The 55965-nt window shown below is 71.9% G+C and carries 54 protein-coding genes and 1 tRNA gene; 24 read left to right on the top strand and 31 right to left on the bottom strand.

Annotated elements, in window-relative coordinates; all coding sequences use genetic code 11:
• Positions 1–550: 550 nt before the first annotated feature.
• The 6 genes from thrB to QI554_RS18570 form a co-directional block, all read right to left on the bottom strand.
• On the bottom strand, positions 551–1465 hold the full coding sequence (thrB, locus tag QI554_RS18595) for a homoserine kinase (RefSeq protein ID WP_281471171.1): 915 nt from the start codon (positions 1463–1465) through the stop codon (positions 551–553).
• A 365-nt stretch (positions 1466–1830) separates the two neighbouring features.
• The gene (gene thrC / locus QI554_RS18590; RefSeq protein ID WP_281471170.1) at positions 1831–2934 is read right to left on the bottom strand and encodes a threonine synthase; all 1104 of its coding nucleotides are present in this window, start codon (positions 2932–2934) and stop codon (positions 1831–1833) included.
• Positions 2931–4223 (bottom strand): homoserine dehydrogenase, encoded by a 1293-nt coding sequence (locus QI554_RS18585; protein ID WP_281471323.1) that lies wholly within the window; start codon positions 4221–4223, stop codon positions 2931–2933. Before QI554_RS18585 ends, thrC begins: the two co-directional genes overlap by 4 nt.
• Positions 4224–4479: 256 nt before the next feature.
• On the bottom strand, positions 4480–5868 hold the full coding sequence (gene lysA / locus QI554_RS18580) for a diaminopimelate decarboxylase (RefSeq protein WP_281471169.1): 1389 nt from the start codon (positions 5866–5868) through the stop codon (positions 4480–4482).
• Between the two features lie 97 nt (positions 5869–5965).
• A complete protein-coding gene (gene argS / locus QI554_RS18575) occupies positions 5966–7579 on the bottom strand; it encodes an arginine--tRNA ligase (protein WP_281471168.1) in 1614 nt (537 codons plus the stop codon).
• Positions 7580–7717: 138 nt separating this feature from the next.
• Positions 7718–8110, bottom strand: coding sequence for a response regulator (locus QI554_RS18570; RefSeq protein ID WP_281471167.1), 393 nt, complete (start codon positions 8108–8110; stop codon positions 7718–7720).
• A gap of 127 nt (positions 8111–8237) precedes the next feature.
• Here QI554_RS18570 and QI554_RS18565 point away from each other — a divergent pair.
• Positions 8238–8309, top strand: a tRNA-Arg gene (locus tag QI554_RS18565).
• A 239-nt stretch (positions 8310–8548) separates the two neighbouring features.
• Here QI554_RS18565 and QI554_RS18560 read toward each other — a convergent pair.
• Positions 8549–8791: a hypothetical protein gene (locus QI554_RS18560; RefSeq protein WP_281471166.1), complete on the bottom strand. Its 243-nt coding sequence runs from the start codon at positions 8789–8791 to the stop codon at positions 8549–8551.
• A 74-nt stretch (positions 8792–8865) separates the two neighbouring features.
• On the opposite strand from QI554_RS18560, the gene QI554_RS18555 reads away from it, so the two are divergent.
• The 6 genes from QI554_RS18555 (at position 8866) to QI554_RS18530 (ending at position 13693) form a co-directional block, all read left to right on the top strand.
• Positions 8866–9252 carry a hypothetical protein gene (locus QI554_RS18555; RefSeq protein WP_281471165.1) on the top strand — a complete coding sequence of 129 codons (387 nt, stop codon included), beginning with the start codon at positions 8866–8868 and terminating at the stop codon, positions 9250–9252.
• 1195 nt (positions 9253–10447) lie between these two features.
• Positions 10448–11035, top strand: a complete 588-nt coding sequence (locus QI554_RS18550; protein ID WP_281471164.1) for a HEAT repeat domain-containing protein — start codon at positions 10448–10450, stop codon at positions 11033–11035.
• 171 nt (positions 11036–11206) lie between these two features.
• The gene (locus tag QI554_RS18545) at positions 11207–11539 is read left to right on the top strand and encodes a hypothetical protein (RefSeq protein ID WP_281471163.1); all 333 of its coding nucleotides are present in this window, start codon (positions 11207–11209) and stop codon (positions 11537–11539) included.
• Positions 11540–12618: 1079 nt separating this feature from the next.
• Entirely contained in the window at positions 12619–12828 is a 210-nt protein-coding gene (locus QI554_RS18540) for a hypothetical protein (protein ID WP_281471162.1), read from the top strand.
• A 174-nt stretch (positions 12829–13002) separates the two neighbouring features.
• Positions 13003–13332, top strand: coding sequence for a CPCC family cysteine-rich protein (locus QI554_RS18535; protein ID WP_343230793.1), 330 nt, complete (start codon positions 13003–13005; stop codon positions 13330–13332).
• A 40-nt stretch (positions 13333–13372) separates the two neighbouring features.
• Positions 13373–13693, top strand: coding sequence for a hypothetical protein (locus QI554_RS18530; RefSeq protein ID WP_281471161.1), 321 nt, complete (start codon positions 13373–13375; stop codon positions 13691–13693).
• Positions 13694–13827: 134 nt separating this feature from the next.
• Here QI554_RS18530 and QI554_RS18525 read toward each other — a convergent pair whose 3' ends face one another.
• Entirely contained in the window at positions 13828–14187 is a 360-nt protein-coding gene (locus tag QI554_RS18525) for a DUF6193 family natural product biosynthesis protein (protein WP_281471160.1), read from the bottom strand.
• A 560-nt stretch (positions 14188–14747) separates the two neighbouring features.
• Here QI554_RS18525 and QI554_RS18520 point away from each other — a divergent pair.
• The 4 genes from QI554_RS18520 to QI554_RS18510 all read left to right on the top strand — a co-directional run bounded on the left by QI554_RS18520 (position 14748) and on the right by QI554_RS18510 (position 17496).
• Positions 14748–15803 carry a PP2C family protein-serine/threonine phosphatase gene (locus QI554_RS18520; RefSeq protein ID WP_343230792.1) on the top strand — a complete coding sequence of 352 codons (1056 nt, stop codon included), beginning with the start codon at positions 14748–14750 and terminating at the stop codon, positions 15801–15803.
• 66 nt (positions 15804–15869) lie between these two features.
• A complete protein-coding gene (locus QI554_RS43575; protein WP_425528008.1) occupies positions 15870–16346 on the top strand; it encodes a DUF6228 family protein in 477 nt (158 codons plus the stop codon).
• Positions 16347–16468: 122 nt separating this feature from the next.
• Positions 16469–16978, top strand: coding sequence for an EVE domain-containing protein (locus tag QI554_RS18515; protein WP_281471158.1), 510 nt, complete (start codon positions 16469–16471; stop codon positions 16976–16978).
• A complete protein-coding gene (locus QI554_RS18510; protein WP_281471157.1) occupies positions 16975–17496 on the top strand; it encodes a MarR family winged helix-turn-helix transcriptional regulator in 522 nt (173 codons plus the stop codon). The genes QI554_RS18515 and QI554_RS18510 overlap by 4 nt, the downstream gene beginning before the upstream one ends.
• Positions 17497–17634: 138 nt before the next feature.
• Here QI554_RS18510 and QI554_RS18505 read toward each other — a convergent pair whose 3' ends face one another.
• Positions 17635–18015 carry a peptidoglycan-binding domain-containing protein gene (locus QI554_RS18505; RefSeq protein ID WP_281471156.1) on the bottom strand — a complete coding sequence of 127 codons (381 nt, stop codon included), beginning with the start codon at positions 18013–18015 and terminating at the stop codon, positions 17635–17637.
• Between the two features lie 370 nt (positions 18016–18385).
• Here QI554_RS18505 and QI554_RS18500 point away from each other — a divergent pair, with 370 nt between their 5' ends.
• Entirely contained in the window at positions 18386–18775 is a 390-nt protein-coding gene (locus tag QI554_RS18500) for a helix-turn-helix domain-containing protein (protein WP_281471155.1), read from the top strand.
• A gap of 15 nt (positions 18776–18790) precedes the next feature.
• Here QI554_RS18500 and QI554_RS18495 read toward each other — a convergent pair whose 3' ends face one another.
• On the bottom strand, positions 18791–19252 hold the full coding sequence (locus QI554_RS18495; RefSeq protein WP_425528007.1) for a MarR family winged helix-turn-helix transcriptional regulator: 462 nt from the start codon (positions 19250–19252) through the stop codon (positions 18791–18793).
• A 111-nt stretch (positions 19253–19363) separates the two neighbouring features.
• On the opposite strand from QI554_RS18495, the gene QI554_RS18490 reads away from it, so the two are divergent.
• Positions 19364–19798, top strand: a complete 435-nt coding sequence (locus QI554_RS18490) for a RidA family protein (protein ID WP_281471154.1) — start codon at positions 19364–19366, stop codon at positions 19796–19798.
• A 46-nt stretch (positions 19799–19844) separates the two neighbouring features.
• On the top strand, positions 19845–20951 hold the full coding sequence (locus QI554_RS18485) for an alkene reductase (protein WP_281471153.1): 1107 nt from the start codon (positions 19845–19847) through the stop codon (positions 20949–20951).
• Between the two features lie 102 nt (positions 20952–21053).
• Here the strand turns inward: QI554_RS18485 and QI554_RS18480 are convergent, their stop codons facing one another.
• Both QI554_RS18480 and QI554_RS18475 read right to left on the bottom strand, forming a co-directional pair.
• A complete protein-coding gene (locus QI554_RS18480) occupies positions 21054–22166 on the bottom strand; it encodes an alpha/beta hydrolase (protein WP_281471152.1) in 1113 nt (370 codons plus the stop codon).
• A 76-nt stretch (positions 22167–22242) separates the two neighbouring features.
• A complete protein-coding gene (locus tag QI554_RS18475) occupies positions 22243–23049 on the bottom strand; it encodes an SDR family NAD(P)-dependent oxidoreductase (RefSeq protein ID WP_281471320.1) in 807 nt (268 codons plus the stop codon).
• Between the two features lie 158 nt (positions 23050–23207).
• Between QI554_RS18475 and QI554_RS18470 the strand changes: the two genes are divergently transcribed.
• Genes QI554_RS18470 through QI554_RS18460 form a run of 3 tightly spaced genes read left to right on the top strand, consistent with a single transcriptional unit; the run spans position 23208 to position 25182 of the window.
• Positions 23208–24326, top strand: coding sequence for a hypothetical protein (locus QI554_RS18470; protein ID WP_281471151.1), 1119 nt, complete (start codon positions 23208–23210; stop codon positions 24324–24326).
• A 29-nt stretch (positions 24327–24355) separates the two neighbouring features.
• Positions 24356–24919: a UGSC family (seleno)protein gene (locus QI554_RS18465; RefSeq protein WP_281471150.1), complete on the top strand. Its 564-nt coding sequence runs from the start codon at positions 24356–24358 to the stop codon at positions 24917–24919.
• The gene (locus QI554_RS18460) at positions 24916–25182 is read left to right on the top strand and encodes a hypothetical protein (RefSeq protein WP_281471149.1); all 267 of its coding nucleotides are present in this window, start codon (positions 24916–24918) and stop codon (positions 25180–25182) included. The genes QI554_RS18465 and QI554_RS18460 overlap by 4 nt, the downstream gene beginning before the upstream one ends.
• A 75-nt stretch (positions 25183–25257) precedes the next feature.
• Here the strand turns inward: QI554_RS18460 and QI554_RS18455 are convergent, their stop codons facing one another.
• Positions 25258–26748, bottom strand: coding sequence for a hypothetical protein (locus QI554_RS18455; RefSeq protein ID WP_281471148.1), 1491 nt, complete (start codon positions 26746–26748; stop codon positions 25258–25260).
• Positions 26749–27104: 356 nt separating this feature from the next.
• On the opposite strand from QI554_RS18455, the gene QI554_RS18450 reads away from it, so the two are divergent.
• On the top strand, positions 27105–27335 hold the full coding sequence (locus tag QI554_RS18450; RefSeq protein ID WP_281471147.1) for a hypothetical protein: 231 nt from the start codon (positions 27105–27107) through the stop codon (positions 27333–27335).
• A 76-nt stretch (positions 27336–27411) separates the two neighbouring features.
• Here QI554_RS18450 and QI554_RS18445 read toward each other — a convergent pair whose 3' ends face one another.
• Positions 27412–29211 carry a bifunctional metallophosphatase/5'-nucleotidase gene (locus QI554_RS18445; RefSeq protein ID WP_281471146.1) on the bottom strand — a complete coding sequence of 600 codons (1800 nt, stop codon included), beginning with the start codon at positions 29209–29211 and terminating at the stop codon, positions 27412–27414.
• Between the two features lie 183 nt (positions 29212–29394).
• Positions 29395–30624 (bottom strand): CapA family protein, encoded by a 1230-nt coding sequence (locus tag QI554_RS18440; protein ID WP_281471145.1) that lies wholly within the window; start codon positions 30622–30624, stop codon positions 29395–29397.
• A gap of 230 nt (positions 30625–30854) precedes the next feature.
• Between QI554_RS18440 and QI554_RS18435 the strand changes: the two genes are divergently transcribed.
• Entirely contained in the window at positions 30855–31892 is a 1038-nt protein-coding gene (locus QI554_RS18435; RefSeq protein ID WP_281471144.1) for a zinc-dependent alcohol dehydrogenase family protein, read from the top strand.
• 51 nt (positions 31893–31943) lie between these two features.
• Here QI554_RS18435 and QI554_RS18430 read toward each other — a convergent pair whose 3' ends face one another.
• From QI554_RS18430 to QI554_RS18420, 3 genes are all read right to left on the bottom strand, one after another.
• On the bottom strand, positions 31944–32909 hold the full coding sequence (locus QI554_RS18430) for a sirohydrochlorin chelatase (protein WP_281471143.1): 966 nt from the start codon (positions 32907–32909) through the stop codon (positions 31944–31946).
• A gap of 185 nt (positions 32910–33094) precedes the next feature.
• Positions 33095–33463 carry a nuclear transport factor 2 family protein gene (locus QI554_RS18425; protein WP_281471142.1) on the bottom strand — a complete coding sequence of 123 codons (369 nt, stop codon included), beginning with the start codon at positions 33461–33463 and terminating at the stop codon, positions 33095–33097.
• 137 nt (positions 33464–33600) lie between these two features.
• Positions 33601–35478, bottom strand: a complete 1878-nt coding sequence (locus QI554_RS18420) for a hypothetical protein (protein ID WP_281471141.1) — start codon at positions 35476–35478, stop codon at positions 33601–33603.
• Between the two features lie 132 nt (positions 35479–35610).
• Between QI554_RS18420 and QI554_RS18415 the strand changes: the two genes are divergently transcribed.
• From QI554_RS18415 to QI554_RS18405, 3 genes are all read left to right on the top strand, one after another.
• Positions 35611–36024, top strand: a complete 414-nt coding sequence (locus QI554_RS18415; RefSeq protein ID WP_281471140.1) for a nuclear transport factor 2 family protein — start codon at positions 35611–35613, stop codon at positions 36022–36024.
• Between the two features lie 98 nt (positions 36025–36122).
• Positions 36123–36809, top strand: a complete 687-nt coding sequence (locus QI554_RS18410) for an SDR family oxidoreductase (RefSeq protein ID WP_281471139.1) — start codon at positions 36123–36125, stop codon at positions 36807–36809.
• Positions 36806–37600: an SDR family NAD(P)-dependent oxidoreductase gene (locus QI554_RS18405; RefSeq protein ID WP_281471138.1), complete on the top strand. Its 795-nt coding sequence runs from the start codon at positions 36806–36808 to the stop codon at positions 37598–37600. Before QI554_RS18410 ends, QI554_RS18405 begins: the two co-directional genes overlap by 4 nt.
• Positions 37601–37841: 241 nt before the next feature.
• On the opposite strand, the gene QI554_RS18400 is transcribed toward QI554_RS18405, so the two are convergent.
• The 3 genes from QI554_RS18400 to QI554_RS18390 form a co-directional block, all read right to left on the bottom strand.
• Positions 37842–38849, bottom strand: coding sequence for a phosphotransferase family protein (locus QI554_RS18400; protein ID WP_281471137.1), 1008 nt, complete (start codon positions 38847–38849; stop codon positions 37842–37844).
• Between the two features lie 38 nt (positions 38850–38887).
• On the bottom strand, positions 38888–40213 hold the full coding sequence (locus QI554_RS18395; protein ID WP_281471136.1) for an acyl-CoA dehydrogenase family protein: 1326 nt from the start codon (positions 40211–40213) through the stop codon (positions 38888–38890).
• 67 nt (positions 40214–40280) lie between these two features.
• Positions 40281–40757 (bottom strand): MarR family winged helix-turn-helix transcriptional regulator, encoded by a 477-nt coding sequence (locus QI554_RS18390; RefSeq protein ID WP_281471135.1) that lies wholly within the window; start codon positions 40755–40757, stop codon positions 40281–40283.
• 75 nt (positions 40758–40832) lie between these two features.
• On the opposite strand from QI554_RS18390, the gene QI554_RS18385 reads away from it, so the two are divergent.
• Positions 40833–41480: a TetR/AcrR family transcriptional regulator gene (locus tag QI554_RS18385; RefSeq protein WP_281471134.1), complete on the top strand. Its 648-nt coding sequence runs from the start codon at positions 40833–40835 to the stop codon at positions 41478–41480.
• On the opposite strand, the gene QI554_RS18380 is transcribed toward QI554_RS18385, so the two are convergent.
• Complete coding sequence (locus QI554_RS18380; protein ID WP_281471133.1) at positions 41446–42954, bottom strand: purine-cytosine permease family protein; 1509 nt, start codon at positions 42952–42954, stop codon at positions 41446–41448. The genes QI554_RS18385 and QI554_RS18380 overlap by 35 nt on opposite strands.
• A gap of 332 nt (positions 42955–43286) precedes the next feature.
• On the opposite strand from QI554_RS18380, the gene QI554_RS18375 reads away from it, so the two are divergent.
• Positions 43287–44024: a hypothetical protein gene (locus QI554_RS18375; RefSeq protein ID WP_281471132.1), complete on the top strand. Its 738-nt coding sequence runs from the start codon at positions 43287–43289 to the stop codon at positions 44022–44024.
• 186 nt (positions 44025–44210) lie between these two features.
• Here the strand turns inward: QI554_RS18375 and QI554_RS18370 are convergent, their stop codons facing one another.
• The 9 genes from QI554_RS18370 to QI554_RS18330 all read right to left on the bottom strand — a co-directional run bounded on the left by QI554_RS18370 (position 44211) and on the right by QI554_RS18330 (position 55729).
• Complete coding sequence (locus QI554_RS18370; RefSeq protein WP_281471131.1) at positions 44211–45503, bottom strand: ABC transporter substrate-binding protein; 1293 nt, start codon at positions 45501–45503, stop codon at positions 44211–44213.
• A complete protein-coding gene (locus QI554_RS18365) occupies positions 45500–46639 on the bottom strand; it encodes a branched-chain amino acid ABC transporter permease (RefSeq protein ID WP_281471130.1) in 1140 nt (379 codons plus the stop codon). The genes QI554_RS18370 and QI554_RS18365 overlap by 4 nt, the downstream gene beginning before the upstream one ends.
• Positions 46632–47522, bottom strand: coding sequence for a branched-chain amino acid ABC transporter permease (locus QI554_RS18360; RefSeq protein ID WP_281471129.1), 891 nt, complete (start codon positions 47520–47522; stop codon positions 46632–46634). The genes QI554_RS18365 and QI554_RS18360 overlap by 8 nt, the downstream gene beginning before the upstream one ends.
• A complete protein-coding gene (locus QI554_RS18355) occupies positions 47519–48400 on the bottom strand; it encodes an ABC transporter ATP-binding protein (protein WP_281471128.1) in 882 nt (293 codons plus the stop codon). The genes QI554_RS18360 and QI554_RS18355 overlap by 4 nt, the downstream gene beginning before the upstream one ends.
• Entirely contained in the window at positions 48397–49269 is an 873-nt protein-coding gene (locus QI554_RS18350; protein WP_281471127.1) for an ABC transporter ATP-binding protein, read from the bottom strand. The genes QI554_RS18355 and QI554_RS18350 overlap by 4 nt, the downstream gene beginning before the upstream one ends.
• A 278-nt stretch (positions 49270–49547) precedes the next feature.
• Positions 49548–50897, bottom strand: coding sequence for a PucR family transcriptional regulator (locus tag QI554_RS18345; RefSeq protein ID WP_281471126.1), 1350 nt, complete (start codon positions 50895–50897; stop codon positions 49548–49550).
• A 214-nt stretch (positions 50898–51111) separates the two neighbouring features.
• Positions 51112–52656, bottom strand: coding sequence for a N,N-dimethylformamidase beta subunit family domain-containing protein (locus QI554_RS18340; RefSeq protein ID WP_281471125.1), 1545 nt, complete (start codon positions 52654–52656; stop codon positions 51112–51114).
• 404 nt (positions 52657–53060) lie between these two features.
• Positions 53061–54602 (bottom strand): ABC transporter substrate-binding protein, encoded by a 1542-nt coding sequence (locus QI554_RS18335; protein ID WP_281471124.1) that lies wholly within the window; start codon positions 54600–54602, stop codon positions 53061–53063.
• Positions 54603–54766: 164 nt separating this feature from the next.
• Positions 54767–55729, bottom strand: coding sequence for a zinc-binding dehydrogenase (locus QI554_RS18330; RefSeq protein ID WP_281471123.1), 963 nt, complete (start codon positions 55727–55729; stop codon positions 54767–54769).
• Positions 55730–55965 lie beyond the last annotated feature (236 nt).

Here is a 55965-nt window from a genome sequence, read left to right as displayed (position 1 = left end):
GCGTCGGCCTTGATACGGCTCGGCGACCGGTTGTGCTGTCCGGCCCGGTTTCCGGGCCCTGGTGGCCCGGCTGCGGATCCGGTGCGGTGGTCCGCCTGAAGGCGGGAATCGTCAAAATCGAGTCCAGCGGGATCGGGCTCACGATCATCTGTGGGAGGTTCGTCCTCAGGGTCCCGGGAAATCGCGCACTACGACATCGCGAAGGACGCCGATCGGCTTCGGGGGGCCACGTTTCGTCGCGAGGGACAGGCAGGAGGGGAAGCTCCCGTAGAACCGTGGCCACGGAAAACGAAACCGGGCACCGAACTGGCCCAGCCCGACGAGGGCCCGACTCCTGGTGCGGTGGTGACATTAACACTACCGGACCCACACGACATTCCCCCACCCCGTGACGCCCTCCGAGTCGACGTGTCGGCCCTCTGTGCCGACTCTCTCTCTGTCGGCCTTGGTGTCGACCGCCCGGCCGATGTCGGCTGTTCTCGGCCGAAACGTCCGTCGTGTGGTTCGCAGCGTGGCCAGCCCTCCTGCCAACGAGCAACCATCTCGTGGGTTACCCGAGGGGCAGCACGCCCGCACCCGTGGTGTCGACATCGAGCCTGGTCGCGGCCCATTCGGTGCCGGCGGCACCGATGACCTCGTCCACCCGTTCGGCGGTGACCAGCGCGAGAACCGTGGGGCCCGCCCCGGAGATGACCGCGGCGTGTCCCTGACCTCGAAGTTTACCGACCAGAGCGGCGCTCTGCGGCATCGCGGGCGCGCGGTAGTCCTGGTGCAGGCGGTCCTCGGTGGCCGGCAGCAGCAGGTCGGGGCGGCTGGTCAGGGCGGTGACCAGCAGGGCCGCGCGGCCGGCGTTGACGGAGGCCTCGGAGTGCGGCACCTGCGCGGGCAGCAGGCCGCGCGCCACCTCGGTGGACAGCGGCGTCGACGGCACGAACACCACCGGCGCGACGTCGGGGTGCGGTGCCGTGGTGACGGCGTGCGGGCCGAGCTCGTCGGTCCACGCCGTGGTGAAGCCGCCGAGCAGGCACGCGGCGACGTTGTCGGGGTGGCCTTCGAGCGCGGTCGCGACGGCGAGGGCGCCCTCGTCGTCGAGCCGCTCGGCGCCGCCTATCGTCAGCGCGCGGGCGGCGACGACGCCGGCGCAGATCGCGGCCGCCGACGAGCCCAGGCCGCGGCCGTGCGGAATGCGGTTGGCGCACACCACCTCAAGGCCCGCCGGGCGGCCGCCGAGGGCCTCGAACGTCGCGTGCAGCGCGCGCACGACGAGGTGGTTCTCATCGCGCTTGAGGGTGTCCGCGCCCTCGCCGGCGATGTCGATGGAGAGCCCCTGGTCGGCGATCCGTACGACGACGTCGTCGTACAGCCCGAGGGCGAGCCCGAAGGCGTCGAACCCGGGGCCGAGATTGGCACTGGTCGCGGGCACTCTGACCCGGACGGGGGCGGCACGGAACGCAGGACCGGCCATCTGCTGTGGACACTCCTCCTCGTGGAGTCCCGACAGGCGCCTGGAAGGACGCGGCGAACGGTGCACCACATCCGGCACTGGGGAACGACATGAGCGACGCGGGCTGCCGGAAGACGGTCTCGGACGGCCCTGGTTGTTACGGCGTCAGGGATTCAGCGTAGCGAAAGGACGTTCCCCAGCGGGATGGCACGCCCAGGGAATCTCGATTTCCCGCCCTGTCGCCCTGTCGACACGGATCGGCGTATGCAGTGGCCGGAAACCGGCCGTGGGGAGCGGGGTCACGCGGACTCGGGGTCGGGGGTCGGCTCGGCGCGGCCTCGGATGTGCGAAGGGCCCGGCACACGGCGCCGGGCCCTTCGTGGTCGTCAGCCGTCGAGGCCGAGCTGTGCGGCCGCGGCCCCCGCGTCCACCGGCACGACGGTCGGCTTCGGCGCGCCGGCCACCGCCCAGTCCGGGTCCTTGAGGCCGTTGCCGGTCACGGTGCACACGATGCGCTGCCCCGGGTCGACGAGCCCGAGCTCGGCGGCCTTGAGCAGACCGGCCACGCTCGCCGCCGAGGACGGCTCGACGAAGACGCCCTCCTGCGAGGCCAACAGCCGGTAGGCGGACAGGATCTGACGGTCCGTCACAGAGTCGATCTGGCCGCCGGACTCGTCGCGCGCCTCGAGCGCGAAGTCCCACGACGCCGGGTTGCCGATCCGGATCGCGGTCGCGATCGTCTGCGGCGAGGTCACCGGCGCACCGTTCACGATCGGCGCCGAGCCGGCCGCCTGGTAGCCCCACATGCGCGGACGGCGCGTCGCGAGGCCGTCGACGGCGTACTCCTTGTAGCCCCGCCAGTACGCCGTGATGTTGCCCGCGTTGCCGACCGGCAGCACGTGGATGTCCGGGGCGTCCCCGAGCATGTCGACGATCTCGAACGCCGCGGTCTTCTGGCCCTCGATGCGCACCGGGTTCACCGAGTTCACCAGTGCGACCGGGTACTTTTCGGCCAGGTCGCGGGCGAGCGTCAGGCAGTCGTCGAAGTTGCCGTCGACCTGCAGGATGCGCGCGCCGTGCACCAGGGCCTGGCCCATCTTGCCCAGCGCGATCTTGCCGGACGGCACCAGAACGGCGCACACCATGCCCGCGCGCACCGCGTACGCGGCCGCCGAGGCGCTCGTGTTGCCGGTCGACGCGCAGATGACGGCCTGCGCGCCCTCCTCCTTGGCCTTCGAGATGGCCATGGTCATACCGCGGTCCTTGAAGGACCCGGTCGGGTTCGCGCCCTCGACCTTGAGGTGCACCTCGCACCCGGTGCGCTCGGACAGCACCTGGGCCGGGACGAGCGGCGTACCGCCCTCGCGCAGGGTGACCACCGGAGTCGAAGGGGACACCGGCAGGCGGTCCCGGTACTCCTCGATGACCCCGCGCCACTGCCGGGTCTGGTTGGCGCGAACGGCTTCGTTCACCGCGCTCACGATGGTCATTCCCCTTCCACCCGCATGATGCCGGCGATGTCGCGGACGATGTCGAGCCCGCGGAGCTCGGCCACGGTCGCCGACAGGGCGGCGTCGGTGGCACTGTGCGTGACGATGACGAGTGTGGCATCCCCGTCGCGGCCCTGCTGCCGCACGGTGTCGATCGACACATCGTGCTTCGCGAACACGGCCGCGACCTGGGCGAGCACACCCGGCTTGTCGGCGACGTCGAGGTTCAGGTGGTAGCGGGTCACCGCCTGGCCGACCGGACGTACTTCCAGGTTCGCGTACGCGGACTCCCCCGGACCCGTCGTGCCCGAAAGTTTGTTGCGGCAGACCGCGACCAGGTCGCCCAGCACCGCGCTCGCCGTCGGCGCGCCACCCGCGCCCGGGCCGTAGAACATCAGGCTGCCGGCCGCCTCGGACTCCACGAACACCGCGTTGTACGCCTCGCGCACCGACGCCAGCGGGTGCGACCGCGGGATCATCGCCGGGTGCACGCGGGCGCTGACCGACGTGCCGTCCGCGCCGCGCTCGCAGATCGCCAGCAGCTTGACCACGCAGTCCATGGTCTGCGCGCTCGCGACGTCCGCGGCGGTCACCTCGGTGATGCCCTCGCGGTACACGTCCGCGGCGGTCACCCGGGTGTGGAAGGCCAGACCGGCCAGGATCGCGGCCTTGGCGGCGGCGTCGAAGCCCTCGATGTCGGCGGTCGGGTCGGCCTCCGCGTAGCCCAGCTGGGTCGCCTCGTCGAGCGCCTCGGCGAAGCCGGCGCCCGTCGAGTCCATCCGGTCGAGGATGAAGTTGGTGGTGCCGTTGACGATGCCGAGCACCCGGTTCACCTTGTCGCCGGCCAGGCTCTCGCGCAGCGGGCGCAGCAGCGGGATCGCGCCCGCGACCGAGGCCTCGTAGTACAGGTCGACGCCGTGCTTGGCGGCCGCGGCGTGCAGCGTCGCGCCGTCCTCGGCGAGCAGCGCCTTGTTCGCGGAGACGACGGACGCGCCGTTCTCCATCGCGGACAGGATGAGCGTGCGGGCCGGCTCGATACCGCCGATGACCTCGACGACCACGTCGATGTCGTCGCGTGCGACGAGGGCCGCCGCGTCCGTGGTGAACAGCGCCGGGTCGATGCCGGGGCGCTCGCGGCCGGCGCGGCGCACCGCGACCCCGGCCAGCTCGACGGGGGCGCCGATGCGCTGGGCGAGGTCCGTGGCGTGCGTCGTCATGATGCGGGCCACTTCGGAACCCACCACACCACAACCGAGCAGCGCCACCTTGAGCGGCTGCGTACGCATCATCCGACCTCGCTTCATCAGGGACTTCTTCTCTGCCACTGGTCCGCCCGTGCCCGGCGGCCCCGGCCTGCGCCCGGGCCTCACCCGCACGGCGGTACCCGGCCAGTGTCGCCGGGATCACCCGGTGATCCCACGCCCGTCCAGGATCCGAGACGGGAATTCTTGCGCGGCACACCGGGTCGTCACGCGATATTTTCCGGTGCGCCGGGGGTTTTTCCGGGGTACCGGAGGTTTCCCTCCGGATTTACCGCGGCGCCGCTCAGCCCACGTCGAGGCGGAGCAGGTCCTCTTCCGTCTCGCGGCGCACCACGACGCGCGCCTTCCCGTCGCGCACCGCCACCACCGGCGGGCGCGTGACGTGGTTGTAGTTGCTCGCCATCGACCGGCAGTACGCGCCGGTCGCCGGCACCGCGACCAGGTCGCCCGGGGCCAGGTCGGCCGGGAGGTAGGCGTCCCGTACGACGATGTCGCCCGACTCACAGTGCTTGCCGACCACGCGGGACAGCACCGGCTCGGCGCCGCTCGCGCGGGAGACGAGGGACACCGTGTACTCGGCGTCGTAGAGGGCGGTGCGGATGTTGTCCGACATGCCGCCGTCGACGCTGACGTAGGTTCGCAGGCCGTCGAGCTCCTTGGTGGTGCCCACCTCGTACAGCGTGAACGCCGACGGGCCGACGATCGCCCGGCCCGGCTCGACGGACAGGCGCGGGACGGTCAGGTCCGCGGCGTGGCACTCGCGCTTGACGATCTCGGTCAGCTGGCGGGCGATGTCCGCCGGGGTCTGCGGGTCGTCCGCGCTCGTGTACGCGATGCCCAGGCCACCGCCCAGGTCGATCTCCGGCAGCTCGACGCCGTGCTCGTCGCGGATCGCCGCGAGCAGCGCCACCACCCGGCGGGCCGACACCTCGAAGCCCGCCGTGTCGAAGATCTGCGAGCCGATGTGGCTGTGCAGGCCCAGGAGTTCGAGCGAACCGAGCTTGAGGATGCGGCGCACCGCCTCGGCGGCCTTGCCGTCCGACACCGACAGGCCGAACTTCTGGTCCTCGTGCGCCGTCGCGATGAACTCGTGCGTGTGCGCCTCGACACCCACCGTGACGCGGACGAGCACCTTCTGCACCACGCCGCGCTGCTCGGCGGCGAACGCGACGCGGGCGATCTCCTCGTACGAGTCGACGATGATCCGGCCCACCCCGGCGTCGATCGCCCGCTCGATCTCGGCCACGGACTTGTTGTTGCCGTGGAACGCGATGCGGGACGGCTCCATGCCGGCGCTCAGCGCGACGGCGAGCTCGCCGCCGGAGCACACGTCGAGGTTGAGGCCCTCCTCGGCGATCCACCGGACCAGGGCGCGGCACAGGAACGCCTTGCCGGCGTAGAAGACGTCCGCTCCGGCGAACGCCTCCTTCCAGTCCCGGCAGCGCGCCCGCAGGTCGGCCTCGTCGAGGATGTAGGCGGGCGTACCGAACTCCTGTGCCAGATCGCGCACATCGAGGCCCGCGACACGGAGCACGCCGTCGTCGCCGCGCTCGGTCGTCGCCGACCACACCTTGGGGTCGAGGGCGTTCAGGTCCTCCGGCACCTGGAGGTGGTGGCCCTCGGGAAGAACGTCGGCGTGGCGGGGCCCGGCCGGGTGTGCTGACCTGCTCATTGGTGCGGTGTCTCCCCAACTCCCGTACTGGCGTTGCTCTTTGCGGTAATCCCGAGATGAAAGCGGCGGGCCTCCGAGGGAGACCCGCCGCGACGCGCTACATCCGCTCTGGAGCGGACACCCCCAGCAGGTTCAAGCCGTTCGCGACGACGATCTGCGCCGCCTCGGCCAGCCACATCCGGGCGTAGGTGAGGTCGGTCGCGGGGTCGTCGCCCATCGGCATGATCCGGCAGTTGTCGTAGAAGCGGTGGTACACGCCCGCCAGCTCCTCCAGGTACCGCGCGACGTGGTGCGGCTCACGCAGCTCGGCGGCCTTCGCCACGATGCGGGGGAACTCGCCGAGCATGCTCAGCAGGTTCGACTCCCACTCGGTGGACAGCAGCTCGGGCTTGAACTCACCGCGCACGATGCCGAGTTCGGCGGCCTTACGCTTCACGCCACACATCCGCGTGTGCGCGTACTGCACGTAGTACACGGGGTTTTCATTCGTCGCACTCGTCAGAACATCAATATCCAACGTAATCGTCGAATCCGTGCTGGACCGCGCCAGCGAATACCGCGCCGCGTCCACCCCGATCCACTCCACGACATCGTCGATCGTGATGATGTTGCCGGCCCGCTTGGACATGCGGACCTCTTCACCGCCGCGCAGCATCTTCACGAACTGCCCGATGAGCACCTCGATGTTGTGCTGGGGGTCGTCCCCCGCACACGCGACGATCGCCTTGAGCCGCCCCACGTACCCGTGGTGGTCGGCCCCGAGCATGTAAACGCAGACCTCGTTACCCCGGTCCCGCTTCTCAAGGTAGTAGGCGGCATCCGACGCAAAATACGTCGTCTCCCCGTCCCCCTTGATCAGGACCCGGTCCTTGTCGTCCCCGAAGTCCGTCGTCCGGAGCCAGATCGCCCCGCCCTCGTCGTACACGTGCCCCTGGGCGCGCAGCCGCTCGATGGCCTTCTCCACCGCACCCGAGTCGTGCAGGCTCTTCTCCGAGAACCACACGTCGAAGTGCGCGCCGAACTCCTCCATCGACCGCTGGATCTCGGCCACCATGAGCCGGAGCCCGGTCTCGGTGAAGACCTGCTTCTGCTCGGCCTCGCTCTTGTCGAGGACACCGGGCACCTGCGCCACGATGTCCCGCGCGATGTCGTTGATGTACTCACCGACATATCCGTCCTCCGGCACCGGCTGCCCATTCGCAGCCGCCCGCAGCGACGAACCGAACTTGTCGATCTGCACACCCGCGTCGTTGATGTAGTACTCCGTACTCACATCCGCGCCGGCCGCCTTCAGGATCCGCGCGAGCGAGTCGCCGACCGCCGCCCACCGGACACCGCCGATGTGGATCGGACCGGTCGGGTTCGCCGACACGAACTCCAGGTTGATCTTGAGGCCCTGCAGCGCGTCGCCCCGGCCGTACACCTCACCGGCCCCGACGATCACCCGCGCCAGCTCGCCGGCGCTCCCGGCGTCCAGCGTGATGTTCAGGAAGCCCGGACCCGCGATGTCGACCTTCGCGACACCCTCGACGGCCCCCAGCCGCGCGGCGATGACCTGCGCCACCTCCCGCGGCGGCTTCCCGGCCGGCTTCGCGAGCTGCAGCGCGACATTCGTCGCGTAATCCCCGTGGTCCCGGTTCTTGGATCGCTCCACCGTCACCTGCCCGGGCACGGCAACAGCGAGCTCGCCCGCCTCCACGGACGCGCGCACAGCGGACAAGACAGCCTGGGAAAGTTCTTCGGGGGTCACGACACCCAAGCGTAAGCGAACCGGTCAGCGCCTCGCCCCTCAGTATCACTGGGCGGTACGCCGAAAGAGATCCGCGGCCCAAACGAGTGTCGCCCGTACCTAATCCCCCGGGGCGAGACCCCGCACCACCCGCACCAACATCTCCGGATCGAACGGCTTCGTCAGATACGCGTCCACCCCGGCCTCCCGGGCCCGCGCCAGATCCTGGCTCTGCGCGCACGCGCTGATCATCACGATCTTCAGGTGACTCGTCCGCGGATCCGCCTTCAACCGCGCCGCCGTCTTGATCCCGTCCAACCGCGGCATCATCACGTCCAACGTCACCAACTGCGGCCGCACCTCGTGCACCAGCCCGAGGCACTCCTCGCCGTCCACCGCCGTGGTGACCTCGAACCCCTCCAACTGCAAATTGACCGCGATGAGCCGCCGGATCACCTCGTCGTCATCCACGACAAGCACCCGCCCGGCCCCACTCCCCGGCCTCCCGCGCACACCCAGAGCCTAGGCCCCCCGCCCACCGAACGTGGCCGTATCGCCACATCCCACCCCGCCCCACCCTCCCCACCAAAACCCTGGCGCGAGCACCTCCCCCAAACTGGTAATGTTCAACCCGCCCCGAGCCCCCGTAGCTCAGGGGATAGAGCAACGGCCTCCGGAGCCGTGTGCGCAGGTTCGAATCCTGCCGGGGGCACTTCGATTCACCAGCGGATATGGCCCCTCACCAGGGGCCATTACTGTTTGTAGGGTCCAGACCATGTGCAGCCGTAGGCCACGCTGAGCCGCTGCTAATCACCGTTCCCGGTATGGGCTCGGTATGATCTTGATGCCCGTTTCCGCAGGTCAGACCCCGTTTCCCGGTATCCCCGCGGTATGAACGCCAACGAGCCCCCAGCGTAGCCGTGAGGGTCGTTGATCGGGCCGGATCGCTTGTCACCCGTCGCTCTGACCGCCCTCGTCGGGCTGGTCCGTCCTGTCGTCATCGGCGGGCCCGGAGTCCGTGCCGTACTCCTTGAACGCGTCGTCCATGACCTTGTTCGCGTTCTCGTCGTGCTCGTCGAGCTCCCATGAGTACCGCGTCATCATCACTTCGACGCTGTGGCCGGCCCGCTGGCGCTGGCCGACATGCTTCGCATCCCGCCGGGCGAGCCGATGTTCACGTTCGACGAGGTCCACACCGCCGAGCCGATGGCATCCAGGTCATCACCGACGACCGCGAAGCCGAAGTCGGCAGCAAGTACCGCAGCGCGATGGGCTCCACCCCCGCCGGCACTGCCGAACACTCCGCGGCCCACCGCGCCCACGTCGAAACCATGCGCGTCCACCGCAGCCAACCCGGAGGCTTCTGGGTCGCCGCCGCCAACCCGAGCGCCGCCACCGAAGCCCTCACCGGCAGCATCCCCATCGACCAGGTCCGCGGCCTCTTCGCCCTCTCGGACGGAGCTTCCCGAGCCGTCGACCGCTTCGAACTCACCGACTGGCAAGGCGCGCTGGAGATCCTCCGCCAAAAGGGCCCTGAAGCCCTCATCGCCCAAGTCCGCGCCGCCGAACACTCCGACCCAGCCGGCACCCGCTGGCCCGGCGGCAAGGCCCAAGACGATGCCACTGCCGCCTCGGTCAGGCCATCAGGCTTTTGACATCTGCCGCAACGCCCATGCAACACACGCCGTGTGTGTCAAACTCAAGGACGTTTCCCACCTGTAGGAGTTTGGCGAATCCGAATAGCATCCTTAACAGGTGAGCTCCTCATGCGAGGACGGCCCGGGAGGTGGAGCCCCGGGCCGTCCCATGAGGTGACTGAGGGTCCCGGTCGATCGATACGCGGCCGGGGCTCTCTCACGTTGCGAGAGAACACCGACGCCACCGGGGTGTGGTCCTCAGGCCTGCCGAGCCAACCAAGCAACGATCGATGCGACAGCTGCGATGAGCTTTACGCATGAGGTCACGCGGTCCATCCGTGAAGATCGTTGCAGATCCCCACCACGCGGTGCCTTAGGACGTGCCAATGTGCGCTCCTCCACATTGAGCTGCGTGGAGGCGGACCCTCCACACACCTTTTCGGCTTGGGGAGTCGCACGAGCGGTCGAAAGACAGACTCGATGACATGAACGGTACCCCCAACCCCGTTGACAGGAGGCCTCATCGGCAGCATTCGCGAGCAGTGCGGTGGTTGCCGCCGGGGCCGCATACGGGATCGCAACCGTCCCTCGCCGACAGTCGAATGCCCGCCATGATCTAGCGCAGCGCGCCGAGGGCTCACGTACCGCTGGTTACGGCGAGACGACGCGTACCGCGCCGACCGGCCTGCCGGCCGCTCCGGTGGAAGTTCCGGCCTTCCCCCGATCCCCCTAAGCGGTTCGTGACGACGCCTGCCACTCACCACACGTCCCCGACTTGGGTGCCCCAGGTCGCAGCTTGAGTGCCACTCACCCACGCGTGATCGCCTTTCGAACGATCAACTGCCGAATTGTTCCCTACTGGATCAAGGCGGCGCACCTGCGGTGCGCCGCGCGTGCGGCGAAGATGCCGTTCCCGGCGGTGCCCCACCCGATCGAACGGCGAAGAGCAACCGTGGTCACCTCCCCGAACCCCGGAGTGTTTGCCGTTCCTCGATAGGCGGGGGCCACCGGGAGCAAGCTCGGGGGCCCGCGGTGGGAAAAACGGGTGGGGGAGGCGCCCCGACCGTCGCCGGCCAGCTTACGGACCCCGTGCATGCTCCCGCCCCGCCGATTAAGGAACGGCAAACACTCCGGGCCCACCCTTCCGCCGGATGGTCATCCGGAACGCGCAGGACGCCGTCAAGGCCGCCAACTTCCTTCCGGCGCCGGTATCTTGATCGTCGTCGAGCTGCTGGAGGAGCCTGTGACTACACCTATCCGCGTCCTTCCCACAGCCTCGGTGGACTACGAGGCGGCGGCTGAAACGCTGGCCGCCTTGGGGTTTGACAGGCACGACTACCTCGCCGAACAGGCCCCGAACGAAGCGATCTGGTTGACGTCTGACGCCAACACGGTCATCCGGTGGGTCGAAGACGACCTGATCGACGTCACCTACATCGCCGTACTCGGCGCCGACGCCGAGGCCGTGGCCGAACGCATCCGAACCGCGATGCCAACAGACGACGTCGCGCAACTGCGGGCGAGGGCGATCGCGGATCGGGACCCGGGCCTCCTGATTGACGTTCTGTACCGCACCGCAGTTGTCGCTTGGTCCGGCTACGACCGCGAGGCCTTCGCCCTCTTGCGCTGGGGTCTGCACGACCCGGATCCGTTGCTACGACGTGCCGCGCTCGTGGCCGTCTCCATAACCCGCTGGCACGCCTTTGCCGAGGTCCTCCAAGACATCAGAACCCACGATCCTGACGACGAGGTCCGAGACCAGGCCGCACGCGTACACGAGCTCGTGCGCTCGGGAAATTGACCTTGCCCCCTGAGCCGCTCACTCCGTGATCGCGAAACCAGCGCGAAACGCCGCCCCCCGAATTGGCCCCTGATCCACGTTCCGCCACAGGTCAGAGGCCGGAATGGCGCACGGCGTCAGTGTCCCTCCGGAGCCGTGACGGCGCGGGTGCCTGGCGCCTACCGTTTGCCCATGGCAGAACAGGCCATCGGCGAAGTGCCGCTGTTTCGTGAGGCGTTTCCGGAGATGACCGCTGAGATCGTCGAGATGCTGCGCGCTGAAGGAGACGAGGCGTTCGCCGACCAGATCGCGGAACTTCGGTACTACGGACGCTGCCTGTGCACCCCGACGTGTAAAGGCCTGAGTACAGACAGCAGGAGACGTGGCAGCGGCCTCATGGTCATACTCCCCACCGAGGAGCCAGTCTTCTGGCTCGACGTGGACGACGCCGGCACCACAGTGCTGGCGATCGAGGTCCTGGACGGCCGGGCGGTGGAGCCTCAGCTCGGCATGGGCCCGGTATGAGCGAGTGCCACTCACGCCGAGCACGCCCGTGAGCTGCGGGAACTTTTGGGAAGGGAACACACTCCGGAGCCATGAGCCGACGGGTGTGCGTCCCACGGTTATTTCGATGGCTTGGGCAGAGGTGCTGATGTCACGATCGCTTACGTGAGAGAGCGTCCTGTACCGACGCGGGATGAGTGGATGCGTGTGTATCGACGGGTGCTTGAGACCCGGAGTGCAGAGGTGTCCGAGGACCGGCTGCGGGTCCTGGCCCGTGACGAGGTACTGACCGTGCGGGTCTGGACGGCCCGCAGTCGGCGTACCCCGGCGGATGCGCTTGCAGTGCTGGCTGAGGACCTCGACCACACCGTCCGGCACAACGTGGTGGGCAACCCCAACACCCCGGATTCGGCACTGCGATCGCTGGCGGAGCGCGAGGCGCAGCTATTGGGCGGTCGGGGCTTCAGCCACCGGGCGGTAATCGTCCACCATCCAAACGCCTCTGACGGACTTCGCGCGGAGCTTCTCGCAGTCGGAGCCTGCACGTGCCCTGGGCCATGCGGACGACGGCTCTTCCCCTCAGATTGATCCGAGCGACGGACAAGACTTCCAAGAGAGTCGTCTCCATCGACGGCGGCCACCTTGCCGGCCCACAAGCCCGATCCCGCACCGCCGAGCATGACTCCCCGCAGCCAGTTGCGGAAACCAGATGCGCGGACGTGACGGCGACGCCATGCTGCGGCCATGGAACACGATCCGCCGTTTCAAGGCCCCTATCCAGACCGTCCCGGCTATGGGCAGCCCGCGGTTCGGCCAGCTCGGTTCGTGGTCCGCGCCGAAAGCCGACCCGTGATCGTGACGTTCGAGTCGTGGCGTACTGAATACGTGATCCCCGTCGGCGACTACGTCGAGATCGAGTTCGACCTGTGGGTCAGCTCCCTGCTGCCGAGCCTCATCCACCACGAGGACGGCATCACCTGGGACGGAGTCGGCGCACATCCCACGGTCTGGAAGGACGGCCAGCTCATGCCCCTCACACCAGCGCGTCGGCCGCGTCGATTCGGGCCCCGGAGGACCCGGGACCTTGATGGGAACAGGCGGTGCGCCGGCTTCAGGAGTCGGCGGAGCAGGCACGGCCCGTGTGGGAACAGCAGCCGGAGCACGACGCGTTCCGGCGGTTCCTGAAGGCACAAGGCTGGAGTGCCATTACCTCGATCTACGTGATCCGCAGCGTGCAGGGCTGCGATCTCAAGGACGCCGTCCAGATTTATGACTCGTACTGGCACGAAGAACAAGGCCGAGGCGGGTGACGGGCGAGAGCTGCCGTCCAGCAGCTGAGTACAGCAACTGTGTTGGTCGGCATGGGCCACAGGTGGTGTGGTGTGGCCCGGCGGAGACCTGGATGACCGGGGTTGTCCGGTCCGGCGTGAGCTACGGATCAAAAGCGTTCGTCGTGGCGAGCCCTCGGTCCTAGGGTCCTGAGCATGGACTCACAGCCGCGTCGATCTGAGCAGTACCAGCAGCGGCGGATGGACGGCGGACCGTATCGATGTCCTTGCTGCCGGCTCGTGACGTTGGAGTCGTTCGCCTGCTTCGAGATCTGCCCGGAGTGCGGGTGGGAGGACGACGGGCAGGACGACTCCAACGCCGATCAGGTCTTGGGTGGTCCGAACGGGTCGATGAGTCTGGCTCAGGCACGCGAGGAGTACACGGCCTTCATCGCTGATGGGGTGGGCCCGGACTCGGTGAGCCGTGGTGGCGTGGGAAGTTGGTGGGCTGCGGCAAGGCGGTTCATGGACGAGCAACCGCATTGAGCAGCCACACACCGGGCAGGCCCCAGCAGGAGTTGTCAGCATGACCGACGTTGATGTTCCGGAGCACCTGATCAGCCTGAAGCTCGCGGCGGGCAGGGCGGCCGTGGCGCTGAGCGAGCATGTGCGGACGCATGGGCCGACGCAGGGCTGGGCCGCCGAGACGATGGCCGAGGGCATCGCGCTGCAACGAGAGTGCGACCGTGCGAACCTCGCCTTCCACCAGGCCCTTGAAGGCACAGCCTTCGCCTATCCGGGAGGTGACCGCACTGCGCGGATGGCTCTGGCGAAAGCTGCCGCCATGCGGGCCGAGCAGGAGCGTGCCAGAGGCGTGCCAGATGAGGGGATCCGGCACAGTGAATGAGGGTCAGGGGTTGGGTACGCGATCTTGGGTGGATGGGGCGTTGGTGCAGCTCAGGGGCCCTGTTGCGGTGATCGTGTAGCTGATTCCCAAGGTCAGAGCGCGAGTTCTGTCGGATGCTGGTTCGAGCCCAGTCGCTAGGTGATCAACTGGGCTGCCCTCGCCACCGCTTCCGCGGCGCTGGTTGTCTTGAGGATCTCCTCCAGGCCATCCGCCCCGTCGCTGTTGGCCACTAGGTAGTGGGCATCGGGGGTCAACCCGATCATGATTGGCAACACTTCCGCGTCCCAAGGCTCAACACGCGGCCCGGTACTGAAGCGCAGCCAGGCGTGGCTGGTGAACGGGTAAAACCGTCCCAGCGGGCTGGCCCGCGCCGTATTGACCAAGTCGAGCATGATCGGCGGGACCCATATTTTGCTGGGCACTCGGTGGCGGTCATCCCAGTGGGCTGCGGTGGCTGCCCGGCGGTCCCAGGCGTCATCCAACGATTCGGTCATGCTCGGATTCTGGCGTGCGCACGGTCATCAAGGAAGCGCTCGGGCACGATATGACCATGCTCGTGATCAAGCCCTGACCTGCATGTACATCGGTGCGTACATCCGCACTCCGGAGCCATTCGCCTGAGCGGCGTGCTGTACGCATGGGGGCAGCGCGGGCGCTTGGCACCGCTCACGGACGTTCGGCGTCTGCTCCCGTTGCCATGACACGCCCCAGAGGGCGGGGTCCGGCGCGGGAGGCGACGGCTGGGGTGGGAGGGGTCGGTCACGTCGGGTGTGATTGCGGTGCGGGGGTCGGGGTGGCGTGATGGCACACGTGATTCTGGAGCGGCATGAGTTCGATTCGCCCCGATCGGAGAAGAGGGTCTGGGCCGGGGGTCTGGGCTCGGTGTTGTGGCTTTCTGGCGTGGTGCTGCGGAGTCGTTGCCGGGCGAGGAGTGCGATGACTGGAACAGTCTGCGGCGACGCGTAAGGCTGTAGTCATGCGGTCGCTCTTCCGTTCGGCTCGACGATCAGGAGCGGGTAGTCACAATCGGCTCCTGTTCGTGGTCGCACGGTGTGTGCCGTTCGCGATCGCGCTGCTTGTGGTGGGGATTGAACTTTCACCCGCACACTTTCTGTACACCGGTCCTCTCCTGACCGCGACGCCGGCGCTGGCTGCGGTGACGATGGGGCCTAAAGGAACTATTTCGGCAGCGGCTGTCGCTCTGGCTGTCAGCGTGACTACTGCCACCTACAACCAGGCGTGGGGCACGCAGCAGGTCTACACCAATTTCCTGGCGATTTTCCTGGTGTCCGCAGCGAGTATCGCGACCAGTAGCGCGATGCATTCGCGCAGGCAGAGTGAACTCAACCAGGTACGCCGAATTTCCGCGGCGGCGCAAAGCGTCCTTCTGCGGCCGGTTCCCGACCGGCTGGGTTCGGTGCGGACGGCGAGCATGTACCTCGCGGCAGAGGCCGGCGCGCAGATTGGCGGTGACCTGTACGAGGCTGTGGAGACGCGGTACGGGGTGCGGATGATCGTAGGGGACGTACGGGGCAAGGGGCTGCCCGCGGTTCGCTCGGCCGCGGCTGTGCTGAGCGCCTTCCGGGAGGCCGTGCACTATGAGGATGACCTGTTGGAGGTCATCGACCACTGCGCGGCGGCGCTGCGACGGGAGCGTGCCATGCCGCTGGGGACGAGTCAGGACGACGAGAAGGACCCGACGGAATCGTTCGTCACCGTGATCGTGGCTCAGGTGCCCGACGACCACGTGGTGGAGCTGGTCAACCATGGCCACCCGGCGCCGCTGATGCTGCACCAGGGCAGGGTGCAGGCTTTGGTACCCACCTCAACAGAACCGCCCCTCGGGCTGGAAGACCTGGTCACCGGCCCTCCCGCCAAGGCGGCGAGCTATTCGTTCGCGCCCGGCGACCGACTGCTGCTGTACACCGACGGCGTGATCGAAGCCCGCAATCAAGACAGTGAATTCTTTTCCCTGTCCGAGGCCATGGAAGCGGCAAGCGCTTGCACCCCGCCGGATTTCCTGGAGGAGCTGCACAAGGCATTGCTTCGTCACACGCAAGGCCGCTTGGGGGACGACGTGGCGATGATCCTTGTTGACCGGCTCGACTGAGAATCCGACGAAGGCATCGACGGAGTGGCCTTGACGGCAGGCGGGGGCGATCGGTCGGGGCGCACGATGGCGGACCGGTCGTTTCGGTGGCGGTGGCTAGGCTCGCGAGTCATGTGGGATTCGGGAGAGTTGGTCGTTGGTGGGGGGCCTCAGCAGGGGGCGTTGAGGTTGGGGTGGGAGGAGGGGGATGAGTATGTGACGACCCTGGTCGCGACGGTTAGTGATGTTGGGTTGAGTGCGCGTGTCCGGGTGGCGACTTCGGCTGGGGCTGGGGGGTTGGCGGAGTTTCTCGGGGAGTTGGCCGAGGGGTTTCGCGGGTGGGAGGGGGCGCGGACGTGGGGGTCTTGGGGGCGGGAGCTTACGGCGTCGGCGGTGTTTCGGAGCGGCGGGCATGTGGCCATTACGTGGGCGGTCATGGGGCGCGGTGCTGGGGGTGAGGTGTGGCGGGCTGAGGTGACGACGGTGGTGGAGGCGGGGGCCGAGATGAGTGCGCTGGTGGTTGAGGTGGAGGCGTTGGTGGGTGGGGGTGGGAGTCAACGCTGATCACGCTGATCGCGGGGTGGATGCGACGGCGGGGGCGGCCGGTTGGGGGGCGGGTGCCCGTCGTGTGGGTGGTTGTTGGAAGGCCGTTGACTGGGGAGATAGTAAGCGCGCATAGTAAATGCATGGAGATGATGCAGCGGCAGCTGGAGCTGGAGATCGCGGGGGTCGGGGCGAGGGGTGTGGACGGGGCCTCGGGGGGCGGGGTCTCGCTCGGGGGTGGGCGGGCTTGGGTCGGGGTGGTGTGTCGGGAGCATGTGTGGCGGGGGGTGGAGCGCGGGATTGCGCAGTTGGGGCATGGGAAGAAGGCGCCGTTGCTGCGGATGAGTGCTGGGGACTGGCTGGTGTATTACTCGCCGCGGACGGCGTTGCGGGGTGGGGCGCCGTTGCAGGCGTTCACGGCTGTCGGGCGGGTGGTCGATGAGGTCGTGTGGCAGGCGGACGAGGGTGAGTTCAAGCCGTGGCGGCGGCGGGTCGAGTACGTCGGTGGGGCGACGGAGGTCGGAGTCGCGGAGTTCGGTGGGGAGTTGGCACTGACGGCCGGGCCGAACTGGGGGTACCAGCTGCGGCGCGGGTTGGTGGAGCTGAGTACGGAGGACTTCGCGCTGATCAGTGCGGCTATGGTCGAGGGATGAGCGCGCGCGGGGCACAGGGGTCGGACGACGCGGCAGCCGGCGAGGGCCGGGGGCCGCACGGGGTTCGCCGGCTGGCCAGCGGGTTCGCTCATGCGGAGGAGAGCCCGGGGCTGCTGTTGTGGCAGGTGACCAACCGCTGGCAGGCGGCGCAGCGGGCGGCGCTCAAGCCGTACGAGCTGACGCATGTGCAGTTCGTGCTGCTGGCCTCGCTGAGCTGGTTGCAGGCCGAGGGGCCGGTCACGCAGAAGCGGCTGGCGGACCACGCGTCCACGGATCCGATGATGACGTCGCAGGTGCTGCGGACGCTCGAGTCGCGCGGGCTGGTCGAACGCATGCCTCATCCGCACGACGGCCGCGCGCGTGCGCTGGCGGTGACGGCCGAGGGGCGGGCTCTGGCGGACCAGGCGGTGGCGGTTGTGGAGGCGTGCGACGCGGCGTTCTTCGCCGCGTTGGGGGATGGAGTTGGGGCGTTTGCGCGGGCGATGAGGGTTTTGAAGGGCGCCGCTCAGGGTTATTGATGGCGCGCTCAGGCGGCTAACGCGGCTGATTTTGCTGGGAGTTGGGCCTTCGCCCCGGGCGCGCTGGTCGGGCGGCCCAGGACGCGCCGGGGCCGCCCCGCCCGGGGTCGCTCGGGCGGGGCGGCGGTGGGGTGTGGCTCAGTGCGCGAAGGCGCGCAGGACCGGCCAGGTCTTCGGGCCGAGGTAGCCGTCGGGGTAAAGGCCGTGGCGGCGCTGGAAGTCGGCGACGGCGTTCTTGGTGTTGTAGCCGTACCAGCCGTCGACGGACAGGTTGTAGCCGACCGAGTCGAGGAGGCACTGGGCCTCGGCGTTGTCCCAGCTCCAGCCGTTGTAGGAGGGGACCTTGGTCAGCGTGTACGAGAAGCCGTACGTGTAGTAGCCGGTGCCGTCGATCGTGTAGCCGTCGCCGCAGTCGTAGGTGCCGGCGGCCGACGCGGTGCCGGCGGTGGCGACGGCGCCGACGCCCGCCATGAGCGCGGCGGCGACGGCGAAGCCGACGGCCTTCTTCTTGATCTGCATGGAAATCGCCTTCGTGGTCAGGGGCTTGGGGGTTGAACGACGAACGGGGAGGTTTCCCGCCGCCACGTGATCAAGCCTGGAGGACGTCTCCGGCCAAGATCGATGCTGGAATGGCGGTGTGGGACGCCTCCCCGTCCCACGGCGCGCTGACCTGCGGTTTGGGATGTCTCAAGGCGGCGTCGGGGTACGGACCAACCGGGTTGGAACGCGTCGATTCCGGTACGATGCACGGCCGTTCCCCGGGGTTTCCGCATGTTCACCTGACGTCCATGCACGCGCGCCTCCTGCGGCTTCATGAGGTCCGATGGGATCGGTGTGGAAACCCCTGCCCGAGGAACTTTCAGGCCCGGCACGGCTCTTGGTGGAGCGGATGCGCGGGGCGAAGGACGAACGCGGGCTGTCGCTCTCGGATTTGGCGGCGCTGACGCACTACAGCCGGGCGTCGTGGCAGCGGTGGCTGAGCGGTTCGCGGCTGGTGACGCCGTTCGCGTTGGACGCGTTCGCGGTGGCGGCGGAGCTGGATCCGGTGCCGCTGCGGGCGCTTCTGGAGATGGCGAAGGCGGAGTCGACGGAGGGCTCGGGGACGACGGGGGCGTCCGTGGTGGAGGGGATGCCGGAACACCCGTCAGAAAGACCGGACTTGCGGAAGGAACGGCGTCGGGTCCACCCCGGGCTGGTCGGCGCGGGTGCCGCGAGCGCGCTGTTCACGCTGGTGGCGTTGCTGCTGGCAGCGCTCGGCGTGCTGCGGTTCGGGCACTGACCGAGCGGGGCCGGCTCAGCGGCAGGCGCGCAGGACGTCGACGGTCTCGGTGAGCCCCAGGTCGGCGGCCGCCTTGGTGAGCGCCTCGTCGAGGGTCGTGCGGTACGTGGGCGCGGCCTCGGCGTGCCGGGCGCGGCCCTCGTCGGTCACGACGGTGTAGACGCCGCGCCGATCCTTGGGACACAGGTCGCGGCGGGAGAGCCCGTCGGCCTCGAGGCGCGCGACGAGGCGGCTGACGGAGCTCTGGTTGAGGCCGATGCGGTCGGCGAGTTCCTGCATGCGCAGTTCGCCGTCGTCGGCGACGGTGAGGTGGCACAGCGCGCGGTATTCGGACAGGCCCAGGTTGTGGCTGCGCTGGAGCGCGCGCCCGAGCTCGTGTTCGACGCGGGCGTGGAGGGTGATGAGGGCGTCCCATTTGCGCGGGTCCATGCCGGTGCCCGCTTCGACGGTCTCCGGGTCCGCTGCGGTGGCGCTCATGCGGCCCTCCTCACGCTCGCTGTTGACACGATCTTACATGCGTGCGCAACATATGCATGCGCAAGCAATAAATGCAGGCACATGCATCTAGGCAGTGACGAGGAGAGCGCCATGTCCCCGCAGCTCGAAGTGACCCCCGCCGGCACCACGATCGAGAAGGTCGCCACGACGCCGGACTGGTACGAGCCGTACAACATCTCCCAGGCCATCCGGGCCGGCGGGCTCATCTACGTGTCCGGGCAGGCCGGGTTCGACGCGTCCGGGAAGACGGTCGAAGGCGGGTTCCTCGAGCAGGGCCGCCAGGCGTTCCGGAACCTCCAGACCGTGCTCGCCGAGGCCGGCGCGACGCTGGCCGACGTCGTCAAGGTCGGCGTCTTCGTCCGCGACATGGCCGTGCACCTCGACGAAGTCATCCAGCTGCGCGAGGAGTTCCTCAGCAAGCCGTATCCGGCCGACACCCTCCTGGAGGTCGTCTCGCTCGCGCAGCCGGACTGGCTGATCGAGGTCGAGGTCACCGCCGTCGACCGCGGTGCCGGCGCGCGCTGACGGTTCGTCCGCAGCAACCACCCTTAAGGAACGAGGACTTCGAAGGATGGACGACACCGTGTCGAACGCGCTGCTCACCCCGTACCGCCGCGACCGCCTCGACCTCGCCAACCGCATCGCGCTCGCACCCATGACCCGCGGGCGGGCGGACGACGGGACCGGCGTGCCGAGCCCGCTGGCGCCGACCTACTACCGACAGCGGGCCGGGGCCGGGCTGCTGATCACCGAAGGCGTGTACGTCGACCCGCTCGGCAAGGCCGGGCCGGGCATTCCGAGCCTGCGGACCGCCGACCAGGTCGCCGGGTGGCGCGCCGTGACCGAGGCCGTGCACGAGGTGGGTGGCACCATCTACGCGCAGCTGTGGCACGTCGGGCGCATGACGCACCCGACGACGCTCGGCGGCGAACTGCCGGTGGCGCCCTCGGCGGTACGGATCGACAACGCGCAGATCTTCACGCGGGACGGGCTGCTCGACCACGTCACGCCGCGCGCCCTGACGGTGCGTGAAATCGCGGGCGTCGTCGAGGCGTTCGCGGCGGCGGCGGAAAACGCGGTGGCGGCCGGGTTCGACGGTGTCGAGATCCACAGCGCGAACGGATATCTGCTGCAGCAGTTCCTGGCCGAGAACAGCAACGTGCGCGGGGACGCGTACGGCGGTTCGCTCACCGGACGGCTGCGGTTCCCCGTCGAGGTGGTCGAGGCCGTGGCGGGCGCGGTCGGTGCGGACCGGGTCGGGCTGCGGGTGTCGCCGGACAACGACGAGAACCAACTCGCCGAGGCCGACGCGCAGGAGACCTACCGGGCACTGGTCGCCGCGGTCGCGCCGCTCGGGCTGAGCTACCTGCACGTGCTCGAACGCGGACGGTACGGCGCCCAGGCCGACCTGCGGCCGCGGTGGGACGGCACGCTGATCGCCAACCACAACGGGCCGACGCCGAACAGCCCGGAAAACGGCGAGCGCGTGCTGGCCGCGGGGCATGCCGATCTCGTCGCGTTCGGACGGCTGTTCATCAGCAACCCGGACCTGCCCGCGCGGCTGGCCGCGGGCGTGCCGCTGGCGCCGCCGGCCACCGAAAACGTCTACGGCGGCGGCGAAGCGGGCTACACCGACTACCCGGCGCACGAGGGGCGGGTGGTGACCCCGGTCGCCTGACACACCATCATGAGATTCACGCCGCCCGCCCGCAGCTCCCGTCGGGCGGGCGGCGTCCAGACCAGTGACCGCGCCCGCGAGGCTCCTCGGCCCGCCCCGGCGTCAGCCTGTCGGCTTCGGGGTCGGGCCCGTCAGGTTCTTGGTCAGGAACTCCAAAGCCGTCGGGACGGCCTTTTTGAAGTCCTTCGTCAGGTGCTTCGCGCCGGGGTTGTTCCACTGTTCGATGGTGGCCGGGGCCTTCACCAGGGGGAGGAAGTTCCTCGCCACACGCTGTTCTTCGGGTTCGGCGCCGCCGACGACCATCAGGATCTTGGCCGAGGACTCGCCCTTGCCGGCCAGCAGGCTCGGGTTGTTGGCCTCCCAGGCCGGGGTCTTGCCGCCCCACAGCTTGGAGTCGGGGATGAAATAGCCGCCGATCGGGACGCCGACCGAGAAGCGGTCGGGGCGCTGGAGGGCGAACTTCGCCGCGCAGAAGCCGCCGCTCGACGCGCCCATGATGCCCCAGGCCTTCGGGTCGGGGTTGGCGCGGAAGTTGGCGAGGACCATGTCGCGGACGTCCTCGGTCAGCCAGGTGCCGACCTTCGGCTGGCCGGGGATGTCCGAGCATTCGGTCTCGACGCTCTTGGCCAGCTGCATCGACGGCATGACCAGGATGAACGGGTGGGACGTCCCGGCCTTGGACATCGCCGCGATGGAGTCCTGCAGGCCGAGCTGGGCGTTGTCGGTCCACGTGTTGTAGCCGTTGCCCTCGCCGCCGGGCAGCAGGTAGAGGACGGGGAAGCGGGTGCCGGCGTACTTGGGGTCGTCGTACTCCGGGGGCGTCCACATCCAGACCTTCATGGTCACGTCGGACTTGGGCCCGTGCAGCGTGGTCAGCTGGATCGGCCGCCCGGCGGCCGTGAGCACCGTCGAGAACGCCTGGGGCGCGCCGGTCGGGGACGGCGGCGCGGTCATCGGCGGGGCGGCCGGGGTGCCCGACGTCTGGCCCGCCGGCGGGGGTGTCGAGCCGCCCGGTGCTCCGCCTGGGGTGCCCGGGGCGGACACGCCGGGCGCGGCCTTGGCGTCCGGCCGCCCGTCGGAGGCGCCCTTGCCGTCGGACGAACCGCCGGAGCAGCCGGCCGCCAGCAGGGCGGCCGAGGTGGCCGCCGCGACGGCGGCGAGCAGGCGTATTCGGCGGGCGGACGGCGCGGTCGCCCGGCGGAGGGGGGCAGTCATGGCGTCGACGATAAGCACAAAGATCAACGACGCAGAAATCCGCCAAAAGGTTCGCAAAGACCAAAGACGATCGTCATCAGCCGGTCGCGTTGTGTTCGTACGGAGGACGGCTCCGCGACAGGAAGGCCCCGTTGTCCGACAGCACGAACTGTCCCGTCGTGTGCGCCGCCAGGTCGGACGCGAGGAACAGCACCAGCCGGGCCATGTCCTCCGGCTGCGACAGCGCGCCCAGCGGGACCGACCGCAGCAGGGCCTCCTGGAAGTCCGCCGACAGCGACGCCGCGACCTGCTCGGTCAGGGTCGTGCCCGGCGCGACGGCGTTGACGCGGATCCGGTGGGGCGCCAGCTCGACGGCCAGCGTCTGCGTCAGGTGGTTGACGCCCGCTTTGGCCGCCCCGTACGGCGCGAGCCCGGGCGCGGGCCGGGTCGTCTCCCCGGAGCTGACGTTGACGATGCAGCCGCCCCGTCCGGCGGCGATCATCGCCCGCGCCTCGGCCTGGCACGAGTAGGCGGTGGCCAGCAGGTTCACGCCGACGACGTCGCGGACCGCCTGCGGCGTCCAGTCGACGAACGCGGCGGTGCCGTGGCCCGCGGTCATGCCGACGTTGTTGACCGCGATGTCCAGGCCGCCGAGCCGCGCGGCCGCCTCGGCGACGGTCGCGGCGACCTGCTCCGCGTCGGTGGCGTCGAAGGTCAGCGCGGCGGCGCGCACGCCCTCGGCGGCCACCAGGGCGGCGGTCTCCTCGGCCGCCGCGCCGCGCAGGTCCGCCACCGCGACGTCCGCTCCCGCGCGGGCGAGTTGGACGCACACCGCGCGCCCGATGCCCGCCCCGCCGCCGGTGACGAGCGCCGCACGCCCGCCCAGGTCGATGCCGACCGCCATCTCCACCACCCCATTCTTTCGAAAGACCAGACAAGCGATTCGAAATATCGAACGCAAGTCTTGATCCTGACGAGGCGTCAAGCTAGCTTCGGCGCGACGGACGAGGAACGCCCGGCCCGCCCGCCACGGGAGGCCCGGCGCCAGGACGGGAGGCGCGCGTGGACGCGGCACAGACGGCACCGCAGGCCCCGGCCGACAAGGCGCCCGACGGCGGGCCCCACGTCGACGGGGCCGACGTCCCCCTCACGCTCGCCGACGAATCCCCCGAGACGCTGTACGCCCTGCTGGAGGCCCGCGGCTGGGGCGACGGCCTGCCCGTGGTCGCCCCCACCCCGGCCCGGGTCGAGGCGATGCTCGCCGCGTACGACGGCGACCCCGACGAGGTCGTCGGCACGCTCGCCCCGCGCCTGGGCGAGGCGACCGCGCGCGTGCTCGCCGTCAACGCGGTCATGGCAGGCTGCCCGGCCGGCCTCCTGCCGCTGCTGGTCGCGGCCGTACGCGGCCTGACCGCACCGGAGTTCAACCTGCGCGGCGTCAACTCCACGACGCACCCGGTGTCCGCGATGGTCGTCGTGCACGGCGAGGCCGTCGACCGGTACGGCTTCAACGCGGGCACCGGCACGCTCGGCCCCGGCAACCGCGCCAACGCGACGCTGGGCCGCGCCGTCCGGTTCGTGATGCTGCACGTCGCGGGCGGCACCGCGAAGGGAACCGCCGCAGGCGGCCTGGGAGATGCCGCGACGCACGGCCAACCCTCCAAGTACACCTACTGCTTCGCGGAGAACACCCCCGCGAGCCCGTGGCCGGCCTACCCGCGCGCCCTCGGCCTCGACAGCGCCAGCGCGGTCACCGTCGCGGCCATGGAGAACCCGCACAACTTCCACGACATGGAAAGCCGCGAACCCGCCGGGATCCTCGGCAAGGCGGCCACCGTGATGGCGACCTTCGGCACCAACAACGCCGTGGTGTCGGACGCCGAGTACTTCGTCGTCCTCGGCCCGGAGCACGCCGCGACCATCGCGGGCGCGGGGTGGGCGCGCCAGGACGTCCAGTCCTTCCTGTACGAGAAGGCGCGCCGCCGCGCGGGCGACTTCCGCGCGCACTTCCACGCGAACCTGTGGCGCCCGTGGATGAAGGCGCTGGGCGACGACGACCTGATGCCGATGACCGACCACCCCGACAACATCCGCGTCCTGGTGTCGGGCGGACCGGGCAAGCAGTCGTTCGTCGTGCCGAGTTGGGGCCGGACGCGCAGCGTCACCGTCCCCGTCGCCTGACCCCCACTCATGTACGGAGGAGCCCCCGCGTGATCGAGATCCTCTCCCCTGAAGGCCGGGTCGGCACCGCCGCGAAGCAACTGGCCCCCAGCCCCGAGCTGTTGGCCGGGAAGCGCATCGCGGTGCTCGACAACCTCAAGCCCCATGCGGGCTACATCCAGGGCGCGATCGCCCGCCTGGTCGCCGAACGCACCGGCGCCGCCGTGTCGTTGGAGATCGCCAAGGTCAGCGCCGCGCTCCCGGCCGAGCCCGAGGTGATGGAACGGCTGCGCGCCGAGGCCGACCTGGTCATCACGGGTTCGGCGGACTGCGGTTCGTGTACGTCCTGGAGCGCGTACGACACGGTCGAACTGGAACAGCTCGGCATCCCCACCGTCCTGCTCGCCACCGCGGGCTTCACCGAGCTCGCCCGTCAGGTCAGCGGGTTGTACGGGCTTCCGGACGCCCGCGTCCTCACCGTCCCCGGCCCGCTGGGCGGTTCCTCGGACGCCGCGCTGGACGCGATGGCCGACGCCGCCGTGGAGACCGCGCTCGCCCTGTTCACCGGCACCGCCGACGCGAACAGCGTCACCGCCCCCAAGGACCCGTCATGACCGCGACCACTCCCGACGACGCGCTCGCCACCGCACTCGCCCCGCTCGCGGCCGGCCTCGCCGCCGACGACTACCGCCTCGACATCGCGCACACCGGCGAGTTCGCCGTCACCCTCACCGTGGTGGCGGGTCCGGGCGCGTGCGCGGACTGCCTCGTGCCGCGTGACATCACGCGCCGCATGGCCGAGCAGCGTCTCGCCGAAGTCCGGCGCGGCGCATGGACGGTCGACGTCCGCTACCCCGGAGACCCGACAACCCCGTGACCCAGTGAGCCCGTGACCCAGTAAGCCCGTGAGCCCGTGAGCCCGCGCCCGAGCGAGCCCGACCGGCCCCGCCACTCACAAAGCCAGCTCGGCCCCGTTCACGTGCACGTGCTTCCCCACCCACTCACCCGATCCGAACGCCTTGACCACGTCCGGATTCGCCGTCGTCGCGACCGTCCGCGACTCCCCCGGCACGGCGACGACCGCGATCGCCAGGTCGGCCCCGTCCGGGCCCGCGCCGGTCGCGACGGTGTAGCCGTCGACCGCGCCGAGGCCCTTGTAGTCGCCGACCACGTTGCACGTGGTCGCCGCCTCGGTCGTGCGCGCCGACAGGTCCTCGCCGTGGAACGGCGTGTCCGACGGCGCGTTCGACCACACCGCGCCCGCCTGCTTGGTCACCATGCCGGACACACACGTCACGTAGCCGGTCGCGCCCGCGTCGCCTGCGCGCAGTTCCTTGGCCATGGCCACGGTGGAGTGCAGCACGTAGCTGTTGAGCGGCCCGCCGGCGAAGGGCATGCCGCCGGTCACCGTGAGGTCTTCCCGCTCCCCCAGCCCGAGTTCGGCCATCTGCATGCGAACGGCCGCCGGGAAGCAGCTGTACAGGTCGACGTACGTCGCGTCCGCCGCCGAGACGCCGGTGTACGCCGCCAGGAACGCCCCGACCGCCGCGAAGCCCGGCGAACGGTGCAGCGGCGTGCGCGCCACGATCGGGATCATGAGGTTCGACTCGGCCGCCGCGAGCGGGAACACCCAGCGGTCGCGCGGCACCCCGAACCGTTCGGCGGCCTCGGCCGAGCACAGGATCAGCGCCGCCGCCTGGTCGACGCCGGAGCGCGAGCAGTGCGAGCGGGTGTACGGCAGCGAGAGCATCGGGTTGGCGGGCGACGCCGTCGCGATGTCCTCGGCCGCGACCGGGGCCCGGTGCCAGGCGTCGGGGTTGTCGACGGCGCGGGCGGCGAACCGCGACCACAGCTCGGCGACCTTGGCGGCGTGCTCCTCGGGCGTGAGGCCCTCCGCGTACCGGAGCGCGGTCTCCAGGATCGCGTACTGCCGTACCGGCACCGGGAGCCCGCGGTCGATCTCGATGCGGTGCAGGATGTCGCCGCCGGGGCTGAGCACCTGGTCGGGCGGCACGTTCGGGAGCGGCTTGGCCATGGACGGAAGGCCGGTGCCGCGCAGTCTGCGGTCGCGGTAGGCGGCTTCACCGCCCGCGACCAGGGCCACGTCGGTGTCGCCGGCGACGATGCCGGTGATCGCGCGCGTCAGCAACGTCTGTTGCAGCACCCCGAGTTCGGCGACGAGGGTGCGGGCGGAGGCGGCGCCGTAGCGCTCGGCTATCCGGCGTCCCGGATCGCCCGGGCCCCACATGCCGCGCGGTATCAGCACCCGGTCGACGGAGCCGAGCAGTTTGGTGCCGCCCGCGGGCGCGCCGGAGTCCTCGGCGGCGGCACCGGCGGCGCGGGCCGTCAGCTCGACGGCGTCCAGCCCGCCGCCGGGCTGGTCGACGCGCTGCTGGACGGCGGCGACGCCGACGAGCACGGGGGTGCGCGGATCCATCGTCATGGCCTACTCCCTGCCTCGGGGACCCGGTGGTTCGAACGTGGACGCGAAGCGGACGCAGACAGAGATACATGCACCGATGCAACGGTTCAAGCCGGAGACCGGCCTGTGGACCCCGTCAGAGGCGTTCACGAAGGGGCGCGCCGGTGTCCGTGGGCGCCCCGGACCCGGGGACGGCCCTGAGACGACCGGGCCTTTCGCCTCATCCTTGAGGAGTACGTGTACGTCTCCCGACCCACTGGCGGAGGCCGAAGATCGCCGACCTCGGGTGGACGCCTCGTGTCGGCGCCGACGCATAACGTAGGGCATGTCACGAGCCGCCCCCACCAGGAGCGGTCCCGAACGAATCGAGAAGTGCCATGACGAGCCCCGCCACCACCTCCCGCCCGTCGCCCCCCACCGCCCATATTCGTGAGCGCTCCGCGCTCGCTCTTTCTTTCGCCGCCGACACCGACGCGCCCCGGTTCTCCGCCGGCCCCGCGTCCTCCTACGCCCACGGCCCGCTGCTCGCGATCATCGCGCGCCGCCGCCGGTACGCGAGGAGTGTCGCGACGACGCGGGTGACGGCGGCGCTGCGCCGCGTGGCGTAACCCCTCCGACAGCCGAAGCGGCCCCGCACACCACCCGGTGTGCGGGGCCGCTTCGCGTCCGCCGTGGTGCGGGGCGTCAGCTCACGAAGGTGATGCGGTTCGCCGCGGGGACCGCGAGCGGCGAGGCCGCCGACGAGTGCGCGCCGAGGTACGCGGTGAGCGCCTCGAGGTCGGACACGCCGTTGAGCTTGGCGGTGCCGGTCTTGAAGGCCGGGAAGCCGTCGCCGCCGCCGGCGAGGAACTCGTTGCACGAGACCCGGTAGGTCGCGGCCGGGTCGATCGGCACGCCGTTCAGCTTGACGGAGCCCGCGACGATGCGCGCGGCGCCGGTCTGCTTGGAGTCGACCGAGTACGTGAGCCCGTCGGAGATCTGCAGGAAGCGCGGCGACGCGGCGTTCGAGCCGGAGACCTGCTGGGCGAGGACGTCGAGGACGGCCTGCCCGGTCAGCGTCTGGGTCACCATCATGTTGGTGAACGGCTGGACGGTGAACGCCTCGCCGTACGTCACGACGCCGTCCCCTTCGGTGCCGGCCGCCTTGTACTGGAAGTCGGAGCGGATGCCGCCGGGGTTCATGAACGCGATCTGCGCGGCGCCCTTGTCGGTGGCCTTGGTGGCCTCGAGCTGGGCGTCGGCGATGACGTCGCCGAGCGGGGACTCCGCCGTCTTGGCGCCGCGGCCGAGGACGTCGGCCGCTATGTAGCCGACGGGGCGGTTCGCGACCGGCGCCGCGATCGTGTTCCACTCCCCGATGAGGTCGGTCATGTCCTTCGCCGGCTGGGTGTCCCGCGTGACGATCTTGTTGACCGCGGTGACCCCGGTGCGGACGATGTCGCGCGTGCGCTTGTCGTAGGTCAGCTGGATGTCGGTGTACTCGCGGCCGAACGACGCGCCGCTGGTGACCAGGCGGGGGTTGCCCTTCGGGTCGGGGATGTTGCACACGTACGACTGGTGCGTGTGGCCGGTGACCACCGCGTCGATCTCGGGGTCGAGGTTCTTCGCGATGTCGACGACCGGGCCGCTGAGGCCGAGCGAACCGCCCGCGTTGCAGTCGTAGTTGTAGATGCCGCTGGACGGCAGGCCGCCCTCGTGCAGCAGCACGACGATCGACTTGATGCCGACCGCCTTGAGCAGCTTGGTGTAGAAGTTGGCGGTCTCGACCTCGTCCTTGAACTTGAGGCCCTTGACGCCTTCCGCGGTGACGACGTCCGGCGTGCCCTCCAGGGTCATGCCGATGAAGCCGACGAGGGCGCCGTTGACGTACTTGACGGTGACCGGGGCGAGGATCGGCAGGCCGGTCTTCTCGTCGAGGACGTTCGCCGCCAGGTACGGGAAGTTCGCGCCCTGGAACTTGTAGTCCGGCGTCGGGGAGTAGCAGCCGTCCTTCGGGTGGCAGCCGCCGCGCTGCATGCGGAGCAGCTCGGCGCGGCCCTCGTCGAACTCGTGGTTGCCGACCGCGCTGACGTCCAGGCCGATCTTGTTGAGCGCCTCGATGGTCGGCTCGTCGTGGAACATGCCGGACAGCAGCGGGCTGGCGCCGATCATGTCGCCGGCCGCGACGGTGAGCGAGTTGGGGTTCTTGGCCCGCTCGGCGCGCAGCTGGGTGGCCAGGTACTGGACGCCGCCGGCGAACGGGCCGACGGGCTTGCCGGTGACGGGGTCGTACCCGGTGGTGACCATGCCGGCGGAGCCCTGCGGGGGCTCGAGGTTGCCGTGCAGGTCGTTCAGGGCGAGCAGCTGGATGTTCATGGTCGACGCGGGGGCGTTGCCGCCGTGGGCGGCGGCCGCCGTCCCGGTCCCCGCGGCGCTGCCGAGCAGGCCGGCCACGGCGACCGCGGTGCACGCGAGCCAGCCGCGGCGACGTCGTCGTGCGGTCATGAATCCCCTCCCAAGGGCGCGTAGATGCCGCACGACCCTAGGGTCTACGCGCGTCCGGTCCAAGATGTGTGTTGTAAATCCCCGGTAAGAGGTGGCGAATTCCGCCGGGGATTCGGACATTCGGTGCGAACGCGCGGACCGGGGCCGGCGCGGGACGGCGGACGACCCGTCCCGCGCCGGGTGCTACCTGCCGTCGGCCACCTCGCGCAGGCCGTCCGCCGCGGCGCCCTCGGACAGCACCGCCGCGCGGATCGAGTCCAAGGGCGCCTTGTACGTGCCGCCGCGCGGGTTCCCGGCGTCCAGCTCGCGGTTGAGGTTCACCACCCGGAACGGCGGCCCCGGGTCGGAGAACTGCGGCAGGAACTCGGCCTGGTCGACGGCCCACACGCCGTGCGCGTCGCGCGCGAACGTGAAGCGGGCGATGGAGCTGTAGTTGCCCTGCAGCTTGTCCTGGCCCGGGAAGTTCGCCATCTGGTCGCCCATGCCGTACACCACCCAGGTGCCGTTGACCTTGGCGTACGGCTGCGGGACGTGGTTGTGGGTGCCGAGGATCAGGTCGATGTCCTTGCGGCCCGTGCCGTTCGAGGTGTCCGTCGACGCGGTCAACTCCTGGGCCCACGCCAGCTGGTCCGAGTCGGGCTTGCGCTGCCACTCGGTGCCCCAGTGCAGGCTGAGCACCACGACGTCGGCCCCGGCCCGACGCGCCGCACGGGCCTGCTCGACGATGCGCGGGACGTCGATGACGTTGACCGCCCACGGCTTGCCGGCGGGCAGCGGGATGCCGTTCAGCGCGTACGTCCACGCCAGGTGCGCGACCTTGACGCCCTTCACGTCGAAGATCGTCGTCGTGGCGGCCTCGTCGGCGGTCCGGGCGGAGCCGGCGTGCTTAAGGCCGACGCGGTCGAACTCGTCGAGCGTGCGCTGGATGCCGTCGAAGCCGTCGTCGAGGGTGTGGTTGGACGCCGTGGAGCAGCCGTCGTAGCCGGTGTCGAGCAGGGCCTGCGCGATCTGCGGCGGGGCCTTGAAAGTCGGGTAGCCGGTGAACGGTCCGCCGGGCTTTCCGTACACCGTCTCCATGTGGCAGATCGCGACGTCGGCGGTTTGGACGACCGGGGCGACGCCCGCGAAGATCTTGTGGAAGTCGTAGCCCTCGCCCGCGGCGTCGGTCTGCGCCTGCTGCATGATCGACGGGTAGGCCAGCACGTCGCCCGTGCCGACCAGCGTGAAGCGCGACGCGGCGGCGGGGACGGCGGCGGCCTGGGGCGGCGCGGAGGACGGCGCGGCGGCCGCCGGCGCGGGCTTGCCCCGGCCGTCCGCGCCCGCGTTGCGGCCTTCACCGCCGGACGAGCAGGCGGCGAGCACACCGGCGCAGGCGAGCATCACCACCGCGGTGCGGAACACAGGCGGTCGCATCCGGTCGGATCTGAGAACGTCGGGCATGACGGATCGGTCTCCCCGTGAAAGCTCGCGCGAAATGAATGGGCGTGGGTAGACGGCCAAATGCCCTTATCCGTTGCACAAGCGGCGAAATGCCCGTTCCCGCTGCACGAACCGTGACACGGGCGGTTTGCGTTTGCGCGGCGCGCCGCGCCGGGCCCAGGGTGAACTTGCGATCAATCAACCCGCTCAGCTGATGGAGAACCATGCGCGCGACCGTGATCAACGGGCCAAAAGCGATCAGCGTCGAACACGTGCCCGACGCCGAGGTGCGGAATCCGACCGACGCCGTGGTGCGGGTCACCCACGCGTGCATCTGCGGCAGCGACCTGTGGGCGTACCGCGGGGTGGCGGCGCGGGAGCCGGGGCAGCGGATCGGGCACGAGTTCCTGGGGGTCGTGGACGCCGTGGGCGCCGCCGTCACGGGGATACGGCCGGGCGACCGGGTGGTGGCGCCGTTCGTGTGGGCCGACGGCGTGTGCGACTACTGCGCCGACGGGCTGTACACCTCGTGCCCGCACGGCGGGTTCTGGGGGCAGCCGGGGTCGGACGGCGGGCAGGGCGAGGCCGTGCGCGTCCCGTTCGCCGACGCGACGCTGGTCCGGCTGCCGGACGGCACGCCCGACGAGCTGCTGCCCGCGGTGCTCGCGCTCTCCGACGTGATGGGCACGGGGCACCACGCGGCGGTGTCCGCGCGGGTGCGTCCGGGCGGCACGGTGGCGGTCGTCGGCGACGGCGCGGTGGGCCTGTGCGGCGTCCTGGCGGCGCGGCGGATCGGGGCCGAGCGGATCGTCGTGCTGGGCCGCCACGAGGCGCGCACGGACATCGCACGGCGCTTCGGCGCGACCGACGTGGTCCCCGAGCGCGGTGACGCGGCCGTCGAGGCGGTGCGCGAGCTGACCGGCGGCGAGGGCGTGCACTCGGTGCTGGAGGCGGTGGGCACCGAGGACGCGATGCGCACCGCGATCTCGATCGCGCGGGACGGCGGCGCGGTCGGATACGTGGGCGTGCCGCACGGCGGCAGCGCGGGCGTGGACATCCGGCAGATGTTCAACCGGAACATCGCGCTGGGCGGCGGCGTGGCGCCCGTGCGGGCCTACCTGCCGGAGCTGCTCGCGGACGTGCTCGCGGGGCGGCTCGACCCCTCGCCCGTGTTCGACCTGGAGATCGGCCTCGACGAGACCCCGAAGGGCTACGAGGAGATGGACGAACGGCGCGCGCTGAAGGTGATGATCAAGCTCTGAGGCGCGCGGGCCCGGGCGGTGGACACCGCCCGGGCCCGCGTCGTTCCGCCGTCAGTCCTGGATGCCCGCGGCCTCCAGGTACGCCCGCAGCACGAGCTGCGCGATCGAGCCGTGCGCCCCGAGGGGCTCGGCGGCGGTGATGTCGGCCTCGGCCGCGGCGTTCTCCACGACCTTCGGGTCGAGGTCGGGGCCGAGGACGTACGGCGCCAGGGCGATGCGCTCGGCGCCCATCTGGCGCAGCCGCGCGGCCGCGTCGGCGACACTGCCCGCGACGTCGAAGTCGGCCGTGACGACCGGCAGCGCGAGCCGGGCGGCGAGCAGCACACCCGTCATGTCCGCGGCCTGCACCGCGTCGGGCCCGCCGGTGGTCGCCAGGATGATGCCGTCGGCCGCCGTGACCACGGTGAACAGCCGCGCGCGGTCGGCGCGCGCGAGGCCCGCCTCCGACAGCCGCTCGTGCAGCGCCTCGGCGAGCAGCGGGTGCGGGCCGAGCGTCTCGGTGACCAGCAGCGGACGGCCGGCGGCCTCGGCGGTCGCGCGTATGCGGCCCTCGACCTCGGGGTTCGGGCCGATCAGCAGCGGGACGATGACCGGGGTGGCGGCCTCCGCGTCGGGCTCCTCGGCGGCGGGCTCCTCACGAGCCTCGGCGGCCTCGACGGCCTCGGCGAACTCGACGGCCTCACCCGCCTCGTCGGTCTCCGCCGGGACCTCGGCCGCCGACCCGCCGGCCGGCCCGAGGACCGGCGTCAGGTCGGTCGCGCCCTCGCCCAGCAGGGCGGGGCGGATGTCCAGGCCGGGGCGGCCAGCGCGGGCGAGCAGGGCGACTTCGCGGACGAGTTCGTCCAGCGCCGGGTTCCCGGGGCCCGGGACGGCCAGGACGAGCGGTGGCGCGCCTTCCGGGATCTCCGGTGCTTCCGGTCTGCGGTGCCGCCCGCCCGATCGGGACTGCGGCACGCGGCTGGGCAGCGCCTGGCCTCGGGTGGGAAGGGGGGATGCTGCGTCAGGGGAAGTGCTCATGTTCGCGGATGCTATTGATTCGTTTGTAGGACATCACGCCCCGGGCGGGAATCGTTACCCGCGCTTGTACAACAAACCGGGGCAAATACCCATCACCTGAGGGGTGCTTTCCGGTCCCGGGGCGCGCCGGACCGCCGCGCGCCGCGCCGGTGCGGCGAGGCGGACGCGGCGTGCGCGGAACGGGGTCAGGCCCCCGCCTCCAGGTCTGGTACGGCGGTCATTTCGACGATCAGGCCGTCCTCGTCGAGCCGGAACAGCTCGGTCGCGAGCACGACGACCGGGTTCTCGCCGATGGTCAGCGCGAGCCGGAACTGGAACGCGGCGTAGGCCCCGGTGACGGTGACCGGGCCGATGAGCTCGGCCTTGGGCTGCAGCGGCAGGATCGACGCGTAGAACGCGCGGATGTCGTCCCGCCCGACCTTCGGCGGCGAGCCGATCGGGTCGTTGACGGTCGGCTCGGCGGCGTACGCGGCCATGATGCCGTCGAGGTCCGCGGCGGTCAGCTGGGCCAGGTAGTTGTCGACGGCGGCGAGGGCCTTGGCGCGCTCGGGCATGGCGCTCCCTACGGGTGGGTACGGAACCGACGGACCGCACCCTAGGGGCACTGCTTGACCTCAACAAGGGTTTCGTGTGTGCAGCGTGCCGGTGCGACGCGGGTCACGCGGCGCGGCGGCCGTCGGTGCCGCGCCGCTCAGGCCCCCGCCGCGGCCGGCAGTTCCACGTCCGTCCGCGCGATGGTGCCCGCCGTAGCGAGCAGTTCCTCCGTCGTCCCGGGAAAATCGGGCAGCAGGCGCATCGCGACCACGCGCGCGTCCGTCGACGCGCCCAGGTTCCGCTCGACCAGCGACTGCAGGTGCGCGCGGTAGCGCAGCATCAGAACGCCCGGCGCCGGTACGCCCGGCTCGCCCTCGTCGCCCGCGCCGGACGCCCGGTGCGCCGGCGGCCCGATCAGCTCCGTCAGACACCCGAACGTGTTCAGCGCCCGCGACGCCGGCGTCATCGCCTCGAACAGGTGCTCGGCGGGCAACGGCTCGCCGCGTCGCGCCGGTTCGGCCACCAGGTAGCTGCCGGCGACCCATTCGCGCGGCGCCGCGACCTCGCGCGTCGCCGGCCAGCGGCCCGCGTCCACCTGCGCCGCGCCGTTGTCGTGGAGGCCTTCGGACACCTCGCGGCGCGGGCAGCCCGGCATGCCGGACAGCAGCGTCCACGCCGCGCTCGACAGCGGCCGCGCCCGCTCGGCGCGTCCGATCACCGCCCAGTCGGCGTACGGCGTCTCGAGCAGCGGCCACAGCCGCGCGGACGACGAACGCCGCAGCCGCTTGACCAGCGCCTTCGTGCCGGTGCGGGCGGCGACGTCCGCGGTCAGCCGGGTGAGCCCGTCGTCGGCGGCGAACAGGTCCGCGAAGTACCGGGCGTTCCCCGGCCACAAGGGCAGCTCGTCGACGAGCCGCCGGGCCTCGTCGCGGCCGTGGCGCGCCCACAGGCGGGCGACCGCGGTCAGCAGCAGCGAGCGGTAGCGCGGCGGCTTGAACACGGACGGGCGGTGGTCCTCGGTGGGCTCGGGCAGCGCGTAGTGCTGCGTGAGCGCCTCGACGCCGCCCTGCTGCCAGGCGCGCATGCGCGCCTGCACCGAGCTGGTGGTGTGGGTGTTGCGCAGCAGCGCGGCGCGGACGAGCAGCGGGTCGCCGGACCACAGCGCGGGCAGGCGCATACCGCGCTCCGGCGAGCCGCACACCCGGGCGACGACCGAAGGGTGGAGCGGCACTTCGGCGGCGGCCGCCATGATGCGCGCACGCACGGCGACCGACGTGTGCGCGTTGAGGTAGAGCGCCGCGTTGACCTCGGTGTCGCCCAGATCGACCAGGGCGGCGGCGAGTCCGGGGCGGCTCCAGCGCGCTTTGGCGAGCACTGTGCGGCGCTTGGGGGTCTCGGTGGCGACGAGCCACGCCAGCGTCGCGGGGGACAGCGGGGCGCCGAACCTGGCCAGGTCGAACACGGTCGACCGGTGCAGGTGCGGGACGAGGGCGGCCAGCGTGTCGGCGCTCAGCATGAGCAGGAGCTGGCGGAACTCGGCGGTGACGGCGCGCGGGGTGGCGGGCAGGCGTACGACGGGCCGCTGGGCCGCGCCCGGCTCGTCCGCGCCCCACGACGCGGACTCGACGAGGCCGGGCAGCGTCCCGGGGTAGGCGGCCAGCCGCTTCTGGACGTACGCCCAGGCCGCCGGATCGGCCCCGAGGCACCGCTCGACGAGGGCGGAGAGGCCACGGACGCCGTCGAGGTACGCCCAGCCGTGCTTCGGCGCCAGCGAGCGCAGGAGGCGCAGCGTCGGCGCGGCCGGCGCGGAGCCCTCGACGAGGGCGGCGACCGTCGCCCCGGTCAACCGCCAGGTCCGGATGGTCGGTTCGTCGCCCGCGAAGTGGTAGACGACGGCCCGGGCCCGCTCAAGCCGCGCCGGAAGGGCGCGCTCGCGGCGGACGTGGTCCGGCAGTTCGGCCTCCAGACGGGCGAACACGGCGCCGTCCGGTGAGTCCAGGTTGTCCAGCAGTGCGACATACGCCGTCACGTCCATAAGGGCCTCCCCCGGCGGTGGTTCCCGGCCGCGTACCGCCCGCCGGATGCCTCAGAGGTTACGGACCCGGCCCGACAGTCGGGCATGCGTCGACCGCGTGCGGGAGAGGGCCGCCGTGAAACATTTGCCGGCATGGCGCACATCGAGGAACACCCCAATGTCCGCACCGCCGTCAGCTATCACGAGGCCGTCGCCCGACTGGCCGAGCCGGCGGAACTCATGGAGTTCCTGCACCCGGAGATGGTGCACACGCAGCTGCCGAACGTCCTGTTCCCGGACGGCCTCGTCCGTGGGCTCGCGGAGAGCCTGGAGGCCCTGGGGAGGGCCCGTACCCTGCTCGCGGACCAACGGTACGAGGTGCTCACCGCGGTGGCCTCCGGCGATCACGTCGCGCTGGAGGTCACCTGGTCCGGCACCCTCGCCGCCCCCCTCGGCGATCTGAAGGCGGGTCATGTGCTGCGCGCGCGCATCGCGGTGTTCCTCGAGTTCCGGGACGGGAAGATCGTCGCCCAGCGCAACTACGACTGCTACGAGCGGCTCACCTAGCGTCCTCACCGTCTCTTGTCATCGCGTGAAGACCGACATAGCGTCGCGGCGGCCTTGACGAGGTCGATCTCCTCGGCGGGAGCGGAAGGGGTGTGGTCGTGACGGTGAGGCAGGGGCCGGGCGGGGCCTTGGTGGTCGGCGGGTCCGACATCGCGCGGGCGGTCCGCGACGCGTTGCGGGCGGCGGGGACCGTCGTCGGCGAGGCGGCGTCCGGGGGCGGGCTCGCGGCGGACGCCGAAGCGGCGGGGATCGCCGCGGACGGTGTCGAACTGGTGGTGTACGCGCCGTACACGCCCGGGTCGGCGCTCCCCCGCGCCGTGGTGGACATGTCCGCGCAGGAGTGGGACCGCCTCGCCGAGCAGCCGGTCCGGGACGGGCTGGCCGCGCTCCAGGCCGCGCATCCGCTGTTGAAGGCGGCCGCCGAACGCCGGGGCGAGGCGCGGTTCGTGCTGGTCGCGCCGAGTGTGGCGATCGAGGGCGGGGCGGGCGTAGTGCCACTGGCCACCGCCGCCGAGTCGCTGCGGGCGCTCGCGAAGTCGGCGGCCCGGCGGTGGGCCCGCGACGGTGTCGCCGTCCACCTGCTCGCACCCACGGTGTTCGCGCTGGACGCCGAGGCCGAGGCGCTGCGCGGAAGCGACGTGGACCGCAGCGAGGCCGCGCTCGGCGCGGAGGCGATGTCGCCGGAGGCGGTCGCCGAGGTCGTGCTGCTGCTGTGCGGGCCCGGCGCCCGGTATCTGACCGGCGGGACGTTCCCGCTCGACGGAGGAGCTCTGATGGTCCCGTGACCGGGCAGCCCGAATCCCTCGTGCCGGAGGCCTCGTTGGCCGGCCGGACGGTGTTGGTGACCGGTGCGGCGGCCGGGGTGGGACGCGGCATCGCGGTCGCGCTGGCGCAGGCCGGAGCGCGCGTGGTGGTGACCGCGCGGCGCAAGGAGGCCGGTGCGGAGGTGGTCGCCGAGATCGCCGCCGCGGGCGGCACGGCGGACGCCGCGGTGTGCGACGTGACCGACCCAGAGCAGGTCGAGGCGGCGCTCGCGTACGCCGCGGACCGGTTCGGACGCCTGGACGCCGTCGTGCACAACGCCACGAGCCGCCGGTCCAGCGAGCCGGTCGACCTGGAGCACGCGCCGGTCGAGCTGTGGGACGAGCACGCGGCGGTGGCGTCGGTCGCGTCGTTCACGATCGCGCGCGCGGCGCACCCGTACCTGAAGGCGACCGAGGGCGCGTACCTGCTCCTCACGTCCCCGGCGGGCATGCAGGGCAGCGCGAACCTGTCGTTCTATGCGGCCGCGAAGGGCGCGCAGCGCGGGTTCGTCAAGTCGCTTGCGCGCGAGTGGGGTCCGGACCGGATCCGGGTCAACGGCCTCGCGCCGCTGGCCGTCACGCCCGCGCTCGACAACGCGATGCGGCTCGACCCGTCGATGGAGGGCCGCATCACGGACCTGATCCCGATGGGCTGGATCGGCGACACGGTGACGGACATCGGGCCGTGCGCGGCGTTCCTGTGCGCGCCCGCGTCCCGGTACGTGACCGGCCAGACCCTGGTCGTCAGCGGCGGGCGGATGACGGCGCTGTAGCCCGCGCCCGGCGCTCACCGGCGTGAAGGTGGGGCAGGCCCGCCCCGGCCGGGCCTGCCCCGGTGTCCCGTACGACCATGACGGGACGCTAAGCATCCTGTACGGAAAGAGACGTGATCCTCCACCCGCCGATCACAAATCACTGGGGATTTTACCTTCGGGGACGCAACCCTCGCGGCATTTGCCCGAGTTGTAGGCATTCCGCTTCGTGTAACACTCCCTTGGAACCGCCCACGAAGGCTCAGCCCGTCGCGTCCGCGATCGCCGCCAGCCGCGCGACCAGCCCGACGGTGCGCTCCACGCGCTCCCGGTCCGGCGCCGCCGCCCGCGCCAGCGAGCCCGCGCAGATCACCGCGAGCTTCACCACCGCGAAGCGCTCGTAGAAGGCGAGGTCCGGCAGCGGCGCGCCGGTCGTCTCCACGTACGCCTCGACGAGTTCGTCGCGCCCCGGGAGCGCCGCGTTGGCGTCCGGAAGGTGACCGCCGCGGTGCGCGTTGAGCAGCCGCCCCGCCGCGCCCCAGTACGCCAGCAGCTGCCCGACGTCGGCGAGCGGGTCGCCGACCGCCGACAGCTCCCAGTCGAGGACGGCCCGCACCCGCGCCGGGTCGTCGGCCCGGTACATCACGTTGCCCAGGTTGTAGTCGCCGTGCACGATGCCGAGCCGGCCGGACGCCGGGACCGCGTCGCCGAGTTCGCGCAGCAGCCGGTCGAGCTCCGGCACCTCGTCGAAGCCGACCCGGTCCCACTGCCCGCGCCAGCGCCGCAACTGGCGTTCCAGGTAAGGCTCGGGCCGCGCCAGGTCGCCGAGGCCCACGGCGGACGGCGGCACGGCGTGCAGCGTCCCGAGCGCGCGGGCCAGCGCGAGCCCGGCCTCGCGGGCCACGGTGGGGGCCAGCGCCGCGACGTCGGCGGACCGGGTGTGGAACACCCCGTCCAGCCGTTCCATGAGGTAGAACGGCGCGCCCAGCACGCCCGGGTCGCCGCACAGCGCGACCATCGCCGCCACCGGGACGCCGCTACCCGCGAGCGCCGCCTGCACACGGAACTCCCGCGCCATGTCGTGCGCCGTCGGCAGCGCGCCGAACGCGGGCGGCCGCCGCAGCACCCAGTCGTGGCCGCCGCCGGTCACGCGGTAGGTGAGGTTGGACGCGCCGCCGCTCAACCGCGTGACGGTGAGGTCCCCGGCGCCGAGCAGCCCGGCGTCCCGGGCCCAGGCGGCCAGGCGCACCGGGTCCGCGGGGTCCTTCACGACGGCCTCGTCCGCTCTCGCCCCCGCCTCGCCGCCGCTCACAGGGAGTGCCCCAGGTAGCGCGGCTGCCCGTCCGGCAGGTCGAGCCAGTCGGCGTACCGCTGTTCGGCGGCCGCGCGACGCGTCGGGACGTGCTCGCTCGGCCAGCCCTCGACGGCCTCGTAGCGGCGCAGGATCATCTTGGCGATCTGCTGGATGTGCACCTCGTCGGCGCCGTCCGCGAGGCGGAAGTTGCGGGCCAGCCGGTACATCTCCTCCAGCGGCAGGTCGGTCGAGTAGCCGAGCGCGCCGTGCACCTGGATGGCGCGGTCGACGACGTCGTGGAGGATCTGCGCGCCCCAGTACTTGACCTCGGACACCGCCTGGCGGGCCGCCTTCGGCCCGTCGGTGTCCCACGTCCACGCGGCCTTGAGGGTCAGCAGCCGGAACGCCTCGATCTCGATGTTCGACCGGGTCACCATCTGCTGGATGAGCTGCTGGTCGGCCAGCCGCTTGCCGTGCGACGTGCGCGAGACGGCGCGCTCGCACAGCATGTCGAACGCGCGGCGGCACTGCCCGATCCAGCGCATCGCGTGGTGGATGCGGCCGCCGTTGAGGCGCTTCTGCGCGAGGACGAACGCGTCGCCCGGCGCGCCGATCATGTTCTCGGCGGGCACCCGGCAGCCGGTGAACCGCAGTTCGGCGTGGCCGCCGAGGTTGCGGGTGGCCTCGCCGTCGTACGGGTGGTGCATGGTGTGCACGTTGCGCACGATCTCCAGGCCCGGGGTGTCGCGTTCGACGACGAACATCGAGGCGCGGCGGTGCCGTTCGGCGTCGGGGTCGGTGACGGCGAAGACGAGGACGAAGTCGGCACGGGAGGCGTTGGACGCGAACCACTTGTGCCCGTCGATGACGTAGTCGTCGCCGTCGCGCACCGCGCGCGTGGTGATGCCGGTCGGGTCGGATCCGGCGGTGTGCGGCTCGGTGAGCGAGAAGCAGCTGGTGAGCTTGCCGTCGAGGAGCGGCCACAGCCAGCGGTCCTTCTGCGCGTCGGTGGCGCCGACGGCGAGGAGTTCGCTGTTCCCCGAGTCGGGGGCCTGGTTGCCGAAGATGTTCGGCGCCGAGCCGGTGCGGCCGAGGATCTCGTGCATCAGCGCGAGCTTGACCTGTCCGAAGCCCTGGCCGCCGAGTTCGGGGTCGAGGTGCGCGGCCCACAGCCCGCGGTCCTTGACGCGCTGCTTGAGCGGCCCGGTGACGGCGCGCCAGTTCTCGGCGCTCATGCGGTGCCGGACCAGGTCCAGCGGCTCGATCTCCTCGACGACCATGGCGCGGATCCAGTCGAGCTCCCGCTCGAAGTCGGGATCGGTGCGGAAGTCCCAGGCCATGGCCTTCTCCCCGGTTCGCGGACGGCTTTCGTCCGGGGAAACTAGCCCGACTACTTAACCATGTCAATTAATCTGCGTGCTCGGCCCCGGCACCACGCTTCACACCGCGCAGGTCCGCGACCAGCCGCTGCATCTGCTCGGCCAGCGCACCCAGTTCCTCCGCCGTCCAACCCTTGAGCTGCTCCGCCAGCAGCGCGTCGTTGGCGGCCGCGAAGCTCGCGTACGCCGCCCGCCCGGACTCGGTCGCGTCGACCAGCGACACCCGGCCGTCCTCGGCGTCGCCGATGCGGACGATGTAGCCGCCCTCCTCGAGGATCCGGATCTGCCGGCTCAGCGCGGCCGGCTGGATGTCCGCGAGCTCGGCCAGCTCGGTCGGCCGCACCGGGCCGTGGTCGAGGACGCGGTGCAGGATGCCGATCGCGACCAGGTTGAGCGCGACGCCGGAGCGGGCGGCGTGCAGCGCGTCCAGCTGGCGGCTGTTGACGAAGCGCTTGACGGAGTTGATGGCCTCGTTGATCGCGCGACGGCTCTCGGCATCGGTCATGGCGCGCAGCTTAGGGCGGTTTCGGCGCCGCCGCCGGATGCGGCGGCGTCACCCGGCCGTGATAGACACATGGACGTGTCCGACACCTCCGCATCCGCCGTCCCGCCCGCGTCCGCTCCCGTGCGCCGCGCGGGCCGCAGGTCGGGCCGCCGGCGGGAGGACGTCCTCGCGCACGCGTGCCTGGTGATCGGCGAACGCGGCGCGGACGCCACGCGGTTCGCGGACGTCTCCGAGGTCTCCGGGGTGCCGATCAGCACCCTGCAGTACTACTTCGGCAACCGCGAGGACCTGCTCGTCGCCGCGTTCCGGTACGCCGCGAAGCGCGACCTCGACGGGGTGCGCGCCGCGCTCGCCGACCTGTCCGACCCGTGGGAGCGGGTCCAGAAGGTCTGCACGTTCGTGGTCGGCTTCACCGACGAGGTCGCGCCCTACGCGTGGCAGCTGTGGGTCGAGGCGTGGCGCTGGGCGCAGCGCGACCCGGAGTGGCGGGCCGAGGTGCTCGCCGACAACGCGAAGTGGCGGGAGCTGCTGGCGCAGACCGTCGAGGACGGCGCCGCCACGGGCCGGTTCCGCGCCGACGCGGACCCGCGGCGGGTGGCCCTCCAGGCCCTCGCGATGGTCGACGGGATCGGGCTGCCCATCGTCCTGGAGGACCCGGCGGTGCCGCCCGCCATGGCCCGCGACCTGCTCATCGACGTGCTGGCTCGGCTGCTGCTTCCGTGACGGCCGCCTGCCGCGGCACCGCGGCGACGGCCTTCGGCGTGCGGGTCAGCAGCAGGTAGCACGCCACCGCGGCCAGCCCCGAGGTGAAGAAGCTCACGTCGACGCCGGAGCACCACTCCGCGATCGGGCCGTGCCACGCGTCCGAGTCGTTCGACAGCAGGCCGACGGCGCTGCCGACCAGCCACGCCGCGGTGGCCCGGAGGTTCCACCCGGCGGTGTACCAGTACGCGCCGCCGCGCCGCCGCTGGTTGAACACCTGGAGGTCGGGCTCGCTGAAGCGGGCGCGGGTGCGGGCCATGCCGGTGAGCGTGATGGCCGCCCACGGGGTGGCCAGCGAGGTCAGCACGAGGACGAAGGTGGTGACGGCGTCCTCGGCGTCCCACACGAACTTGCCGAGGAACACCAGGGCGATGGACACCGCGGCGACCAGCACCGTGGAGGCGGCCCGGCTGAGCCGCGGCAGGATCGCGTCGAGGTCCAGGCCCATGCTGTAGAGCACGATGCCGGACTGGCCGAGCGCGCCGACCAGGCCGCAGACCAGGATCGGGACGAGGAACCACGCGGGCGCGGCGTGCACCAGGCCCGCGACGTAGCCGGTGTCCGGGTCGAAGGTGGCGACCGCGGTCAGGACGCCGAAGGCCTGCGGGACGACGAGGCCCGCGACCATGCCGAGGCCGGTCGCGCGGACGACCGAGCGGCCGCTGTGCCGGTTCGGGGACACGTAGCGCGTCCAGTCGCCGGTGAGCGTGACGAACGAGACCGGCCCTGCGATGCCGGTGCTGACCATCGCGAGCAGCCAGGTCGGCCAGAACGAGCCGAGCGCGTACGCGGAGGGGTCGCTCGGCGCGGAGAAGTCGATGTGCGGCCAGAAGGCGATCAGGCCGAGCACAATGACGGCCGTCATGATCGGCGCGGCGAGCCGGTTGAGCAGGACGATCCACTTGAAGCCGTACACCGCGGCGACGGTCGCGACGGCGGCCAGCAGCGCGTACCCGACCGCATAGGCGGCGTCGGACTCCGGCAGGCCCACGAGGCGCACGAGGGACGCCACGATGGCCTCACCGCCCGCCCAGACCGTGACGGCCATGAAGCCGGTCGACAGCAGCACGCCGATCACCGAGGCGATCAGCCGGCCGCGTACGCCGAAGTACGCGCCGGAGCCGACCGAGTTGTTCGTGCCCGAGCGCAGGCCGATCAGGGCGAGCGGGGCGACGAACGCGGCGCCGAGCAGCGTGCCCACGACGGTCGCGGACAGCGCCGCCCACAGGCCGAGGCCGTAGGAGACGGCGAGCCAGCCGAAGACGATGTTGGTGAAGCCGAGGTTGGCGCCGACCAGGATCGCCACCAGGTCGCGGGGGCGGGCGGTGCGCTCGGCCTCGGGGATGGTGTCGACGCCGTGCTGCTCGGGGCCGTGCGGTTCGGCGGCGGGGACGGCGTCGACGGACGAGGCGGGCGCGTCGGGGGTGTGCCCCATGGGGAGACCTCCGCAGGGATCGGGCCGGGGTACGGGGGCGGCAGGGTGGTCGTCTCGGACTGTACGGCCATACAGGTTTGCTGTACAGCATTGACTTCCACCCATTTGTGAGGCAACGCGCGCGCATCCGCCCGGGCACAGCGCGTACACACCCGCGCCCGATCCCTTGTGCCACGGGGCCGACGCCCGCCGCGAACGGGGCGCAGGGGCCCTCTGACCGCCTGCGGGATCAGTTTTCTGATGGGCAGTCAGATCACGTACGGGTGACACGTTCGAGCCAATCCGTACCGTGCGCCTGACCCGGGGCCCACGCCTCCCCGAGACTGATCACCGTGCATGTCGAGGTGGTGACGGACCCCGGCTCGGACCCCGGCTCGGACGCTGGCTCGGACGCCGGCGCCCCGGGCGACCGCAACCTGCCGGGCGGCGGACCACGCCGCCCCCGGGACCGCGTCTTCGCGCTGGCCACCCCCGAGGCTGCCGTCGTCGTCACCACCGCGCTCGCCCACCGCACCCCGGTCGAGGGCTGCGGCCACGGCACCGGCTGGTACCTCCGCAGGCTCGGCGCGCACCTGCTCGCCCGGCTCACCGACCGGCCCGAGCGCCCCATCCGGGACTGCCTGTCCGACGCCATCGCGGAAACGGCCGCCCTGCACGGCGGCCGCTGCGACCTCGCGCTGCACGGCACCCCGACGGCCTCGATCGTCGCGGTCCGGCTCGCGGAGGGCCGGGTCGACCAGCTCGTGCTCGGTCCCGGAACGATCCTGACCCGGCGCGACGTGGGCGTCGTGGCGCTCTCCGACCCGGCGCGCCACCACCACGCCGCGGGGGCACGGCCCTCGATCGCCGCCGACGCGGCGCACGACACCACCCCGTGCCGCGGCGTCCACACGATCGCCCTGATCAACGGCGGCGGCGCGGAATCGTTGCACCCGGACCACCGCCCGACCACGATCCGCATCCTCGAAGAGACGGGGGCCCACGGCCTCCTGGCCCACATCCGCGCCGGCGAACTGCGCACGGCGTCCGCGCACCACCCGGTGGGGATCGTCCACCTGCGCCCGGTCTGAGGGAGAGGTGGGCCCGGGGACGCCACCGCCCCGGGCCCATGACCAGTCAGTCAGAAACCGGCGCTGACGGGAAGTGGTGGACGGTCACAATCCGTACAGTCGGGCCCGGTTCGGGGACGCCGCGGTGAGGACAAGCGAACGGCCGGGCCCGCTTGGCGATCGGGCCCGGCCGTCCTGCGCGTGCGGTCAGCCGGTCTTCGGGAGCGTGTACGACTTCGCCCCCGGGACCTCGTGCGCCGGTTCGACGGTCACCAGGCCGCCGGGCTTGGACTTGTCGACCTTGAGGATGAAGGTCTGGTACGACGGCGGCTTGGCGTTCGAGGAGAAGTCCAGCTTCAGCCCGAGCCCCAGGTCCATGCCGGTCTGCTTGCGGTGCGCCGCCACCAGGCCCTCGCGGGTCAGGTCGCCCGCGGCGCACGCGGCCTTCAGGTCCTCGCCGAAGATGCCCGCGGCGGCGTAGCCGGACATCACGCCCTGGTCGAGCGAGCTGCCCGGGAACTTCGCCAGGTAGTCGGACCCGAGCTTGGCCACGGCCGGCAGGTCGGTCGAACTGATCGCCGGGACCGGGCTGGTGATGGCGAGGCGCGCCTCCATCGGGGCGGCCGCGACGGCGAGGAGCTGTGGGTGGAAGCCGACCGAGTGCGACAGCACGGGCACCTTGAAGCCCGCCGACTCGGTGACGACCATGACCGGCCCGACCTGCCGCGGGCTGGCGCTGACGATGATCGCCTTCACCCCGGCCGACTTGAGCGCGGTGACGGCGGCGGTCATGTCCTGGTCGGTCGGCTTGATCTTCTGGTCGACCACGGAGACACCCGCGGCCTGCGCCGCGTACTTGACGCCGAGCGCGCTGTTCGCGCCGAACTCGTCGTCGGTGTAGATGTGTCCGACCTTGTCGCCGGAGGCGAGCGGCGCGGTGCGCGCCAGGTACTCGAACCCGTTGATGATCTCGACGTCATAGGTGGTCGCGGTGACCTGGATGACCTTCTTGCCGAGCAGCGTCGACGCCCACGCCTGCGGCAGCGTCAGCAGCCCGTCGCGCTCGATGTCGTCCTGCAGCTGCGTGACGATCGCGGAGCCGACCATCTGCGAGATACCGACGACCTTGCCCGAGATCTCGGTGTAGGCGGTGCGCGCCTTCTGCGCGTCGTAGCCGTGGTCCTTGACGTCCATGACGACCTTGCGGCCGCAGATCCCGCCGGCCGCGTTGATCTGGTCGAAATACAGCTGCTCGGCGTTGGTGACGCTCTTGCCGAGCGGCGCGTACGGCCCGCTCAGGTCGGAGAGCTCGCCGATGTGGATCTCGGTGTCGGTGACCCCGGGCCCGGTCTTGACCTTGCCGCCGGGGCTGCCGGGCGCGGACGGGTTGGCTCCCCCGCCGTCGTCCTTCTTGTCGTCCTTGGTGCTGCACGCGGTCACGGTCAACGCCAGCGCGGCGAGGACCGCGCAGACGGCTCTGGTGCCCGAACCTGGCTTCACGTGTCTGCTCCTTGGGGCTCCTTGGTGCGCGGACGGGAGGTGGCTCCGTGGCCGGCCGCGCGGCGGCGCGGTGCGGCGGTGCGTCGGGCCAGCCCGGCCAGGCCGCCGGGCGAGAACAGCAGGACGAGGACGATGGCCGCGCCGTACAGGTAGCGGGACGCCTCCTGCGGGCCGATGCCGTCGGTGCCGGTGGCGGTGACCAGCGGCAGCGCGCCCGCGTAGTGCGCGAACAGCTGCGGCAGCACGGTGACGAACGCGGCGCCGGCGACCGCACCGCCGACCGAGCCGAGGCCGCCGATGACGATCATCGCGAGGTAGTCGATGGACAGCGCGAGGCCGAAGTAGTCCGGGATGACCCGGCCGAACACCAGCGCGAGCAGCACACCGGCGAGACCCGCGTACATGGACGACACGACGAACGCCGCCGACCGGTAGCGGGCGACGGGCACGCCCATCACGGCGGCCGCGATCTCGCTGTCCCGTACCGCGCCGAGCGCCCGCCCGGGGCGGCCGCGCAGCAGGTTGCGGGCCACCACGACGCCGACCACCAGCAGCACGAGGGCCAGGTACCAGAGGCGTTCGTACGCGCCGAACTCGATGCCGAGCACCTCCAGGTGCGGTTCCCGGTCGGTGAGGGTGAAGCCGAAGAACGTCATGGGCTCGGCGGCGCGCCCGTTGTAGCCGCCCGTGACCGTCGTGGCGTTGTTCATCACGTGCTCGCCGATGAACACCAGCGCGAGCGTGGCGACGCCGAGGTACATGCCGCGCAGCCGGCCCGAGATGGGGCTGAACAGCCCGCCCATCACGCCGGCCAGCAGGACCGCGGCCACCAGCGCGATCGGCGTCGGCAGTCCGAGCCCGGTGACGTCGTGGGTGCCGCTGCGGCCGTCGTCGCCCGCGAACCAGATGTAGCCGTACGCGCCGACGGCCAGGAAGAACGAGTGCCCCAGCGACAGCTGCCCGGTCGTTCCGGACAGCAGGTTCAGCCCGATCGCGCCGAGCGCGGCGGCCATCGCGAACAGGCCGGTCAGCAGCCAGAAGTCGGTCAGGTAGAAGGGCAGCGCGGCGAGCACGACGAGCCCCGCCAGCGTGCCGAGGGCGGCGGGGCGCAGCAGCGCGGCAAGCCGGTCAGACACGGCTCAGTTCCTTCGACCCGAGCAGCCCGGTCGGCCGCACCAGCAGGACCAGGATCATGACGACGTACGGCGCCACGCTCGACACGTCGCCGCCGAACGCGTCCAGTTCGCTCTGGTAGCCGGCCGCGAGCGCCTCGGTGAGACCGACCAGCAGGCTGCCGATCAGCGCGCCGAGCGCGGAGTCCATGCCGCCGAGCACCGCCGCGGGGAAGGCCTTGAGCGCCACCAGGCCGGTCGTGCGGTCGAGCCCCGGTGTGGGCGCGGCGGTCAGGAACACCGCCGCGACCGCGGCGAGTCCGCCCGCGACGCACCACGCGATCAGCTGGACGCGTTTCATGCGCACGCCCATCAGCGCGGCCGCCTCGCGGTCCTCGGACGCGGCCCGCATCGACAGGCCCCACGAGGTGAACCGGAACGCGATGAAGAACACCCCGATCAGCACGACCGCCACGACGATCGCGGCGATGCGGGCCTCGGCGACGTACACGTCGCCGATGTGCGCCGCGTCGGTCCCCCACGGGTCGCCCAGCGACAGCTTGTCGGAGCCGATCCGGCGCACCAGTTCGGTGGTGAGGAGGATGTCGACGCCGATGGTCAGGATCGTCAGCACGTGCAGTTCGACCTTGCCCAGGCCGCGGATGAACAGCACCTCGATCACGCCGGCGGCGGCCGCGGTCGCCAGGACGCCGACCACCACCGCGCCCGCGAAGCCGAGTTCGTCGTGGAACCGGGCGATCACGTAGCCGCCGAGCAGCAGCAGCGACGCGTGCGCGAAGTTCATCACCCCGGAGGCCTTGAAGATCACCACGAAGCCCAGGGCGATGAGGGCGTACACCGATCCGAGGGCGAGCCCGTTGAGGGCGATCTCGGAGAGCTTGGTCATTGCCGCTCCTCGTTCTCTCGTGCGTCTCCGTTGTCGCCGTTCCGGCCGTTCCCGCTGTTGTCGCCGTCGTCGCCCGCCCCCAGGTAGGCGCGGACGACCGCGGGGTCCTGGCGCACCTCGTCGGGCGTGCCGCCCGCGATGCGGCGCCCGAAGTCGAGCACCGTCACCTCGTCGGCGAGCCGCATGATCAGGCCCATGTCGTGCTCGACCAGCACGATCGAGATGCCCAGCCCGTCGCGGACGGCGGTGATCGCCTCGGCGGTGCGCAGCCGCTCGTCGGCGTTCATACCGGCCACCGGCTCGTCGAGCAGCAGCACCTTGGGTTCCATGCACAGCGCGCGGGCCATCTCGACGCGCTTGCGCACGCCGTACGGCAGCAGCGTGACCGGCTGGTCGAAGACCGCCCCGAGGTCGAGGAACTCGGCGATCTCCCGGGCGCGTTCTCGGTGCCTGTGCTGCTCGCGGACGGCGGACGGCAGGTGCAGCGCGGTCGCGGTGAACCCGGCCCGGGTGAGCGCGTGGCGGCCGAGCATGAGGTTGTCGGCGACGGTGCCCTGCGTGAGCACGATGTTCTGGAACGTGCGCGCCACACCGAGCGCGGCGATCCGGTGCGGCGGCAGGCCGGTCAGCTCGCGGTCGCCGAGGTGCACGGTGCCGCGTTCGGCGCGGTAGACCCCGGACAGCACGTTGAAGCACGTCGACTTGCCGGCGCCGTTGGGGCCGATGACGGCGTGGATGCTGCCGGGGGCGACGGAGAAGCTGACGGCGTCGAGCGCGACCAGGCCCGCGAAGCGGACGGTGACCGCGCGCACGGCCAGTTCGGGGACGGTGAAGTCCGGTTCGGCGTCGGTCTTGTGGGTGGTGGCGGCGTGGGTCATCCGCGCCACCTCCGCAGCGGGGCCGCGGCGCGAGCGGGCGCGGTGCCCGCCGTGGCGGCGGCCGGTTCGCGGGCCGCGCCGTCCACGGCCTGCGCGTCGTGTTCGCCCAGGTACAGCCGCCGCACCTCGTCGGTGCGGGCGAGGTCGCCGGCCGGGCCGGTGAGCCGCACCTCGCCGACGTCCAGCACGTAGGCGGTGTCCGCAAGGTCGAGCGCGACCGCCGCGTTCTGCTCCACGAGCAGCACGGCCGTGCCCTGCCGGGCGATCTCGCGGACCACGCCGGCGATGCGGCCGACCATGCGCGGCGCAAGGCCGAGCGACGGCTCGTCGAGCAGCAGCAGGCGCGGCCCCGCCATCAGCGCGCGGCCGATCGCGAGCATCTGCTGCTCGCCGCCGGACAGCAGCCCCGCGCGCTGGTGCTCGCGTTCGGCCAGCACCGGGAACAGCTCCAAGACGCGGTCGCGCGCCTCGCGGGCCCGCGCCGAGCGGCGTCCGCCGGTGCCGAGCAGCCCGGCCTGGAGGTTCTCGGCGACCGACAGGCGCGCGAACACCCGTCTGCCCTCAGGCACTTGAACGATCCCGGCGCGCACGGCGGCGGCCGAGTCGCGGCCGTTGAGGGTCCGCCCGCCGTAGCTGACCGTGCCGCCCTCGATCGCGCCGTGGTGCAGGAACAGCGTGCCGGATATGGCGCGCAACAGAGTGCTCTTGCCGGCGCCGTTCGCGCCGAGGACCGTCACGATGCCGCTCGCCGGCACCGTGACGGTCACGCCGCGCAGCGCCTGGACGGAGCGCCCGTAGGCGACGTGCAGCCGGTCGACGCGAAGGGCGTCGCCGCCGGAGTGCGGTGGACCGTTTTCCGACCGTGCCATCCGGTCTCCTTCTCTCGGATGTCGGACATGGAGCAGAGACGGATCGCGGACGTGGACGCCGCACGGGCTCGCCGGCGGTGCCTCGCGAGCGTTCGCTTAGCTCCCCCGCGCGAACGCCGCTCCCTGGAAGTGACCGACACCACAGCACGGTTCGGCGAGCAGCGTCCAGAGATCCGGACGATGACGGGGCACGCGACCAACCCGGGCGCGGCGGCCTTGTGCAGCCGCACAGGCCCCGGCGGCGTGCGGCGGTTGGTAGGCTTTTCTGGCGGTTTGGCCTACACGCCGGTCAGGCGGTAGGCGTCCAGCGCGAGGCCGAGCTCCACGAGGTCGCGCGGCAGCCCGAGGTCCCGGCCACTCAGTTGTTCGAACCGACGCAGCCGGTTGAGGACGGTGTTGCGGTGGCAGAACAGCCGCGCGCCCGCGCGGGCCGCCGAGCCGCCCGCGTCGAACCACGCGGCCAGCGTGCCGAGCAGCAGTTCGCGGTCGGCCGCGTCCAGCGCGAGGACCTGGCCGAACGTCCGGGTCGCCAACGCCGAGGACAGGTCGGGCTGGCAGGCCACGAGCGCCGCGGGCAGGCGTTCGTCGAGGCGGGCGACCTCGCCGTCCACCGTGCAGGTGCGCAGCGCGATCTCGGCCTGCCTACGCGCCCGGGCCAGGGCCGGCAGGCCGTCCACGACCAGGCCCACCCCGGCCCGCGAACTGGCCGACGGGCCCACCGCCTTCGCCAGGCCGGCCAGCGCGTCCGCGTCGTCGGCGCCCTTGTGCAGCAGCGCTACGGCGAACTCGGCGTCCGCCCGCGACCGCCACAGCAGGTGCGCGCCCTCGACGCCCGTCGGGCGCGGCCCGTCGTGCTGGCCGGTGCCGGGGCGACCGTGCCGCAGCATGGCCACCGCGTAGCGGCCCTCCTCGGGCAGGTCCAGGACCGCCGACGCCGCGCTGAGGTCGGCGGCGTCCGCGCGCCCGTCGAGCAGCGCGTCCAACAGCGCGCGGGTGCGCTCGTGGTGACGGCTGGTCAGCTCGTGCGCGAAGCTGCGGTAGGCGTCCGACACGAGCGTGGAGTGGTGGTCGACCACCCGCCACACCGTGGTGGCCGCGTGCACCAGCTCGCGGACGCCGTCGAGGTCCTGCGCGACCGTCGTCTCGACGAGCGCCTGCCACACGAGCACGCCGCCGATGCGGTATGCGTGGAGCAACGCGTCGAGCGGCAGGCCCTGTTCAGCGCGTCTTCGGCCCAAACGCCAGGTCTGGGGGCTGGGTTCGCCCTGGCCGTGCGGCACCATGAGCACCAGCAGGGCGCTGCGCAGCGACTCGTGGCAGCCCTGCCACAGCTCGTCGGCGGGCACCGGACCGTCGCGGTACGCGGCCTCCTGCTCGTAGACCGCGGCCACGAGCCGGTCGGTCAGCTCCGGCAGCCGTTCCATCAGGGCCCGTGCGGCGCGCCGCAACAGGCGGTTGTGCGGCAGGTCGTCGGGGCCGGGGCCGGCCGCGCGGGGCCGGTCGGGCGGTTCACCGAGGGGCTCGGCGGTCGGTTCGGCGGCCGACTCCGCGGCGGGTTCCGCGGCGGCCTCCGACGCCGCGGGGCCGACGCCTTCGGCGCTGAGTCCGGGCGGTATCGCAACGTGCATCGTGCCTCCACCGGGTCTGGGCGGATTGCCGTGCAAGGTGCAGATGCCCAAGCCTGCCACCGGCGGGCGCGCAGGAGGAGGTGCTTCTGATGTAACGATTCGGCCGACCGGCGCACGGCTGTGCGGTGCCACAGCAACGGGCCCGTGGGCGCCCGTTCATCGCGCGGCGGTGCTTGAGTAATCCCTTTTGCGCGGGGCCGCCCGGCACGTGGGTTCAGGCACCGCGCAGGCGGTCGAACAGGTTCGCCGTCGCGCGCTGCACGCGCGGATCCGCGAACCTCGGGTCGCCGAGCGCCTGCGGCCAGCGGAACGTGCCGGCCGTGAAGACCAGGCCGCCGCCCGCGGCGCGGTACAGCGAGCTCTCCTGCGTCTGGTCGCGCCCGTGCCCGTCCACGTACGCCGACCTGGACAGGAACACCGCCTCGGTGCCCCGCGGTTCCGCCAGGCCGTCGAACCGGCGGTCGGCCTCGCCCCAGACCAGGCCGGGCAGCGCGTCGCCGTCCGCCAAGCCGGTACCGGACCAGAACCAGTGGCCGGACTCGCGGACCACCAAAGGATGTTCGCCCTTGACGACGCTGACGTACTGGACGCCGAGCAGCCCCTGCTCCGGCAGGTGCAGGTCGCGCCACCGCACCGTCGGGCCCGGCGCGGCGCGGTCCGACCCCGACCGGGCGTCCTTGTGGCACCGCACAAGCCGGTGGGGGACGCCCGAAGCGGAAGGCTCCACGCGGACGTGCCAGTAGATGTTGTTGGCCGTGAGGAAGACCAGCCCGACGCCCGCTGCGCTCGCGCGTTCGACGTGGGAGCGCATCTCCTGCGACCAGTACTCGTCGTGGCCCGGGAAGACCAGCGCCTTGTACCGCGTCGGGTCGACGCGGCCCGCGTGCAGGTCGACGCTCGTCGCGTAGACGAGGTCGTAGCCCCGGCTCTCCGCCCAGCGGACGAACGCGTGGTCGAGGTCGAACAGTTGCGGCAGGCCGCCGCCGGCGTAGGGGCGGTCGAACGAGACCACCCTGGCCTTCAGCCGCGCGTTGGACTTCCGCGTCGCCGGATCCTGGCCGTAGTAGAGGCTGCGGCCGGTCGCGCCGTCCATCGGGTACTCGTTGTAGGCCTGGTACGTCGTCACCGGCAGCACGACGAGGAAGTCGCCCTCACGCTCCGGCTCGGTGACGGTGAAGGGGACGTGGTTGCGGAAGCCGTCGGCGTTCGTGAGCACCGCGGTGTAGGCCCCGCCGGTCCACGAGGTCGGCACCTCGGTCTCCCACGAGTCCGCCCAGTCGCACACGACCGTGCCGTCGTCCGCGTCGAGCCGCGCGGGCGCCTGCCGCACACCGGGCACGCCCTCGGCCTTCGCGACGAGTCGCCCGCCCGCGCCGCCGTAGTGCCCCAGCCGGTACACCTCGACACCGAACGGCTGGTCGGTGTCCACCGACACCTTCAGCCGCACCCGCCCGCCGACCGGCACCGCGGCCTCGGCGGCATAGCCCTTGATCTGCCCGACGGCGTCGGAGGACACCTTGGGTCCGAGCTGCCAACCGGCGTCCCCCGGCAGGGCGTTCTCCGCCTCGACGAGCCCCGGCCGCGCGGGCAGCACGGGCCTGGGCTGCGGCGCGGCGTGCGCCGTGCGGGTGCCGCGGTGCGGCCGACGCGGCCCGGAGCCCCGCCCGAACAGCACGAAACCGGCCCCGGCCGCCGCGGCCCCGAGCGCCCACCGCCGCGTGACGTTCCGGGGAGGCGAACCGTCCTGACCCTGCGCCATGCGGCCGACCATAACCCCGGCGGGCGCGCCGAGCCGTCCTGCGCCACCCGGACGGGTGGCGAGTCCACACACGCGTACGAGTGGGGGACGGACGTGGGCCCGACGGCCACCGCGGCGAACGGCGCGCTCGCGCCCCCAGGAAGGCGCCGCGCGAGCCCCCGGGAGGGCGCCGCCTGAGCCCAGCAGGCCCGTCGCCGCGTCGCCCGGGCCCCGCACGACAGGCGGCAGGCGGGTTCGCCGAGTGCGAGGGCGGCCGCGTGCGCGCTGTCCTGCAGGACCGGGACGCCGTGTTCTACGGCGAGTTCGGCCACGCGGCGGCGGCGCCCGGTGGACATCGCCGTCGTCGACGACCTGTCGGACCGCCCGGACGACGCGCGAGGTCGACCCGCCGTCCGGGTCCGCCCCTATGACCTCAGGTGCAGGTCCGCCAGCTCCAGCCGCCCCAAGGCCAGCTGTTTCTCGTTCAGCGACTCGACGCCCCTCGTCTGCGCGACCAGCAGGCGCGGGTGGACCGGCGGCATCATCACCGCGTCGCGGACCAGGATCTCGTTGGCCAGCGCGCACAGCTTGGCGCGGCGCGAGGTGTCCGGGGTCGCCCACGCCTCGGCCAGCAGGCGGTCCAGTTCGGGGTTGGCGTATCCCGTGTTGTCGGGATGGTCGGAGGCCGCGGGCGACAGCACGTCGAACGCGGTGCGGCCGGTCGCGTAGGCCGGGCGACGCAGGCTCAGCGCCAGGTCGTAGTCGCCCGCCCGGCGGCGGCGCCGCCATGTGTCGGCGTCCACGTCCTCGGTCCGGACGTCGAAGCCGACCCGGCTCCACTGCGTCACCAGCGCCGCGGCGGTCGCCCGGACCTCGTCGGGGCCCGTGGTCAGCAGCGTGAACCGCACGGGGGCAGGTACCCCGGCCTCGCCGAGCAGGACCCGGACCCGGTCGGCGTCCACCGACTCGCCGAACCACTGGTACGTGTCGGTCCAGCCCTCGGTCGCCGGCCCGACCGGCCCCTGCCCCAGCTGCGCGAAGCCCTTCCACACCGTGTCGCGCACCGCGCGCCGGTCCATGCCCGCCGCCAGGGCCCGCCGCACCGCGATGTCGGAGAACGGGGCGCGCCGCAGGTTGAGCGCGGTGACCAGGTCGACGGGCGCGGGCACCGCGTGCGCCTGGAGCGAGCCGGACTTCTGCACGGCTTTGAGCGCCTCGGGCCCGAGCCGCGGGTCGATCCGCACGCGTCCGGCCCGCAGTTCCGCGGTGCGGGCGGTGCCGTCCGCGACGATCCGGAACTCCATGCCGTCCAGCGGCGCCTTGGGCCCGCGGTAGCCGTCGTTGCGCAGCAGCCGGACGGACTGCCCCGGCACGACCGCGTCGGCGCGGAACGGCCCGGTGCCGACCAGCGCCTGCGGGTCGCCCAGGGTCGCGGCGTGCGGGACCGGCAGCGCGGCGAGGAACTGCCGCAGCACGCCGAACGGCCGCGCCAGCACGATCCGTACGGTGTCCGGCGCCACCGCGTCGACGGACGCGAACCGGCCGGCCAGGTACGGCGCCCAGTCACCCGCGGTCGACGCCTGGCCGACGTGCCGAAGCACCTCCGCGACGTGCGAGGCGTCGAACGCGTCGCCGTTGCCGAACCGCACACCGTCCCGCAGCCGGACGGTCCAGGTCAGCCCGTCGGGCGACACCTGCGGGTCGGCCGCGGCGAGGACGGGTTCGAGCGTGGTGTCGTCGCGGTAGGCGTACAGCGCCTCGACGACCGGGTCGGCGATCCACCGCGCGACGTCGGAGGTCCCCGACGCCGGGTTGAGCACCGCGGGGTACTCGGGGAGCGCGACGGCCAGGGTGCCGCCGGTGTGCAGCGAGGGCCGGCCGCCGCACGCGGTGAGCAGGCCGCCGCCCGCGACCGCGAGCCCCGCCCCGGCGCCGAGCGCGAGGAAGCGGCGTCGGCCCAGATCCATCGAGGGGTTCCTTCCGTGACGTCGCGGCAAGCCTAAGGCGTGCGCGAGGGCCCGCCCGCATCCGTACCCGGGGTGCCCGCAACCCGGACGTCGGGCGTCGGGCGTCACGGCGAACGGCACGGGGGCGGGCCCGGCGTTCCGGACCCGCCCCCGCCGCGTACGTCTCAGACCGTGAAGACGATCTTGCCGAACTGGTCGCCCTGCTCCATCCGCTCGAAGCCCTCGCGGGCCCGCTCGAGCGGCAGCACGGTGTCGATCACCGGGCGCACGCCGGTGTTGGCGCACAGGCTGAGCAGCCCTGCGAGTTCCTCCTTGTCGCCCATCGTGGAGCCGACGACGCGCATCTCCTGGAAGAAGATCCGGGTCAGCTCGGCGGCCGGCGGGTTCGAGCCGCTGGTCGCCCCCGAGATGACGACGCTGCCGCCCGGCTTGAGGCTGCGCACCGAGTGGCTCCACGTCGCGGCGCCGACCGTCTCCATGACCGAGTCGACCCGCTCCGGCAGCCGCTCGCCGGACGCGAACGCCGCGTCAGCTCCCAGCTCGACGGCGCGCGCGCCCTTGGCGGCGTCGCGGCTGGTCACCCACATGCGGTAGCCGGCCGCCTTGCCGAGCGCGATCAGCGCGGTGGCGACGCCGCCGCCCGCGCCCTGCACGAGGATCGTCCCGCCGGGGCGCACCCCGGAGTTGGTGAAGAGCATCCGGTACGCGGTCAGCCACGCCGTCGGCAGGCAGCACGCCTCCTCGAAGGACAGCTCCTTCGGCTTCGGCAGCAGGTTCCAGCGCGGGACGGCGACCTTCTGCGCGAACGTGCCGTCGTACTTCTCGGTCAGGATCGAGCGGGGCTCGTCGGTGCCGAGGCCGCCGATGACGGAGTGGATGACGACCTCGTTGCCGTCCTCGTCGATGCCGGCGCCGTCGCAGCCGAGGACCATCGGCAGCTGCTTGTCGGTGATGCCCACGCCGCGCAGCGTCCACAGGTCGTGGTGGTTGAGCGAGGCGGCCTTGACCGTGACGGTCGTCCAACCGGGCGGCAGGGGGGCGTCCGCGCCGGGTTCGGGGCGCTCCCCGAACTCCAGTCCGGACAGCGGGTCGTCGGGGCTGATGCGCACGGCGCTCACGGCAAACATGGCTGCGACCTTATCGACGGCCCCACGGGCGCCCCGTCGGGGACCCGCAGGAGGCGCGGGCGAGGGGCAAGCGCGAAGCGCTTTCGAATATGGGCGGTGGGGGGCGACGGGTGGGAGGGGCAGGCGCGAAGCGCTTTCGAATATGGGCGGTGGGGGGCGACGGGTGGGCCAAACGGCGGTGGCCCCCCCCCACGCGGCCCCGGGCCCCCCCGACACCCGGCGAAGCCGGGGGCCCC

Source organism: Yinghuangia seranimata (genome assembly GCF_029953285.1).
Taxonomy (GTDB): domain Bacteria; phylum Actinomycetota; class Actinomycetes; order Streptomycetales; family Streptomycetaceae; genus Yinghuangia; species Yinghuangia seranimata.
Note: the sequence above shows the minus strand (reverse complement) of the source record. Positions and strands in the feature narration are given on the sequence as shown.

Excerpts from the sequence above, each read along its gene's own strand:
- thrB (WP_281471171.1), bottom strand. The coding sequence starts at position 1,465 with ATGGCCGGTCCTGCGTTCCGTGCCGCCCCCGTCCGGGTCAGAGTGCCC.
- thrC (WP_281471170.1), bottom strand. The coding sequence starts at position 2,934 with ATGACCATCGTGAGCGCGGTGAACGAAGCCGTTCGCGCCAACCAGACC.
- QI554_RS18585 (WP_281471323.1), bottom strand. The coding sequence starts at position 4,223 with ATGATGCGTACGCAGCCGCTCAAGGTGGCGCTGCTCGGTTGTGGTGTG.
- lysA (WP_281471169.1), bottom strand. The coding sequence starts at position 5,868 with ATGAGCAGGTCAGCACACCCGGCCGGGCCCCGCCACGCCGACGTTCTT.
- QI554_RS18555 (WP_281471165.1), top strand. The coding sequence starts at position 8,866 with ATGGGCTCCACCCCCGCCGGCACTGCCGAACACTCCGCGGCCCACCGC.
- QI554_RS18545 (WP_281471163.1), top strand. The coding sequence starts at position 11,207 with ATGGCAGAACAGGCCATCGGCGAAGTGCCGCTGTTTCGTGAGGCGTTT.
- QI554_RS18535 (WP_343230793.1), top strand. The coding sequence starts at position 13,003 with ATGGACTCACAGCCGCGTCGATCTGAGCAGTACCAGCAGCGGCGGATG.
- QI554_RS18530 (WP_281471161.1), top strand. The coding sequence starts at position 13,373 with ATGACCGACGTTGATGTTCCGGAGCACCTGATCAGCCTGAAGCTCGCG.
- QI554_RS18525 (WP_281471160.1), bottom strand. The coding sequence starts at position 14,187 with ATGACCGAATCGTTGGATGACGCCTGGGACCGCCGGGCAGCCACCGCA.
- QI554_RS43575 (WP_425528008.1), top strand. The coding sequence starts at position 15,870 with ATGGCGGACCGGTCGTTTCGGTGGCGGTGGCTAGGCTCGCGAGTCATG.
- QI554_RS18515 (WP_281471158.1), top strand. The coding sequence starts at position 16,469 with ATGGAGATGATGCAGCGGCAGCTGGAGCTGGAGATCGCGGGGGTCGGG.
- QI554_RS18510 (WP_281471157.1), top strand. The coding sequence starts at position 16,975 with ATGAGCGCGCGCGGGGCACAGGGGTCGGACGACGCGGCAGCCGGCGAG.
- QI554_RS18505 (WP_281471156.1), bottom strand. The coding sequence starts at position 18,015 with ATGCAGATCAAGAAGAAGGCCGTCGGCTTCGCCGTCGCCGCCGCGCTC.
- QI554_RS18500 (WP_281471155.1), top strand. The coding sequence starts at position 18,386 with ATGCGCGGGGCGAAGGACGAACGCGGGCTGTCGCTCTCGGATTTGGCG.
- QI554_RS18495 (WP_425528007.1), bottom strand. The coding sequence starts at position 19,252 with ATGAGCGCCACCGCAGCGGACCCGGAGACCGTCGAAGCGGGCACCGGC.
- QI554_RS18490 (WP_281471154.1), top strand. The coding sequence starts at position 19,364 with ATGTCCCCGCAGCTCGAAGTGACCCCCGCCGGCACCACGATCGAGAAG.
- QI554_RS18485 (WP_281471153.1), top strand. The coding sequence starts at position 19,845 with ATGGACGACACCGTGTCGAACGCGCTGCTCACCCCGTACCGCCGCGAC.
- QI554_RS18480 (WP_281471152.1), bottom strand. The coding sequence starts at position 22,166 with ATGACTGCCCCCCTCCGCCGGGCGACCGCGCCGTCCGCCCGCCGAATA.
- QI554_RS18475 (WP_281471320.1), bottom strand. The coding sequence starts at position 23,049 with ATGGCGGTCGGCATCGACCTGGGCGGGCGTGCGGCGCTCGTCACCGGC.
- QI554_RS18460 (WP_281471149.1), top strand. The coding sequence starts at position 24,916 with ATGACCGCGACCACTCCCGACGACGCGCTCGCCACCGCACTCGCCCCG.
- QI554_RS18455 (WP_281471148.1), bottom strand. The coding sequence starts at position 26,748 with ATGACGATGGATCCGCGCACCCCCGTGCTCGTCGGCGTCGCCGCCGTC.
- QI554_RS18450 (WP_281471147.1), top strand. The coding sequence starts at position 27,105 with ATGACGAGCCCCGCCACCACCTCCCGCCCGTCGCCCCCCACCGCCCAT.
- QI554_RS18445 (WP_281471146.1), bottom strand. The coding sequence starts at position 29,211 with ATGACCGCACGACGACGTCGCCGCGGCTGGCTCGCGTGCACCGCGGTC.
- QI554_RS18440 (WP_281471145.1), bottom strand. The coding sequence starts at position 30,624 with ATGCGACCGCCTGTGTTCCGCACCGCGGTGGTGATGCTCGCCTGCGCC.
- QI554_RS18435 (WP_281471144.1), top strand. The coding sequence starts at position 30,855 with ATGCGCGCGACCGTGATCAACGGGCCAAAAGCGATCAGCGTCGAACAC.
- QI554_RS18430 (WP_281471143.1), bottom strand. The coding sequence starts at position 32,909 with ATGAGCACTTCCCCTGACGCAGCATCCCCCCTTCCCACCCGAGGCCAG.
- QI554_RS18425 (WP_281471142.1), bottom strand. The coding sequence starts at position 33,463 with ATGCCCGAGCGCGCCAAGGCCCTCGCCGCCGTCGACAACTACCTGGCC.
- QI554_RS18420 (WP_281471141.1), bottom strand. The coding sequence starts at position 35,478 with ATGGACGTGACGGCGTATGTCGCACTGCTGGACAACCTGGACTCACCG.
- QI554_RS18415 (WP_281471140.1), top strand. The coding sequence starts at position 35,611 with ATGGCGCACATCGAGGAACACCCCAATGTCCGCACCGCCGTCAGCTAT.
- QI554_RS18395 (WP_281471136.1), bottom strand. The coding sequence starts at position 40,213 with ATGGCCTGGGACTTCCGCACCGATCCCGACTTCGAGCGGGAGCTCGAC.
- QI554_RS18390 (WP_281471135.1), bottom strand. The coding sequence starts at position 40,757 with ATGACCGATGCCGAGAGCCGTCGCGCGATCAACGAGGCCATCAACTCC.
- QI554_RS18380 (WP_281471133.1), bottom strand. The coding sequence starts at position 42,954 with ATGGGGCACACCCCCGACGCGCCCGCCTCGTCCGTCGACGCCGTCCCC.
- QI554_RS18360 (WP_281471129.1), bottom strand. The coding sequence starts at position 47,522 with ATGACCAAGCTCTCCGAGATCGCCCTCAACGGGCTCGCCCTCGGATCG.
- QI554_RS18355 (WP_281471128.1), bottom strand. The coding sequence starts at position 48,400 with ATGACCCACGCCGCCACCACCCACAAGACCGACGCCGAACCGGACTTC.
- QI554_RS18350 (WP_281471127.1), bottom strand. The coding sequence starts at position 49,269 with ATGGCACGGTCGGAAAACGGTCCACCGCACTCCGGCGGCGACGCCCTT.
- QI554_RS18345 (WP_281471126.1), bottom strand. The coding sequence starts at position 50,897 with ATGCACGTTGCGATACCGCCCGGACTCAGCGCCGAAGGCGTCGGCCCC.
- QI554_RS18340 (WP_281471125.1), bottom strand. The coding sequence starts at position 52,656 with ATGGCGCAGGGTCAGGACGGTTCGCCTCCCCGGAACGTCACGCGGCGG.
- QI554_RS18335 (WP_281471124.1), bottom strand. The coding sequence starts at position 54,602 with ATGGATCTGGGCCGACGCCGCTTCCTCGCGCTCGGCGCCGGGGCGGGG.
- QI554_RS18330 (WP_281471123.1), bottom strand. The coding sequence starts at position 55,729 with ATGTTTGCCGTGAGCGCCGTGCGCATCAGCCCCGACGACCCGCTGTCC.